This window comes from Stenotrophomonas sp. Steno-Z10-BAI (assembly GCF_056393115.1).
This window is the reverse complement of the sequence record NZ_JBWJOZ010000003.1, coordinates 1-55928: the sequence shown is the minus strand read 5'-3', so window position 1 is coordinate 55928 and position 55928 is coordinate 1. Positions and strand designations below refer to the sequence as shown.

The 55928-nt window shown below is 66.8% G+C and carries 54 protein-coding genes (1 of these 54 running past the window's edge); 20 read left to right on the top strand and 34 right to left on the bottom strand.

All coding sequences use genetic code 11. The features are described from left to right. Positions 1 to 76, bottom strand: the beginning of a protein-coding gene (locus tag AC06E9_RS09135; RefSeq protein ID WP_121042456.1) for a DUF3247 family protein. Its footprint begins 215 nt before the window's first position; only the first 76 of its 291 coding nucleotides appear in the window; its start codon is at positions 74 to 76; its stop codon lies beyond the left edge, outside the window. A gap of 65 nt (positions 77 to 141) precedes the next feature. Continuing rightward, entirely contained in the window at positions 142 to 2145 is a 2004-nt protein-coding gene (locus AC06E9_RS09130) for a hybrid sensor histidine kinase/response regulator (protein ID WP_478056045.1), read from the bottom strand. Positions 2146 to 2362: 217 nt separating this feature from the next. On the opposite strand from AC06E9_RS09130, the gene AC06E9_RS09125 reads away from it, so the two are divergent. After that, positions 2363 to 2929, top strand: a complete 567-nt coding sequence (locus tag AC06E9_RS09125) for a DUF3016 domain-containing protein (protein WP_478055947.1) — start codon at positions 2363 to 2365, stop codon at positions 2927 to 2929. 8 nt (positions 2930 to 2937) lie between these two features. Here the strand turns inward: AC06E9_RS09125 and alr are convergent, their stop codons facing one another. Next, positions 2938 to 4008 carry an alanine racemase gene (gene alr / locus AC06E9_RS09120; RefSeq protein WP_478055946.1) on the bottom strand — a complete coding sequence of 357 codons (1071 nt, stop codon included), beginning with the start codon at positions 4006 to 4008 and terminating at the stop codon, positions 2938 to 2940. Next, positions 3987 to 5297, bottom strand: coding sequence for a D-amino acid dehydrogenase (locus AC06E9_RS09115; RefSeq protein ID WP_478050305.1), 1311 nt, complete (start codon positions 5295 to 5297; stop codon positions 3987 to 3989). The genes alr and AC06E9_RS09115 overlap by 22 nt, the downstream gene beginning before the upstream one ends. A 149-nt stretch (positions 5298 to 5446) precedes the next feature. Here AC06E9_RS09115 and AC06E9_RS09110 point away from each other — a divergent pair, with 149 nt between their 5' ends. Next, complete coding sequence (locus AC06E9_RS09110) at positions 5447 to 5926, top strand: Lrp/AsnC ligand binding domain-containing protein (protein WP_046272909.1); 480 nt, start codon at positions 5447 to 5449, stop codon at positions 5924 to 5926. A gap of 85 nt (positions 5927 to 6011) precedes the next feature. Here the strand turns inward: AC06E9_RS09110 and AC06E9_RS09105 are convergent, their stop codons facing one another. Further along, positions 6012 to 6182 carry a lana protein gene (locus AC06E9_RS09105; protein WP_121042445.1) on the bottom strand — a complete coding sequence of 57 codons (171 nt, stop codon included), beginning with the start codon at positions 6180 to 6182 and terminating at the stop codon, positions 6012 to 6014. 174 nt (positions 6183 to 6356) lie between these two features. Next, a complete protein-coding gene (locus AC06E9_RS09100; RefSeq protein WP_121042837.1) occupies positions 6357 to 6773 on the bottom strand; it encodes a classical arabinogalactan protein 4 in 417 nt (138 codons plus the stop codon). 127 nt (positions 6774 to 6900) lie between these two features. Here AC06E9_RS09100 and msrB point away from each other — a divergent pair, with 127 nt between their 5' ends. From msrB to AC06E9_RS09075, 5 genes are all read left to right on the top strand, one after another. Continuing rightward, positions 6901 to 7368 (top strand): peptide-methionine (R)-S-oxide reductase MsrB, encoded by a 468-nt coding sequence (msrB, locus tag AC06E9_RS09095; protein ID WP_121042443.1) that lies wholly within the window; start codon positions 6901 to 6903, stop codon positions 7366 to 7368. Between the two features lie 91 nt (positions 7369 to 7459). Then, a complete protein-coding gene (motA, locus tag AC06E9_RS09090; RefSeq protein WP_088432758.1) occupies positions 7460 to 8314 on the top strand; it encodes a flagellar motor stator protein MotA in 855 nt (284 codons plus the stop codon). Positions 8315 to 8323: 9 nt separating this feature from the next. Next, complete coding sequence (gene motB, locus AC06E9_RS09085) at positions 8324 to 9271, top strand: flagellar motor protein MotB (RefSeq protein WP_121042441.1); 948 nt, start codon at positions 8324 to 8326, stop codon at positions 9269 to 9271. Between the two features lie 101 nt (positions 9272 to 9372). Continuing rightward, positions 9373 to 9864 carry a hypothetical protein gene (locus tag AC06E9_RS09080; RefSeq protein WP_121042439.1) on the top strand — a complete coding sequence of 164 codons (492 nt, stop codon included), beginning with the start codon at positions 9373 to 9375 and terminating at the stop codon, positions 9862 to 9864. A 14-nt stretch (positions 9865 to 9878) separates the two neighbouring features. Further along, positions 9879 to 10154 (top strand): DUF4031 domain-containing protein, encoded by a 276-nt coding sequence (locus tag AC06E9_RS09075; protein ID WP_121042437.1) that lies wholly within the window; start codon positions 9879 to 9881, stop codon positions 10152 to 10154. Between the two features lie 42 nt (positions 10155 to 10196). On the opposite strand, the gene AC06E9_RS09070 is transcribed toward AC06E9_RS09075, so the two are convergent. Beyond that, the gene (locus tag AC06E9_RS09070; RefSeq protein ID WP_121042435.1) at positions 10197 to 10739 is read right to left on the bottom strand and encodes a DUF6630 family protein; all 543 of its coding nucleotides are present in this window, start codon (positions 10737 to 10739) and stop codon (positions 10197 to 10199) included. 136 nt (positions 10740 to 10875) lie between these two features. On the opposite strand from AC06E9_RS09070, the gene AC06E9_RS09065 reads away from it, so the two are divergent. Next, positions 10876 to 11127 carry a DUF3297 family protein gene (locus AC06E9_RS09065; protein ID WP_088432755.1) on the top strand — a complete coding sequence of 84 codons (252 nt, stop codon included), beginning with the start codon at positions 10876 to 10878 and terminating at the stop codon, positions 11125 to 11127. Positions 11128 to 11246: 119 nt separating this feature from the next. On the opposite strand, the gene AC06E9_RS09060 is transcribed toward AC06E9_RS09065, so the two are convergent. Together AC06E9_RS09060 and AC06E9_RS09055 are read right to left on the bottom strand one after the other, a co-directional pair. Beyond that, positions 11247 to 12890: a Na+/H+ antiporter gene (locus AC06E9_RS09060; RefSeq protein WP_121042433.1), complete on the bottom strand. Its 1644-nt coding sequence runs from the start codon at positions 12888 to 12890 to the stop codon at positions 11247 to 11249. Between the two features lie 131 nt (positions 12891 to 13021). Then, positions 13022 to 13831 (bottom strand): dioxygenase family protein, encoded by an 810-nt coding sequence (locus tag AC06E9_RS09055; RefSeq protein WP_478055945.1) that lies wholly within the window; start codon positions 13829 to 13831, stop codon positions 13022 to 13024. Positions 13832 to 13930: 99 nt separating this feature from the next. On the opposite strand from AC06E9_RS09055, the gene AC06E9_RS09050 reads away from it, so the two are divergent. After that, positions 13931 to 14815: a LysR family transcriptional regulator gene (locus AC06E9_RS09050; protein WP_121042429.1), complete on the top strand. Its 885-nt coding sequence runs from the start codon at positions 13931 to 13933 to the stop codon at positions 14813 to 14815. Positions 14816 to 14847: 32 nt separating this feature from the next. Here AC06E9_RS09050 and AC06E9_RS09045 read toward each other — a convergent pair whose 3' ends face one another. Then, entirely contained in the window at positions 14848 to 17796 is a 2949-nt protein-coding gene (locus tag AC06E9_RS09045) for a bifunctional diguanylate cyclase/phosphodiesterase (protein WP_478055944.1), read from the bottom strand. Positions 17797 to 18101: 305 nt separating this feature from the next. Between AC06E9_RS09045 and AC06E9_RS09040 the strand changes: the two genes are divergently transcribed. Next, positions 18102 to 20222, top strand: a complete 2121-nt coding sequence (locus tag AC06E9_RS09040; protein WP_478055943.1) for a M13 family metallopeptidase — start codon at positions 18102 to 18104, stop codon at positions 20220 to 20222. A 992-nt stretch (positions 20223 to 21214) separates the two neighbouring features. On the opposite strand, the gene AC06E9_RS09035 is transcribed toward AC06E9_RS09040, so the two are convergent. Then, positions 21215 to 22132: an oxygenase MpaB family protein gene (locus tag AC06E9_RS09035; protein WP_478055942.1), complete on the bottom strand. Its 918-nt coding sequence runs from the start codon at positions 22130 to 22132 to the stop codon at positions 21215 to 21217. 318 nt (positions 22133 to 22450) lie between these two features. Here AC06E9_RS09035 and AC06E9_RS09030 point away from each other — a divergent pair, with 318 nt between their 5' ends. Next, positions 22451 to 23065 (top strand): hypothetical protein, encoded by a 615-nt coding sequence (locus tag AC06E9_RS09030; protein ID WP_183073795.1) that lies wholly within the window; start codon positions 22451 to 22453, stop codon positions 23063 to 23065. 39 nt (positions 23066 to 23104) lie between these two features. Here the strand turns inward: AC06E9_RS09030 and AC06E9_RS09025 are convergent, their stop codons facing one another. From AC06E9_RS09025 to AC06E9_RS08970, 12 genes are all read right to left on the bottom strand, one after another. Then, a complete protein-coding gene (locus AC06E9_RS09025; RefSeq protein ID WP_152153013.1) occupies positions 23105 to 23449 on the bottom strand; it encodes a hypothetical protein in 345 nt (114 codons plus the stop codon). Positions 23450 to 23478: 29 nt separating this feature from the next. Next, positions 23479 to 24252: a LytR/AlgR family response regulator transcription factor gene (locus AC06E9_RS09020; protein ID WP_313211749.1), complete on the bottom strand. Its 774-nt coding sequence runs from the start codon at positions 24250 to 24252 to the stop codon at positions 23479 to 23481. Then, positions 24242 to 25501 carry a sensor histidine kinase gene (locus AC06E9_RS09015; RefSeq protein ID WP_121042413.1) on the bottom strand — a complete coding sequence of 420 codons (1260 nt, stop codon included), beginning with the start codon at positions 25499 to 25501 and terminating at the stop codon, positions 24242 to 24244. The genes AC06E9_RS09020 and AC06E9_RS09015 overlap by 11 nt, the downstream gene beginning before the upstream one ends. 228 nt (positions 25502 to 25729) lie before the next feature. Continuing rightward, the gene (locus tag AC06E9_RS09010; RefSeq protein ID WP_152153011.1) at positions 25730 to 27379 is read right to left on the bottom strand and encodes a M28 family metallopeptidase; all 1650 of its coding nucleotides are present in this window, start codon (positions 27377 to 27379) and stop codon (positions 25730 to 25732) included. Between the two features lie 90 nt (positions 27380 to 27469). Next, positions 27470 to 29113: a CsgG/HfaB family protein gene (locus AC06E9_RS09005; protein ID WP_259261700.1), complete on the bottom strand. Its 1644-nt coding sequence runs from the start codon at positions 29111 to 29113 to the stop codon at positions 27470 to 27472. A 16-nt stretch (positions 29114 to 29129) separates the two neighbouring features. After that, positions 29130 to 29798: a hypothetical protein gene (locus AC06E9_RS09000; protein WP_121042407.1), complete on the bottom strand. Its 669-nt coding sequence runs from the start codon at positions 29796 to 29798 to the stop codon at positions 29130 to 29132. Between the two features lie 103 nt (positions 29799 to 29901). Next, complete coding sequence (locus AC06E9_RS08995; protein ID WP_478055941.1) at positions 29902 to 31002, bottom strand: hypothetical protein; 1101 nt, start codon at positions 31000 to 31002, stop codon at positions 29902 to 29904. Continuing rightward, positions 30993 to 32150 (bottom strand): hypothetical protein, encoded by a 1158-nt coding sequence (locus AC06E9_RS08990; RefSeq protein WP_121042403.1) that lies wholly within the window; start codon positions 32148 to 32150, stop codon positions 30993 to 30995. Before AC06E9_RS08990 ends, AC06E9_RS08995 begins: the two co-directional genes overlap by 10 nt. Positions 32151 to 32283: 133 nt before the next feature. Next, the gene (locus AC06E9_RS08985) at positions 32284 to 33546 is read right to left on the bottom strand and encodes an RNA polymerase sigma factor (protein ID WP_478055940.1); all 1263 of its coding nucleotides are present in this window, start codon (positions 33544 to 33546) and stop codon (positions 32284 to 32286) included. A 55-nt stretch (positions 33547 to 33601) separates the two neighbouring features. Then, entirely contained in the window at positions 33602 to 34012 is a 411-nt protein-coding gene (locus AC06E9_RS08980) for a VOC family protein (protein ID WP_152153002.1), read from the bottom strand. Positions 34013 to 34039: 27 nt separating this feature from the next. After that, a complete protein-coding gene (locus AC06E9_RS08975; RefSeq protein ID WP_152152999.1) occupies positions 34040 to 34462 on the bottom strand; it encodes a VOC family protein in 423 nt (140 codons plus the stop codon). Positions 34463 to 34489: 27 nt separating this feature from the next. Next, a complete protein-coding gene (locus tag AC06E9_RS08970) occupies positions 34490 to 34909 on the bottom strand; it encodes a YciI family protein (RefSeq protein WP_478055939.1) in 420 nt (139 codons plus the stop codon). 189 nt (positions 34910 to 35098) lie between these two features. On the opposite strand from AC06E9_RS08970, the gene AC06E9_RS08965 reads away from it, so the two are divergent. Next, complete coding sequence (locus AC06E9_RS08965; protein WP_478050313.1) at positions 35099 to 35473, top strand: YciI family protein; 375 nt, start codon at positions 35099 to 35101, stop codon at positions 35471 to 35473. 6 nt (positions 35474 to 35479) lie between these two features. Here AC06E9_RS08965 and AC06E9_RS08960 read toward each other — a convergent pair whose 3' ends face one another. Together AC06E9_RS08960 and AC06E9_RS08955 are read right to left on the bottom strand one after the other, a co-directional pair. Beyond that, entirely contained in the window at positions 35480 to 37564 is a 2085-nt protein-coding gene (locus AC06E9_RS08960; protein ID WP_478055938.1) for a gluconolaconase, read from the bottom strand. Positions 37565 to 37768: 204 nt separating this feature from the next. Continuing rightward, positions 37769 to 38542 carry a lytic transglycosylase domain-containing protein gene (locus tag AC06E9_RS08955; protein ID WP_478055937.1) on the bottom strand — a complete coding sequence of 258 codons (774 nt, stop codon included), beginning with the start codon at positions 38540 to 38542 and terminating at the stop codon, positions 37769 to 37771. 282 nt (positions 38543 to 38824) lie between these two features. Here AC06E9_RS08955 and AC06E9_RS08950 point away from each other — a divergent pair, with 282 nt between their 5' ends. Further along, entirely contained in the window at positions 38825 to 40429 is a 1605-nt protein-coding gene (locus AC06E9_RS08950) for an EAL domain-containing protein (protein WP_478055936.1), read from the top strand. Positions 40430 to 40438: 9 nt separating this feature from the next. Here AC06E9_RS08950 and AC06E9_RS08945 read toward each other — a convergent pair whose 3' ends face one another. Together AC06E9_RS08945 and AC06E9_RS08940 are read right to left on the bottom strand one after the other, a co-directional pair. After that, positions 40439 to 41413, bottom strand: a complete 975-nt coding sequence (locus tag AC06E9_RS08945; protein ID WP_478055935.1) for a polysaccharide deacetylase family protein — start codon at positions 41411 to 41413, stop codon at positions 40439 to 40441. A 79-nt stretch (positions 41414 to 41492) separates the two neighbouring features. Continuing rightward, on the bottom strand, positions 41493 to 42695 hold the full coding sequence (locus tag AC06E9_RS08940) for an MFS transporter (protein WP_282260189.1): 1203 nt from the start codon (positions 42693 to 42695) through the stop codon (positions 41493 to 41495). A 307-nt stretch (positions 42696 to 43002) separates the two neighbouring features. Between AC06E9_RS08940 and AC06E9_RS08935 the strand changes: the two genes are divergently transcribed. After that, on the top strand, positions 43003 to 43905 hold the full coding sequence (locus AC06E9_RS08935) for a LysR family transcriptional regulator (RefSeq protein WP_121042383.1): 903 nt from the start codon (positions 43003 to 43005) through the stop codon (positions 43903 to 43905). 175 nt (positions 43906 to 44080) lie between these two features. Beyond that, the gene (locus tag AC06E9_RS08930) at positions 44081 to 45691 is read left to right on the top strand and encodes an ABC-F family ATP-binding cassette domain-containing protein (RefSeq protein ID WP_478055934.1); all 1611 of its coding nucleotides are present in this window, start codon (positions 44081 to 44083) and stop codon (positions 45689 to 45691) included. 10 nt (positions 45692 to 45701) lie between these two features. Here the strand turns inward: AC06E9_RS08930 and AC06E9_RS08925 are convergent, their stop codons facing one another. Continuing rightward, on the bottom strand, positions 45702 to 47033 hold the full coding sequence (locus AC06E9_RS08925) for a GTP-binding protein (RefSeq protein ID WP_478055933.1): 1332 nt from the start codon (positions 47031 to 47033) through the stop codon (positions 45702 to 45704). A gap of 70 nt (positions 47034 to 47103) precedes the next feature. On the opposite strand from AC06E9_RS08925, the gene AC06E9_RS08920 reads away from it, so the two are divergent. After that, a complete protein-coding gene (locus AC06E9_RS08920; protein ID WP_121042376.1) occupies positions 47104 to 47475 on the top strand; it encodes a MerC domain-containing protein in 372 nt (123 codons plus the stop codon). A gap of 22 nt (positions 47476 to 47497) precedes the next feature. Here the strand turns inward: AC06E9_RS08920 and AC06E9_RS08915 are convergent, their stop codons facing one another. Then, positions 47498 to 47773: a metal-sensing transcriptional repressor gene (locus tag AC06E9_RS08915; protein WP_121042374.1), complete on the bottom strand. Its 276-nt coding sequence runs from the start codon at positions 47771 to 47773 to the stop codon at positions 47498 to 47500. Between the two features lie 52 nt (positions 47774 to 47825). Between AC06E9_RS08915 and dmeF the strand changes: the two genes are divergently transcribed. Further along, positions 47826 to 48845 (top strand): CDF family Co(II)/Ni(II) efflux transporter DmeF, encoded by a 1020-nt coding sequence (gene dmeF, locus AC06E9_RS08910; RefSeq protein WP_121042372.1) that lies wholly within the window; start codon positions 47826 to 47828, stop codon positions 48843 to 48845. A 55-nt stretch (positions 48846 to 48900) separates the two neighbouring features. On the opposite strand, the gene AC06E9_RS08905 is transcribed toward dmeF, so the two are convergent. Beyond that, the gene (locus tag AC06E9_RS08905) at positions 48901 to 49233 is read right to left on the bottom strand and encodes a hypothetical protein (protein ID WP_226956649.1); all 333 of its coding nucleotides are present in this window, start codon (positions 49231 to 49233) and stop codon (positions 48901 to 48903) included. A 113-nt stretch (positions 49234 to 49346) separates the two neighbouring features. On the opposite strand from AC06E9_RS08905, the gene AC06E9_RS08900 reads away from it, so the two are divergent. Next, entirely contained in the window at positions 49347 to 49778 is a 432-nt protein-coding gene (locus AC06E9_RS08900; RefSeq protein ID WP_121042370.1) for a hypothetical protein, read from the top strand. Positions 49779 to 49926: 148 nt separating this feature from the next. Here AC06E9_RS08900 and AC06E9_RS08895 read toward each other — a convergent pair whose 3' ends face one another. Beyond that, positions 49927 to 50412, bottom strand: a complete 486-nt coding sequence (locus AC06E9_RS08895; protein ID WP_121042368.1) for an REP-associated tyrosine transposase — start codon at positions 50410 to 50412, stop codon at positions 49927 to 49929. Between the two features lie 193 nt (positions 50413 to 50605). On the opposite strand from AC06E9_RS08895, the gene AC06E9_RS08890 reads away from it, so the two are divergent. Next, positions 50606 to 51448, top strand: coding sequence for a class I SAM-dependent methyltransferase (locus AC06E9_RS08890; RefSeq protein WP_121042366.1), 843 nt, complete (start codon positions 50606 to 50608; stop codon positions 51446 to 51448). Between the two features lie 963 nt (positions 51449 to 52411). Here AC06E9_RS08890 and AC06E9_RS08885 read toward each other — a convergent pair. Continuing rightward, positions 52412 to 52588, bottom strand: coding sequence for a hypothetical protein (locus tag AC06E9_RS08885; protein WP_183073794.1), 177 nt, complete (start codon positions 52586 to 52588; stop codon positions 52412 to 52414). Positions 52589 to 52702: 114 nt separating this feature from the next. Continuing rightward, positions 52703 to 53515 (bottom strand): alpha/beta fold hydrolase, encoded by an 813-nt coding sequence (locus tag AC06E9_RS08880; RefSeq protein WP_478055932.1) that lies wholly within the window; start codon positions 53513 to 53515, stop codon positions 52703 to 52705. A gap of 536 nt (positions 53516 to 54051) precedes the next feature. Between AC06E9_RS08880 and AC06E9_RS08875 the strand changes: the two genes are divergently transcribed. Then, positions 54052 to 54837: a cold-shock protein gene (locus tag AC06E9_RS08875; protein WP_478055931.1), complete on the top strand. Its 786-nt coding sequence runs from the start codon at positions 54052 to 54054 to the stop codon at positions 54835 to 54837. A gap of 215 nt (positions 54838 to 55052) precedes the next feature. Here the strand turns inward: AC06E9_RS08875 and AC06E9_RS08870 are convergent, their stop codons facing one another. Then, positions 55053 to 55817, bottom strand: a complete 765-nt coding sequence (locus AC06E9_RS08870) for an HNH endonuclease (protein WP_478055930.1) — start codon at positions 55815 to 55817, stop codon at positions 55053 to 55055. Positions 55818 to 55928: the final 111 nt, after the last annotated feature.

Genomic DNA, 55928 nt, shown 5'->3' with positions numbered 1-55928 from the left:
GCAGCTGTGGCAGCAGGGCTTCCAGCGCCGCGATGGCGGCCGGATCGGTATGGATGCGGGGGGCGTAACGGGACATGGCGACTCCTGTGGCGTACGCCCCAGTGTGCCCGCGGCGGCGTCAACACGCCGCCAACGCAGGACTCAGCGCGTACCGCTCAGGACACCGCGTACAGCGGCGACCAGCTGCGCCACCGAATACGGCTTGGCCACATGCTCCTGGAAGCCCGACGCCAACGCACGCTTGCGGTCGTCCGCACGTGCCAGCGCCGTCACCGCGACAGCAGGCAATGCCTCCGGCTCGACGCCCATGTTGTCGCGCAGGGTGCGTACCAGCCCGTAACCATCCATGCCGGGCATGCCGATATCGGTCAGCAGCGCATCGATGCCGTCATGGCCATTCTCATTGAGCAGCGCCAGCGCCTCGCCGGCGGAGGAGGCCGTGGTGACCGAGGCCCCCTGCTCTTCCAGCAGCCGCCGCAGGTACTCCAGCACTTCGGGCTGGTCTTCCACGGCCAGCAGATGCAGGCCCCTGAGCGGATACGGCTCGATGATCTGCTCGGTGATCGGGCCGCTGAATACTTCGCGCAACGGGCGGCCATCGGCCTGCGGCTGATAGCGCGGCAGGCGCACGTTGAAGCTGGCCCCGTGCCCGTGGCCGTCGCTGCTGGCCGCCACCGCGCCGCCGTGCAGTTCCACCAGCTGTTGCACGATCGCCAGCCCCAGCCCCAATCCGCCGTGGCGGCGTGTGGTGGTGCCGTCGGCCTGGCGGAACCGGCTGAACAGATGGCGCAGGAACTCCGGCGCAATGCCGTCACCGGAATCGGTCACGGTGATCGACCAATGCCCGCCATCGGCAGCCAGGGTCAGCACCACGCGCCCCTCGGCCGGGGTGAATTTGATCGCGTTGGAGAGCAGGTTCCACAGCACCTGCTGCAGGCGGGTGGCGTCGCCGAGCACCAGGCAGGGCTCGTCAGGCATCACCAGCTCCATCGACAACGCTTTGCCTTCGGCGACCAGCTCCTGCGCGCGCATCGCCTCTTCCAGCTGCGCACGCAGATCCAGCATTTCCACTTCCAGCTGCACCTTGCCCAGCAACATGCTGCTGAGGTCCAGCATGTCCGAGATCAGCCGCTTCTGCGCCATCGCACTGTTGGCGATCACGCCCAGGCCCTTGTACATCGGGCTGGTGTTGTCGATGCGCTGCAGCAGCAGTTCGCTCCAGCCCAGGATGGTGGTCAGCGGGGTACGCAGCTCGTGCGAGAGCGTGGCCAGGAATTCATCCTTCAACCGCGCCATGTTCTCGGCCGCGCTGCGCGCCGCACGTTCGGACTGCAGCAGTTCCTCGCGCGCCATTTCGATCTCGCGGCGCTCGGTCACATCCGGACTGCTGCCGGCCAGGCCGATGAAACGGCCCATCCGCGAGAAGCGCGGCCGCGCGTTCATTTCCAGCCAGCGCCATTGGCCATCGGCGCGGCGGCCGCGGACCAGCGCATGCATGGAGCGCTGCGATTTCAGCGCCTCCTGCAGTTCGTAATCGAACACCGAAGCATCGTCGGGATGCACCAGGCCACGCCAGACATCATCCGGCACGCGCTGCTCATCGCCTCCAAAAAACTCGCTGAAGGCACTATTGACGAAGCGCGAATGGCCGCGCTCATCCAGCACCCAGACCGGCATCGGCAGGCCATCGGCCAGCGCGCTGAAGCGCGCCTCGCTTTCGGCCAGTTCCACCTCGATGTGCTTGCGATTGGTGATGTCGAAGAACACCACGGCCACCAGAGGCTCGTCAGGCTCGCCCACGCTGACCGCTTCCACCGAGTACCACCGGTTCAGCGCGCGCGCTTCCATCTCGAACTGCCGTGCCTGCCCGCTACGCGCCACCTCGCCATAGGTGCGGTACCAGTCGGATTCATGGCCGGGTTGCAGGCTGCTCATCCGCTGTCCGCAGACGTTGCTCAGCCCGGTATTGCGTGAAAAGGCCTCGTTGACCTCGACAAACCGGTAGTCCACACCCACCCCGGCATCGTCGAAGATCACTTCGATGGTGCAGAACCCCGCATTCAGGCGCTCAAGTACCGTGCGATACAGGGCCGGATCCGGCGATGAAGCCAGGAAGGAGGCGCGTTCCAACGTAGAGGTGGGCAGGCTGGGCAAGGGCGTCAATGAGGCAACTGGCGAAACAGAGGAGGACAGGATCGGCCAACGCGCGTATTCGCAGCGTCAAGCGCCGTGGGTGGGGGGCGGCCTGGGTGAATTGGCGCCAACCGCAGAGGCGGAGCATACACGCGTGGATTGTCCCTCACCCGGATCAGGATCACACTGGGTGCCTGATCCCACTTGTGATCGCGACCCAGGAGTTGTCATGAACCGCACATCCCTGATCGCCGGGGCCCTGGCCGGCCTGCTGCTCATCGGCAGCGTCGCGGCGGCCCCGCGCACCGTGACCGACCCGCAGGCCCCGCGCGCCCTCAAGGCGGAGGGTCCTGTCCAGGTGACGTGGACCGACCCGGCCCAGTTCACCGAGATCCGCCTGAGCAACAACCGCTTTGAAGCCGAACGCGGTGACTGGGTGCAGCAGCTGGCCAAATACGTGCAGACCACCGCCAGCAAGGCGCTGCAGCCCGGCCAGACGCTGGAGGTGACCTTCACCGACATCAAGCGCGCCGGCGATTACGAGCCGTGGCACGGCCCGCGCGCCAATGACATCCGGGTGATGCGCGATATCTACCCCCCGCGCGTGACCCTGACCTACACCCTGAAGGATGCACAGGGCAAGGTGATCGGCGAAGGCGAGCGCAAGCTGCAGGACACCGGCTACCTGCACAACATCGGCCGGCAGAGCGACACCGATCCGCTGCGCTACGAGAAGCGCCTGCTGGATGATTGGATCCGGCGCGATCTGCGCAATGAGGCCACGGCGAGTACCTGAGCCATCCCTCAGCCGGTGTACTCGCGCACCACCCGCTTCACGCCGCACGGCAGCTGGTAGGCACTGACCCCGCACAGCGGCGCCAGGGCCTCGATGCGCGGCGCATCGCCCCACAGTGTCACCGTGCTGCCGATCCCGGCCTGCGGCAGGTGGGTGAGATCCACGGTGAGCATGTCCATCGAGACACGACCGATCACGATGCCGGACTGGCCGTCGATGCGCACCGGGGTGCCGTTGGGCGCGAACTGCGGGTAGCCATCGGCATAGCCGAGTGCCACGACGCCGACCCGGGTCGGCCGCTGCGCGACGAAGCGCGCGCCATAGCCGACCGGCTCGCCGACCGCGATGTCGCGCACGGCAAAGATTTTCGACCGCATGGTCATCACCGGGCGCAGCCGCTCGGTCAGCGTCGTATGCGCCGGCATCGGGTTGATCCCGTACAGCATCAGGCCCGGGCGCACCCAGTCACTGCGCACCTCCGGCCAGCCCAGCAGCGCCGGCGAGTTGCACAGGCTGGTCTGCCCGGCCAGGCCTTCGATGGCGGCGGCAAAGACGTCGGCCTGCTCGCGGGTGCGCGGGCTGTCCAGTTCGTCGGCACGCGCCATGTGGGTCATCAGCACCATCGGCCCGACATGCGCCAGCGCACTGAGCGTGGCGTGCGCGGCGCGGAACTCGTCAGGCCACAGGCCCAGGCGATGCATGCCACTGTCCAGCTTCAACCACACGGTGAGCGTGGCGGTGGTCTGGAACGCGGCGACCGCCTCGACCTGCCACGGTGCGCCAACGGCGAACCACAGGTCGTGCTCAACGATCAGCGGCAGTTCGCCGGCATCGAAGAAGCCCTCCAGCAGCAGGATCGGGCCGGTGATGCCGGCCGCCCGTAGTTCCAGCGCTTCCTCGATGCAGGCCACGCCGAACGCATCGGCATCGGCGTGCAGCGCGCGCGCGCAGCGCACTGCACCGTGCCCGTAGGCATCGGCCTTGATCACGGCCACGGCCTTGCCGCCTCCCAGTTCGCGTGCCAGCCGGTAATTGCTGCGCAGCGCGTCCAGATCAATCAACGCACGGGCTGGGCGCATGAACTCGGCTCACGGTGACGGACGGACGCGGCATGGTGGGTGTAGCGGAAGATATCCAGGCCCTCGGTGCTGATCTGCGGCTGGCGGGCATCCATCAGGTCGGCCAGGTAGCGGCCGGAGCCGCAGGCCATGGTCCAGCCCAGCGTGCCATGGCCGGTATTGAGGAACAGGTTGCGGTACGGCGTGGCGCCGACCACCGGGGTGCCGTCCGGCGTGGCGGGGCGCAGGCCGGTCCAGAACTCGGCGCGCGACAGGTCGCCGCCGTCCGGATAGAGGTCGCGCACGACCTTCTCCAGCGTGGCGCGGCGGCGCGGCGAGAGCGACAGGTCGAACCCGCCCACCTCGGCCATGCCACCCACGCGGATGCGGTCGTCGAAACGGGTCACGGCCACCTTGTAGCTTTCATCCAGGATGGTCGAGGTCGGGGCCATCGCAGGATCCGTGATCGGCAGCGTCAGCGAGTAGCCCTTGAGCGGGTACACCGGCAGCTGCAGGCCCAGCGGCGCAACCAGCGACGGCGAATAGCTGCCCAGCGCGACGACGTAGTGATCGGCGGTTTCCAGCTTGCCGTCGATGCGTACACCGGTGATGCGGTCGCCATCGCTCTGCAGGCCCGCGATGTCCTGGTCGAAACGGAATTCGACCCCGGCATCGACGCACATCTGCGCCAGGCGACGGGTGAACAGCTGGCAATCGCCGGTCTGGTCGCGCGGCAGGCGCAGCGCGCCGACCAGCTTGTCGGCCACGCCCGCCAGTGCCGGTTCGTAAGCGATGATGCCGTCGCGGTCGAGCACCTCATACGGCACGCCGTACTGGGCCAGCACTTCGATGTCCTGCGCGGAGGCATCCAGCTGCTGCTGGGTACGGAACAGCTGGGTCGTGCCCAGGTCGCGGCCTTCGAACGCGATACCGGTCTCTCGGCGCAGCTCGTTGAGGCAATCGCGGCTGTATTCGGACATGCGCACCATGCGCGCTTTGTTGATCGCATAACGCTCATGCGTGCAGTTGCGCAGCATCTGCGCCAGCCAGCGGTACTGGTGCCAGTCCAGGCCCGGGCGGATCGCCAGCGGGGCATGTTCGGAGAACAGCCACTTGACCGCCTTGAGCGGCACGCCGGGCGCGGCCCATGGCGAGGTATAGCCGAACGACAGCTGGCCTGCGTTGGCGAAACTGGTTTCCAGCGCCGGACCGGGCTGGCGGTCGACGACCGTGACTTCAAACCCGGCCTGCCGCAGGTACCAGGCACTGGTCGTGCCGATCACACCGCTGCCAAGGACTAGAACGCGCATGACACCCCTCCAACCCGATCATTCCCTGCGCAGGAGCACGCCGGGACCATAATTGAGGAAGTATAGTCAGCCGCAACCAATCAATTCGCCTGTTTTTCCAGCATCAGGCAGGGTATTGTCTCGCCAACATCCTCGAGAGGCTGACGCCGATGGCCACGCGCGCCCGCGAACTGGACAAGATCGACCGCAAGATCCTGCGCATCCTGCAGGCCGAGGGCCGGATCTCCTTCACCGAACTGGGCGAGCGGGTCGGGTTGTCGACCACGCCGTGCACCGAGCGCGTGCGCCGGCTGGAGCGCGACGGGGCCATCACCGGCTACTACGCCAAGCTCGATCCGCATTACCTCAAGGCCAGCCTGCTGGTGTTCGTGGAGATCAGCCTGGCCTACAAATCCGGCGACATCTTCGAAGAGTTCCGGCGCGCGGCGTTGAAGCTGCCCAACGTGCTGGAATGCCATCTGGTCTCGGGCGACTTCGACTACCTGCTCAAGGCGCGCATCAGCGAGATGGCCTCGTACCGCAAGCTGCTCGGCAGCACGCTGCTGACCCTGCCGCACGTGCGTGAATCCAAGAGCTACATCGTGATGGAAGAGGTCAAGGAAACCTTGACCCTGCCGATTCCCGATTGAGCCGGTCGCGTGCTGAGCTGCGTGGCTGAAACGCAAAAAGGCGGCGCGCATGTGCGCACCGCCTTCGTTCATTGTGCCAAGCGCATCAGCGCTGCTGTTTCTGGTCCTGATGCTTCTGGTCCTGCTGCTTGCCGCCCTTCTGATTCTGCTGGTCCCACTGCTGCTGGTTCTGCTGGCCGGGCTTCTGGTTCTGTTGCTGACTGCCCTGCTGCTCCTGCGGCGTCTTGCCGGGACTGCGGTTCTGCTGGTTAGCCATGATTGCACTCTTCTCGAAAAACCTCGGGGGATGCGCCTGTGTTGCGGCGCGTGTACAGGGTCCCGCCGATCCGGTTAATCACAGGCGAAAAAACAGTGAGGCCTTGCGTTGACGGGGATGACTGCGCGGGCAGCGATGTAAACCATTCATGTTGCCGGCCTGCCACTCCAACAGTCAGGGCTTGATCTGTTGACCGTCACCGCTGGGGACGGCGTCGTAATAGCGGCCGGTGCGGGTATCAAGCACGCGGTTCGGGCCTACCTGCTTGACCCCCGGAAGGATCCGGCCGTGGCGGTCGTAGACCTTGCTCTGCACGGCCGGACCCTGCATCGGTGCGGGCTGCGCCGGGCCTTTGCTTTGGATCGGGTGCGTGCGCAGTTGCTGCTGGGTCTGCGAGGACGACTTCACCGGGGCCATCCTGTCGGACAGGCTGTCGACCGGCACCGGTTGCACGGCCGGGGGCTGTGGCGCGCGCTGCGGCGTGACCACCGGCCGCGTCGCGGTGGGGGTGGGCGGCGGGCCGATCTGCGCGGCCGCGGTCAACGGCAGCAGCACCAGCAAGGCAGCGGCGAGGCGACGTGGGCGGTACATGGCGATCTCCCGGCGGCGGTTCAGGTCTTCACCATGCACCGCCACGGGTATCAGCACGATGAATGTCGCCCGCTTGGAACGCCCCGCCCACGACCCAATGTAGAGTGCATCCCCACGAGGACTGCCCATGACCGTTTTCGACCTTTCCCCGCCTACCGACGCCCAGCGCCAGGCCTTGGTGGCCGGCCTCAGCGCCGATGAGCAGCGCGTGCTGCTGCATCACGGCACCGAAGCACCGTTCTGCGGGGTCTTCCTGGACAACAAGCAGGACGGGGTCTACGGCTGCCGGTTGTGCGGCCTGCCGCTGTTCCGCTCCAGCACCAAGTTCGACTCCGGCACCGGCTGGCCGAGCTTCTTCGCGCCCTTCGATCCGGCCCATGTCCGCGAGATCCGCGACGCCAGCCATGGCATGGTCCGCACCGAGATCGTCTGTGCGCGGTGTGACAGCCATCTCGGCCATGTTTTCCCGGATGGCCCGCCGCCGACCCATGAACGCCACTGCCTGAACTCGGTCTCGCTATCGTTCACGCCCAACGGGCAGGCCTATCCGGATCCGTTGCAGCGCGGTGGTGCGGAAGCCGAGCCGGCCGCCTGAATCAGGAAAAGTGTGACATCGAGCGACCGCCCCCCTTCAGAAAAGGTGTGAAGGGGCCGACATGGAGGTATCCCCTTCCCGCGTCGGCCCCATGCTCATCATCGTTGGACTTCTCGTCGTCATCCTCAGCGTGCTGGGCGGCTATGTCGGCGCGCACGGCAAACTCGGCGCGCTGTGGCAGCCCTATGAACTGGTGATCATCGGCGGTGCGGCGCTGGGCGCGTTCCTCGTCGGCACCCCGGTCAAAACCGTGAAGCAGACCCTGCAGGCCACCGTGGGCGTGTTCAAGGGCCCGCGCTACAAGCAGCAGGACTACATCGACGTCCTCAGCCTGCTCTACGAACTGCTCAACAAGGCGCGGCGCGAAGGCTTCATGGCGCTGGAAGACCACGTCGAGCGCCCGGCCGAGAGCAGCATCTTCGCCAATTACCCCAAGGTGCAGGCCGACCACCACCTGGTCGACTTCATCACCGATTGCCTGCGCCTGATGATCGGCAGCAACATCGAGCCGCACGAGCTGGAACCGCTGCTGGAGCTGGAGCTGGAGAAGCACCACGGCGAGGCGATGCAGCCGGCCGCCGTGCTCAACAAGGTCGCCGACGGCCTGCCTGGCTTCGGCATCGTCGCCGCCGTGCTGGGCATCGTGATCACGATGGGTTCGATCGGCGGGGAAATCACCGAGGTCGGTGCGCACGTCGCCGGCGCGCTGGTCGGTACCTTCCTGGGCATCCTGCTGGCCTATGGCTTCGTCGGCCCGCTGGCCTCGGCCGTGGAAGCCCGTGCCGAACAGGACGCGCGCATCTACGAATCGGTCAAGACCGCCCTGCTGGCCTGCCTGCGCGGCTACAACCCGAAGATCGCCCTGGAATTCGCCCGCAAGACCCTGCCGTCCAACGTGCGCCCGGGCTTCAGCGAGTTCGAACAGCACCTCAAGACGGTCAAGTAAGGCAGCGCCATGGCCGAGACCAAACCCACCGTCATCGTCCGCCGGGTCAAGAAGGCCGGCCACGCCGCGCACCATGGCGGTGCCTGGAAGGTGGCCTATGCCGACTTCGTGACCGCGATGATGGCCTTCTTCCTGGTGCTGTGGCTGATGGCCGCCACCAGCAAGCCCGAGCGCGCAGCGATCTCCGAGTACTTCCGCAACCCCAGCCCGCTGGCCGGCAGCAGTTCCACCCCGGCCCCGGGCATGGCCGGCCCGGGCGGCGCCAGTACCTCGATGATCAAGCTGGGCGGCGCGACCGACATCTCGCGCGGCAACAGCAACGATCCCTTCCAGAACCAGCAGGCCTCCAGGCCGGTGCCGCAGGAAGACGAGCGCCAGCGCGAAAAACGCCAGCTGGAAGCGCTCAAGCAGGAGCTGGAAGAAGCGATCAGCAAGAGCCAGGCACTGGAGCCGTTCAAGGACCAGCTGCTGCTCGACCTCACTCCCGAAGGCCTGCGCATCCAGATCGTGGACAAGCAGAACCGCCCGATGTTCGACATGGGCAGCGCCTCGCTCAAGCCGTATACGCGCGAGATCCTGCGCGAGCTGTCGCAGTTCATCAATCACGTGCCGAACCGGATCAGCATCACCGGCCATACCGATATCACCGCCTACAACGCCGCCCACGGCTACAGCAACTGGGAGCTAAGTGCCGATCGCGCCAACGCCGCCCGGCGTGCACTGCTGGATGGCGGCATGACCGAAGACAAGGTGACCCGTGTGGTCGGCCTGTCCTCCTCGGTGCTGTTCGACAAGACCCAGCCGGACAACCCGATCAACCGCCGGATCAGCATCGTGGTGATGACCAAGGCGGCCGAAGCGGCGGCCCTGGCCGGTGCCGGGCAGGAAGTGGCGCTGTCGCCCACCGCTGCCGACGCCGATATCCAGGCGACGCTGGCGCCGGCTGTCGCGCCTTGAGCGGCGCGGCGGCAGCGGCAGAGGGAAATTCAGGGAATCCGTGGAGCCGGCCGGCGGCCGGCACTACAATGGGGTCTTCCTTTTGTAGATAGACCGCACCCATGTCCAAGCAGTCCAAGGCCAAGCGCGACAAGCGCAAGAAGCAGCAGCCCAAGCGCCCGATCAACCGCCTCAACGCCCAGCAGCCGGTGCAGAACCATGCCGTGCTGACCAACGAAGAAGGCCAGGTCGTCGCTGCGATCGGCCTGCAGGGCACCGAGTGGCTGCTGGCCATCGGCGGCCAGACCATGGGCAACGCCGACAACCCGGTCCCGATGCTGGCCATGCTCAAGCACCTGTCCAACGTCCAGGAAAAGGAAGGCCGCAAGGTCAACCTGGAGTACTCGACCCAGCTGCAGCAGCTGATCGACGACCTGGCCGCTGACGAAGGCAAGACCGCCGACGAGTACCTGTCGCAGCTGGTCTCCGAGTTCGAAGGCGTGGAAGGCGAAGGTGACGACGAGGCCGAAGACGCCGAGATCGTGACCGACGCTGCTGCCGAAGCCGATGGCGAGCCGGCCCCGGCCGCCAGCGACGACAAGCCGCAGGCCTGAGCCACGGCGATCCGGTGACGGTCTATATCGACGATGCGGTACATCCCTGGCGCGGCGAGCGCTGGGCGCATCTGATGGCCGACACCCTGCCCGAGCTGCACGCCATGGCGGCGCAGCTCGGGATTCCGCGGCGGGCGTTCCAGAACCGCCGCAGCGGGGCGCATTACGACGTGCCCGCCCCCTTGCGCCTGCAGGCGATTGCCCTGGGCGCACAGGCCATTTCACGGCATACGGACCGTGCGCTGGTCAAAGCCGTGATCTCAAACGCGCGCGGCCAGTATCAGGCGTAGGTGCCGACCGTTGGTCGGCACACGCAGACCGCAATCGCGCCCTCAGAACGGATCGCTGCCCGGCCGCACTTCCACGCCCAGCAGCGAGCACAGCGCCAGCATCGCATCGTCATCGCGGTTCAGCGCCATCCACCCGGCCAGGGTGTCATTGCCGGTATCCACGCTCCACAGCGCGTAGTTGTGCTCGCGCAGGCGGTCATGGGCGGTGCCCATCAGCATCGGGGCATCCACCCCGGCGGCGAAATCCTCATCGTCCAGGTCGCCGCCCCAGTCGATCTGCAGGTTCCAGCGCGCGGACAGCTCGTTGACCGCCGACATCAGCGCATCGGCATCGCTGCGCTCCACCTCGAACCCGGACTGCCAGGCAATCGCCGCCATCATCGGCGGCAGCCAGTCGGCGTCCTCATCGATGCCTTCGCCGCTCTCCAGCAGCGCCTCGCGCCAGCGGTTGAACTGCTGCAGGGCCAGTTCTTCATCGCCCGGGTTGATCAGCACGAACAGATTCCAGATCCGCGCCTCGAAATCGTCCTCGTCGAAATCGCGTTCCTCTTCTTCGAAGTCGAAATAATCGCTGTTGTCGGGCATGGCCGGTATTCCTGGAGACAGGGGCGCATTCTGCCGTGCAAGGGCGTTGGCAGGAAGCGAAATTCGGCGCAGGGCCCGCTGCGGTTTATCCTGTACGGCAGAAGGCGGCCTTGGTGGTCGTCAGCATCCTGTGACCATGAGCGATACCCCTCCCGATCACCTGGCGATCAACCCGGCCAGCCCCTTCCACGATGCCGCTGCGCTGGAGCGCGGCGTGGGCATCCGTTTCAACGATGTCGAGCGCGACAACGTTGAAGAGTATTCGGTCAGCGAAGGCTGGATCCGCGTGCAGGCCGGCAAGGCCCGCGACCGCCGCGGCAACCCGATGACGATCAAGATCAAGGGCACCGTGGTGGCCTACTTCCTGGATCAGAAGCCGGACGCCTGATCCACGTGTGCCGGGGTAGAGCCACCCCATGGGTGGCTGCCCTTCGTCCCGGACGCGTGGGTTCCAGTGGGTCCGCGCAGCCACCCATGGGGTGGCTCCACCCGTGGCACGGTGCGGCCTCAATCGCGTTGCCGCGTCTCCAGCAGATCCAGATTGCGGATCAGCCTGCGCGAGATCTCATCGGAGATCTTGCCGCGCCGGGTCAGGCGGAACAGCTCTTCGCGCTCGGCGGTGAGCCCGGCGGTGCGCAGCTGGCGGTAGCCCTGCTCCATCCGCTTCACCTTGTCCGGATCGGCATCCGGCCCGGCGTCCTTCTCCAGGTTGCGCTGGTACAGCAGGCTCACCCGTGAGGCGGCGTCGTTGTAGAGCTGCACGTTCTCGGTGGTCTGGTTCTGCACCAGCTGCTGGCGCGTGCGCTCCACACCGGCCAGCGCGGCCTTGGCGGCGAGCTTGCGGGCAAGATCCTCTTCCTTGCGTTCGCCCGAATCGGCCGGCAGTTCCAGCCCTTTGAGCAGGCGGGGCAGCGCGATGCTGGCGCCGACCAGCGAGATCAGGATCACCGCCGCGGCCAGGAAGATCACCAGATCGCGCGCCGGGAAGGCACTGCCATCGGGCAGGAACAGCGGCAGCGTCAGCACGCCGGCCAGGGTGATCGCACCGCGCACACCCGCCACCGAGGTGGCCACCACGATCCGCCAGGACGTGCCCTGCCGCGCCTCGCCACGATGGCGCGCGCGCAACAGGCTCCAGCGCAGCGACAGCCACACCCAGGCCAGGCGCAGCAGTACCAGCGCCAGATTGATCACCACCACGTAGACCAGCAGCCACCACGCGCTGTGATGCCCGCTTTCGCTGACCGTCTTGATCGCGCGCTCCACGATGCCCGGCAGCTGCTCGCCGAGCAGCACGAACATGATGCCGTTGAAGCTGAACTGCAGCATGTTCCACACGGCCGTGCGCTGCACGCGCATGCTGCCGGACACGCGGCCGCTCAGTTCCACATAGCTCATCGTGATGCCCGCAGCGACCGCCGAGAGGATGCCCGAGGCGTTGAACTCTTCGGCCAGCAGGTAGGCCGCGAAGGGAATCAACAGGTTGACCAGCAGCGCCGCGCCCGGCTCCTCGCCGAAGCGCCGCCACAGCCAGCGCTGGAAGGTGGACACGCCCAGCGTCACCGCGACACCGATCGCCAGCCCGGCCACGGCCACCCACAGGAACGTCAGCGAGGCGGTCGCCAGCGAGAACGAGCCGGTCATCACCGCCGCCACCGCGAAGCGGAAGCAGACCAGGCCGGAGGCATCGTTGAGCAACGACTCGCCTTCCAGGATGTGCATCAGCCGTTTGGGGATCGGCGCGCGCGAGGCGATCGAACTGACCGCCACCGGGTCCGTCGGCGAGATGATCGCGGCCAGCGCGAACGCCACCGCCAGCGGCATCACCGGGATCATCCAATGGATCAGGAAGCCGGCCCCGATCACGGTGAACACCACCAACCCGAAGGCCAGCTCCAGGATCACGCCTTTATCGCGGAACAGGCCCTGCTTGGGGATGCGCCAGCCATCCAGGAACAGCAGCGGCGGCAGGAACAGCAGGAAGAACATCTCCGGCTCCAGCGCGTGGCCGCGGTTGAACACCCCGGCTATGACCGCGCCCAGCCCGATCTGCACCAGCGGCAGCGGCAGCGACAACGGCAATACGCGGACCAGGTAGCCGCTGGCGACCACCGCCACCAGCATCGCCAGGACGACTTCAATGGTATGCATGCATTTTCCAGTAAGCAGCGCGGGGGAGGCTGCAGGCAGCCGGCGCCGGAAACAGGAAAAAACGTACCACACGTGCGCCGCCACGCGAATGCGCGGGGCGCGCCAGGCTCAGTTCGCGGACAGCACGGCACTCATGCGGCGCGCTGCTGCGCGTCGGCGCCGTCGAAGCGATAGATGTCCATCGCCAGGAAGCCGGCATCAATCCCGGCATCGATACGCTGCGCGCCGAGCGCATCGCCACCGGCCGCGCCCATCGCGACGTGCAGCGGTTGCAGGTGCTCGTCGCTCGGGTGCGCCTGCACGGCGTACGGGGCCTGACGGCGATAGTCCAGCAAGGCGGCACTGTCATCGGCCTGCAGGCGCTGTTCCACCCACTCGATGAAGGGCCGCACATACGGCGCTTCCTTGCCGTCCGGGTAGCTGCGCCAATCGTGCAGGTTGTGGGTGATGCTGCCTGAGCCGATCAACAGCACGCCCTGCTCGCGCAGCGGTGCCAGCGCGCGGCCCAGTGCGAACTGATGGGCCGGCCCAAGCAACGGCTGGATCGCCAGCGGCACGACCGGGATCTCCGCCTGCGGGTACAGAAAGCGCAGCGGCACCCAGGCACCGTGGTCGAGACCGCGCTGCGGGTCGATCGCGGTCGGCAGGCCGGCCGCGGTCAGCCGCTGCGCGATCTCCTGCGCCAGCGCGGGGTCGCCCGGCGCCGGGTACTGCAGATCGAACAGCGCCTGCGGAAAACCGCCGAAATCATGGAGGGTCGGCGGCTGGGCATGCCCGCCCACCGCCGGCTGATGGGTCAGCCAGTGCGCCGAGGCCATCACGATCGCGCGCGGACGCGGCAGGCGCGCCGCCAGCGCCGCCAGGCGCTCGCCGACCAGACCGGGGTTGAGCGCGGTCATCGGCGAGCCGTGGGAGATATACAGGGAGGGCAAGCGGGACATCACGGACTCCAATAGCGCGACGACGGCCCTGAGCTTATTGCGCGCAGCCTTGCCAATAAATACGATGCATCGACGCTATTTATTTCGGAAATAGAAACAATGGACACTCTGGATGCCATGCGTGTGTTTGTCGCCGTGGTCGAGCGCAACGGCTTCAGTGCCGCCGCGCAGGCCCTGGACCTGTCCACCGCGGGAGTGACCCGGCAGATCGCCGCGCTGGAAAAACGCCTCTCGACCCGGCTGCTCAACCGTACAACCCGCCGCGTGAGCCCGACGAGCACGGGCGCGGCCTATTACGCCGAGTGCGTGCGGCTGCTGGCCGAGTTCGATGCGCTGGAGGCCGGCATCAGCGCGCAGGCCCTGGAGCCCTCGGGGCGGCTGCGCATCAACGCGCCGGTCAGCTATGGCATCGCCCGGTTGGGCCCGCTGCTGGCCGGCTACCGCGCGCGCTACCCGCAGGTGGAGCTGGACCTGTCGCTGTCCGACCGCCTGGTGGACATGGTCGAAGAAGGCTACGACGTGGCGATCCGCATCACCCGCCAGCCCAGCCCGGCACTGATCGCCCGCAAGCTGGCCGACGCGCAGATCAGCCTGTGCGCGGCGCCGGCATATCTGGACGCGCATGGCCGGCCGCAGCAACCCGAAGATCTCGCCGCGCACGAGTGCCTGCAGTACAGCTACTGGGGCGGCGGGGATGCGTGGCAGCTGCAGGGGCCACGCGGGGAGGTCTCCGTGCCGGTACGTGGCGGTGTGCGTGCCAACAACGGCGATGTGCTGCGCGAGGCCGCGATCGCCGGGATGGGCATCATCGTGCAGCCGGATTTCCTGGTCGCCGACGCGCTCGCCGACGGGCGGCTGGAGCGCGTCCTGCCGGAGTGGACGGTGCCGGGCATCGGCATCCATGCGGTATACACCAGCCGCAGCCATCTGGCGCCGAAGGTGCGCAGCTTCATCGACTACCTGGTGGAAGCTCTGGGCGGATGATGCGTGGCGGCGGCCGGGCAACGCCCGGCGCACTACGCCTCCACCGCCTCCAACTGCGCGATGACGTTGGCCAGCGGCATCGGGCGGCCGAGCAGATAGCCCTGCACCTGGTCACAGCCGTGCGCAGCCAGCCACTGGTGCTGCCCGGGGGTCTCCACGCCTTCGGCGATGATGGTCAGGCCCATGCTGTGCCCCAGTGACAGCAGTGCACGGCAGATCGAGGCATTACGCGGATTGGTTTCCACGTCGGCCACGAAGCTGCGGTCGATCTTGAGGATGTCCAGTGGCAGGTGCTGCAGGTAGGACATATTGGAATAGCCGGTACCGAAGTCGTCCAGCGAGATGCAGATGCCCTGCTCGTGCAGCCGCTGCATGGTCTGCTTGGCCTGGCCGGGTTTGCGCATCAGGCTGCTCTCGGTCAGCTCGACCTGCAGCGCACCGCGGGCCAGCCCGTATTCCTGGCTGGCGCGGGTGAACTCGGCCACCAGGTCGCTGTTGAAGAACTGCACCGCCGAGACATTCACCGCGATCGGCAGGTCCCAGCCGGCATCGACCAGTTGCCGCTGTGCCTGCGCGGCGGCGCGGATCACCCAGCGGCCCAGCGCCAGGATCAGGCCGGTGTCTTCGCACAGCTGGATGAACTCACCCGGTGGAATGAAACTGCCGTCGGCCTGCGGCCAGCGCAGCAGGGCTTCCAGCGCGGCTGGACTGCTGTCGCCTGCGTGGCAGATCGGCTGGTAATACAGCTCGAACTCGGTGTCGATCGCGCTGTGGATGCGCCCGGCCAGGCGCAGGCGTTCGGACAAGCGCGAACTCACCGTGGCGTCATACCAGGCGATCACGTTGCCTTCGTCGCGCGCCGCATGCGCGGCCTGCGCGGCCATGCCGATCACCTGCTCGGCGGTGCTGATGTCGGCGTCGGCCTTGACCGCCACGCCAATGCGCGGCTCGAACTGATGCAGCCAGTCCTGCCCGCGCACCGGCTCTGAGACGGTCTGCACCAGCGTATCCAGCGCAGTCTGGTGTTGATGGTCGTCGCGGATGGCGAAGATGAAATCCTCGGCCGGCTGGAAGGCCAGCAGCCCATAGCGCACGCCGAGCCCGCCCAGGCGCTTGGCCATCGCCTGCAGCACTACGTCGCCGACCTCCCGGCCGAGCGTATCGGCGACCAGCTGCAGGCCACGGAACTGCACGTAGGCAATGGTGTACGCCCCGCCCTCCTCGTCCAGCTGCGCGGCCAGCGCACGCGTATTGAGCAGGCCGGTCGCCGGGTTGTGGGTGGCGTGATACGCCAGATCGCGCTCGTAGGCCAACCGCTCGCTGACATCCTCGGCCAGCACCAGGCAGGCCTGGCGCCCGTCGAAATCCAGCCGGGCCAGATGCGCGCGGACCTCGAACACGGTGCCGTCCTTGCGCTGGTGCAGGCGCACCTGCGCATCCTGCACGTCGCCGATGCGGGCCTGTGCAATCGCCCCGCGGATCTCCTCCCAGCCTTCGCGCGGGCGGATATCCAGGATGCTCATCGCCAGGAATTCATCGCGGCTGTAGCCGTACTGGCGCACCGCCGCTTCGTTGACTTCCAGGAAGCGCAGCGTGTCCGGATCGAACACCCAGAACGGCGCCGGGTTGCGGTCGAACAGCAGCCGGAACTGCCGCTCGGCCTGCTGCACCCTGGCCAGCGCATCGACCCGCTCGCTGACATCGGTCAATGCACCGATCATGCGGCGCTCACGGTCCACCACCGCCACCCGCTGGCCACGCGCGGACACCCAGCGGATCGCGCCCCCCGGCAACACCAGGCGGAACATTTCATCGAGCACGCCGCTGCCGGCAAACGCGGCGTCGAAGGCCTGCTGCATGCGTACGGTATCTTCGTGGTGCACGCGTGCGAAGAAATCGGCGACCGGCAGGCTCTCGATGTCGATGCCGAAAATCTCGCGCGCCAGCGGTGACCAGCGCAGCAGGCAGGCATCCTCATCCACGTACCAGGTGCAGACCTTGCCGACCTGGTGCGCCATGCGCAGTTCGGCATGGCCGGTGCGCAGCTCCTCGCTCAGCGTGTCCTGATCGCGGGTGGCACGGCGCAGGCTCACATACACCGCGCCGAACAGCGCCCAGTACAGCAGGTAGACGCCGATCGAGGCCTGCACATACGGCCACCATGCTGCCAGCACATCGCGCCGGCCCAACCCGGCGTAGACCGCCAGCGGGTACTGCGCCAGCGTGCTGAGGCTGGAAATCCGCTCGATGCCATCGACCGCGCTGATCTCGGTCCCCAGTGGGGTCAACGCGTCCCGGCGCAGCAGCTCGCGCTTGGCCAGGCCGAAACGACGCCCCACCACCCCGGCCGGGTCCGGACTGCGCGCCAGCACATAGCCATGCGGGTCGGTGATGGAGATCACGCCGGCATCGCCGGTGTCCATACCGCCGATGATCGACTGCAGTTCGGCCGTGCGCAGCCGCGCCAGCAGCCAGCGGTCGCCGCCCATGGGCAGCGCCAGCGGCAGGATCCACTGCGCGGCATCCAGCGCTTGGGGCGGGCCGAGGAACACCTGGCTGCCGTGGCCGCGGTTGTCATCCACCGCCCATAACGGCAGCTGCAGGTCGCCACTGCCACTGGTCAGGGCGCGCCCGTACTGGTCGACCACCACGATGCTGTGCAGTTCTGCATGCCGCTGCAGGGCGCCGGCGATGCTGGCATCGAGCAGATCGGGAGCCTGCGCCGGCACGCGCTGGAACAGCAGCGCACCATCCCGGGAAATGCCCTGCATCACCCGCTCCAGATTGCGCAGCTCCAGCCGCAGCAGGCGCTGGGCGCCGGTCGCCAGCGCCGAACTCTGGCGCTGCGCGGCTTCCTGTCGGCGCTGGCCATCATTGACCAGTGTCGCCACCAGCCCGCCAGCCAGCAGCGCGCCCAGGGAAACCCCCAGCCACACGAACGTCCGCAGTGGCCGCGCCAGGGCACGGTTCAACGCGGGCATCGCAACCCTTTTCCCGAACGACAGGCTGACTTCATCTGTACACGCTTCCTGGTTTCCCCAAACCTGAGCGGCCGCTGCCCGGGATTCTTGACGCCATGATCGTCACGCGGGCGCCGACGGGCGCGCGCGGAATCCGTGCCGTACCAGCATGCACGAGCACGCGCAGGACGGGAAGCACCGCAATAGGCCGTTCACCTCGGTGAATCCGGGGACGGGCAGATCCGGTACCCGATGCCGCCGAAGCCGGCATAACCGTGCGCCCGGGACAGGATTAGACTTGGATGTTTCCGTTGCAGAGAAGCTCAATGTCCAAGCTGCGCCGCCCCACCCTGATGCTCGCCATTGCCGCCAGCCTGTCGCTGAGCCTGGCCGCCTGTGACCGCCAGGCGACTGCGCCGGCCGCGGCCGCGCCCGACGCCGCTCCGGCCGAACCGGCCGCGCCCAAGCCGCAGCTCGGCAGTTTCGGCTTCGACGCCGCCGGCATGGACCGCAGCATCGCCGCCGGCGATGACTTCTTCGGCTTCGCCAACGGCACCTGGGTCAAGAACACCGAGATCCCGGCCGACCGTTCCAGCTACGGCAGCTTCAACGTCATTTCCGAAAAGACCCTGGCCGACACCCGCGCGATCCTCGAAGGCGCCGCGGCCGATACCACGGCCGAGGGCGAGACCAAGCTGATCGGCGATTACTACGCCGCCTTCATGGACGAGACCGGCATCGAGTCACGCGGTGCCGCCCCGGTCAAGCCAGCGCTGGACGCCATCGCGGGCATCGGCGACAAGGCCGCGCTGGCCACCGCGCTGGGCGGCACCCTGCGCGCCGATGTGGACCTGCTCAACGCCACCAACTTCTACACCGACCGCCTGTTCGGCGTGTGGGTCTCGGTGGATCTGCTGCAGCCGGACCGCACCGCGCCCTACCTGGTGCAGGGCGGCCTGGGCCTGCCGGACCGCGACTTCTACCTGCAGGGCGGCCGCATGGCCGAGATCCGCAAGCAGTACCAGGCGTATATCGCCCAGGTGCTGCAGCTGGCCGGCGTCGCCGATCCGGCGGCCAAGGCGCAGCGCATCCTCGCGCTGGAGACCAAGATCGCCCAGGCCCACGCCACCCAGGAAGACACCAACGACGTCGCCAAGGGCGCCAACGCCTGGAAGCAGGCCGACCTGAGCGCCAAGGCGCCGGGGATGGACTGGAGCGCCTTCCTGGCCTCGGCCGGCCTGGACGCCCAGCAGGACTTCATCGTGTGGCAGCCCAAGGCCGTGGCCGGCATTTCGCGCCTGGTCGCGACCGAGCCGCTGGAAGTCTGGAAGGACTACCTCGCCTTCCATGCTTTGGACCGCGCCGCCCCGTACCTGCCCAAGTCGTTCGCCGATGCGCGCTTCGCCTTCCACGGCACCACGCTCAACGGCACCCCGCAGCAGAGCGAGCGCTGGAAGCGTGCGGTGGATGACAGCAACCATGCCGTCGGTGAAGCGATCGGCAAGCTGTACGTCGAGCGTCATTTCGACCCGGCCACCAAGGCCCGTGCGGACGAGATGGCCAAGAACATCATTGCCGCCTTCGCCAAGCGCATCGATGCGCTGGCGTGGATGTCGCCGCAGACCAAGGCGCGTGCCAAGGCCAAGGTCGATGGCCTGACGGTGGGCATGGGCTACCCGGACAAGTGGCGCGATTACACGGGCCTGGAGATCAAGCGCGATGACGCGCTGGGCAATGCCGAGCGTGCAGAGCTGTTCGAGTACCGCCGCAACATCGCCAAGCTGGGCAAGCCGGTGGACCACAGCGAGTGGGCGATGCTGCCGCAGACCATCAATGCGATGAACGTGCCGCTGGAAAACCGCCTGGTGTTCCCCGCCGCGATCCTGCAGCCGCCGTTCTTCGACGGTGCGGCCGATGATGCGGTGAACTACGGTGCGATCGGTGCCGTGATCGGCCATGAGATCAGCCACGGCTTCGACAACGCCGGTGCGCTGTTCGATGAGACGGGCAAGCTGCAGAACTGGTGGACGGCGGAAGATCTGAAGAAGTTCAACGCGGCCGGGGATGCGCTGGCGGCGCAGTTCAGCAGCTACAGTCCGTTTCCGGGGGTGTCGGTGAATGGTCGTTTGACGCTGGGCGAGAACATTGCGGACGTGGCGGGTCTGTCGACGGCCTACGACGCGTATCAGTTGTCGTTGCAGGGCAAGCCGGGCCAGACGCTGGAGGGATTCACGCCGGATCAGCGGTTCTTCCTGGGCTTTGCGCAGGCGTGGCGCAGCAAGGCGCGCGAGCAGGCGTTGCGTAATTCGCTGTTGACCAATGTGCATGCGCCGGGGCAGTTCCGTGCGTTGACGGTGCGCAATCTGGATGCGTGGTATCCGGCCTTCGAGGTGAAGGAAGGCCAGAGGCTGTATCTGGCGCCGGAGAAGCGGGTCAAGGTGTGGTGAGGCTTTTCATCGCGCTTTGCTGAGATGAAAGAACGGGCGCTTCGGCGCCCGTTTTTTTTGCTGTAGAGCTACAGAGCTACGGAGCTGCAGAGCTGCAGAGCTGCAGAGCTGCAGAGCTGGAGCAGAGCCACGGCTGGGGTTTGCGTTTGCGCTGGTTTGGGCGGGCATGGGTGGGGTGTCGGGACCCGCTGCAAGTCCCGCTCCGCGGCCCGGCCCAGCCGCTGGCGGCTGTGCGTTCAGTCGCATGCGAGGCAGTGCCTCGCAAGCAATGCGCCTTCACCCAAATAAGCTCGTATGCCGCCATCCATGGCGGCATACGGTCCCGCCACCCCACCCATGCCCACCTTCTGACAGTGGGCTGGTGCGCGCGGGGAAAAGCTGGCGCTGGCTCCGCAGCTGCGACAGTGAGTACATTTGTTTTGCTACCCAGATTCGTTCTGTAGTTTTGCTGCTCGGCTTCGTCGAGCAACACAGCGCCGCTTTGCTGCTCCGCTTTGCTCCTCCGGGCTTCCGCACTTCTGCACTTCTGCACTTCTGTGCTGCTTCGCTGTTTAGCTGTTCAGCTGTTCAGCTGTTCAGCTGTTCAGCTGTTCAGCTGTTAGCCGTGTAGCCGTGTAGCCGTGTAGCCGTTTAGCTCTTTAGCTGCCCAGCATCGTCACTCTGATCCACTGGTTGGCACTGCTACTCAGTCTGCTGCTTAGCCCTACTTCTCCGCGTTTGTGCAGCGCTGCTACTCCGCGTTGCCGCGTGGTGCTGTTCGCTGGCTTTTGACCTCAGCATGGCCACCAGCCAATTGTCAGGGGGCGGGCATGGGTGGGGTGGCGGCATACGAGCTTACTTGGGTGAAGGCGCATTGCTTGCGAGGCACTGCCTCGCATGCGACTGAACGCACAGCCGCCAGCGGCTGGGCCGGGCCGCGGAGCGGGACTTGCAGCGAGTCCCGGAAGCCTGCACGTGCCCGACCCAACCAGCGGACACAGGCGCCTGCCGCTTCAAGGCCAATCAGCAAGCACCCCAGCCGACACGCCCATCCGCGTGCATGCCCGCGTCGCCAGGCCATCCTGCAGGGCACGTCGGAACAAAGGCGCCATGCCTCTCAACATCACCGTAGAGGCACGCGACTGCGCACGCTGCATCGGCGTGCGTGGCAGCATCGACGTCGCCCAGTCCGGCAACAGCGCCGCGCCCGCACCGAGGAACAGCTCGCGCGACAACCCCGCCATCGGTACCGGCAAGCGGATGCCGGACAACACCGCCAGTACTTCTTGCGAACGGGCATCGAACACCAGCCCGGATTGCTGGCGCGCGAAGTACGCGTCGACCTCCGCTTCCGAGGCGGGTACATCGGTGGCGCCGAGCGCCTCGGCCACGCGCTTGTACTCGCGGTAATACCGGTCGGCGACCGCCGTGGGCACGTCGCGGCAATAGCGTCGGCAGCCCTGCAGGAAGCCGTAGGCTTCGGTGACGTGCACCCAGGTGAGCAGCGCCGGATCGTCGGCGGAATACGCGCGGCCGTCGGCGGTGTGCCCGCGTACCTGTGCATGGATGCGGGTCACCTTGGCGATCAGCGCCTCCACTTCCGCGCTCGGTGCGTACGTGGTGCCGGCGACGAACGCGGTGGTGCGGCGCAGGCGGCCCACCAGGTCATCGCGGAAGTTCGAGTGGTCGTACACCCCGGCCAGTGCCAATGGATGCAGGGTCTGCAGCATCAGGGCACACAGGCCGCCGGCGAGCATGCCGGGAAACTCGGAGTGCACGCGCCAGGTGATGCTGTCCGGGCCGAACCAGCCGGGATCGCCCAGCGGATGGTCGTAATCGATCCCGCTCTGGCCGCGGGGGAAGGCGCCCAGCACCCAGCGGCGGATCGGGGCGGTGGCAGGGCGGGCAAGCGAACGCAGCAGGGAAGACATCAACAGTACCGAGGGCGGAGCGGACCGGCGTTTCGCGCGGATGCGTCAATTCTGCGTGATACCGCCGGGGCTGGCGAGGGCACGGTGGCGCTGGGCCTGCGCATTGTGCAACTGCAGCATGAGAACCGGCGTCCGCGGCCTATTTACCCGGTGATTTACGTGCCGCAGTGCGCAAATCCGCTGCGAGTTTGCCCATTCAGGCAGGAATGACGCCGGATCTTTGCGCTTTGCCCATTGCCAAGCGCCGTGAAAGTGCTAGAACTGGACGTGCCACAACGTCGTCCAATGCGCTGCCGCACGTTCCAGAAGGAGCTCGTCATGATCGCTTTGTTCAAAGGTTTGGGTTTGCTGTTGCAGGACAACGAGCTGTACAGCAGCCCGTTCGAAAAACAGGTCGCGCATTGGCGTAACAAGAGTGAACAGCAGATCCGCGAAGAAGTCGCGGTGCTCGCCAAGGCCAAGGGCCAATGGCTGATGGCCTCGATCGTCGGGTGGCAGGCGTCCTCGCTGCTGATCCTGGGCCTGATCAGCAACTACCTGTGGAAGGATGACTTCCATATCACCTTCACCCGCGTGGTGATCGTGTTCGGGTCATGGGTCTCGATCCTGTTCGTGATCTGGTTCATGGCCAACATGTTCGATCACACCGCCGGCTTCGAGCGCTGGATGAAGGCCTTCAACAGCCGCGCCCGGATCACCTCCGATGCCGATACGGTGGAATGCGTGGCCGAAGCGCTGGACATGGCCCATCACTATCCGGAAGTCCTGGATTACAAGCAGGCCGTGAGCGCCAAGCGCGAGCTGCGCCACGAGGACATCCGCATCATGCGCGAGATCGGCCGGATGAAGCAGCACACCGAACTGGTCGGGCAGCTCAACCACGTCGGCGAGCAGCCCAACGGTACCAACCTGCATCTGCAACCGGCGTTCTGACCCTACTGAAACGCGGGGGGAGCCACGATGCCACCGTGATCACTCACGGTGGCATTGTTCTTTCTGGACCGCGCTGACGCAGTGCCGGAAGCCGGCCGGCAGCCCGGCCATCTGCTCGGTCTTGCCGACCGCCACTGCCAACCGGTGCAGAGGCGGATAGGGGCAGTCGGTGTCCTTCCCGCAGCGCGCGTCCAGCACCAGGTAATGGCAGTGGCCGCTGCTGCTGGCGATGCAATCGAAGTTGGCCACCCCGTTGTCGACCGTGGTCTTGCTGTACAGCGTATCCACGCCATTGGCGCGGATGCGGGTGACGGAGGTGTTGCTCGATTGCTGGCAGGCAGCCAGCACCAGCACGCAGAGACTGACGAGAACGGCGATACGCATGGCAGGCTCCAGACGAAAGAAAAGGCGCGTTACATCCCGCGGAACAGACTCATGAAGGGCTGGCTGACATTGAGCACTTCGGCGCGGTGCTTCAAGCGCAGCTGGCCGCGGCCGGTGTCATCGCGGGTGACCGCGGCGACGGCTTTCATGTTGACGATGGTGGAGCGGTGGATCTGGCGGAACCGTTGCGGATCGAGCGCATCGAGCAGTTCGCGCAGTGAGGTACGCAGCAGGCTTTCGCCCTGCTCGGTGACCACGGTGGTGTATTTGCTGTCGGCACGGAAGTAGATCACGTCTTCGAGCATGATCAGCTGGGTGTCGCGCCCGTTGCTGGCGGTGATCCAGGCCAACGGCGGCGCGCTTGAGGCCGCGGCGGGCTGCTGGCCCAGGCGCTGCAGCAGCTGCTCGAGCATCCCGCTGTCCGGTCGGCCCAGCTGCATGCGGGCCAGGATCCGCTCGCGCGTGGCGAGCAGACGCTCATCGCTGACCGGCTTGAGCAGGTAGTCGATCGCGCCTTGTTCGAAGGCATCGATCGCATACTGGTCGTAAGCGGTGACGAACACCACCTGGGTGCGCGGGCTGATCTCGGGCAGCGCGCGGGCCACCTCGATGCCGGTGATGCCCGGCATGCGGATGTCGAGCAGGGCCAGGTCCGGCTTCAGCTCGGCCAAGCGCTCCAGCGCACTGGCGCCATCCTCGCATTCGGCCACCAGCCGCAGCTCGGGCCATAGCCGCTGCAGCTGGGCGACCAGCGACTGGCGCAGCAGGTCTTCGTCTTCGGCAATGAGTGCATCAAGCTGCATGGATCGCCTCCCGGGCATCGCGCGGCAGGGTGATCGTTGCCGCCACGCCGCTGGGGAAATTGGACACGATGGCCACGCCGGCGCGCTCACCGCAGGTCAGGCGCAGGCGCTCGCGCAGGTTCTTCAGGCCGATCCCGGTACCGCTGGTGCCCTGCCCGAAGCCGAGGCCGTCATCGGCCACGGTGAGGGTGACATGGTCCTCGAAGGCGCGCGCGATGATCCACACCGTGCCACCACCGGGCTTGGGTTCCAGCCCGTGTTTGATCGCATTCTCCACCAGGGTCTGCAGCGCCATCGACGGCAGCGGCAGGCTGGTCAGCGCCGGCGGCACATCCACCTGCAGGGCCAGGCGTGCACCCATGCGGATCTTGAGGATTTCCAGGTAGGCCTGGGTGCGCTCCAGCTCCACGCCCAGGGTGGACATCGATTCGTCCACGCTGGGCAGCGAACTGCGCAGGTACTGGATCAGGTGCCCGAGCATCTGATCCGCGCGCGGTGGATCGGTGCGAGTCAGCACCTGCGCGTTGGCCAGGGTGTTGTAGAGGAAGTGCGGCTCGACCTGGGCATGCAGCAGGTTGAGTTTGGCCACCGAGAGTTCCTTCTCGGTTGCGGTCTGCTCGGCGGCGGCCTGCTCATCGCGGCGCTGCTCGGCCACCCGACGGGTGATCGCACGGCCGACCGCTTCGGCGTTCTCATGGTTGCTGCCTTCGTCGACGGCGAGCAGATCGGCCCAGACCCCGGCATCGGGCTCGAACAGCAGCGTCACGCTGCTGGTGCCCTGCCCCGGCGTGACCGTGGCGAGCACGCTGTTGCGCTTGATCGCCAGCCGCGCAGGCAGGTTCCAGCGTGACGGTGGGCGGCCGTTGTAGGGATCCACGCGGCGTACGTAGGCACGGACCTGCAGGCTGCCCGGAGCGCTTTCGATGTCTTCCACCCGCGGCAGCTCGGCGATGGCGGCTTCGACCAAGGCGAAGGCGGGGCCCGCATCCATTGGGACCTCGATCTGGCGCCGCTGGCGGCTGGACAGGGTGGCCGCGTCCAGGCGCCCGGCCGCATGCTGGACCCGGCGAATATGGGCGATGCAGCTGCCCAGGGCCGTCACCATCACGAACAGGGCCAACAAGCCGAACACCCAGCCGGGGCCTTCGTCCATGCCATGGAAGAAGCCACTCCAGACAAACCCCGCCACCACGATGGCGGCGGCCCAGGCCAACAGAATGCGGAAGATCAGGGAGAGGCTGGCGAACACGGCGGCGTCATCACATAGGGAGTGAGGCGAGCATAGCCCTGCCGCCACGGGGAACAAGCGGCATGCGACGAAGGCGGCGTTTGGGGGATTGAAGCCGGCCGGTGGCCGGTGGTCGTGCCGGCCGCTGGTCGGCTGCGTTGTTTCCCGGCCGTGCTGCTGGGGAGGCCGGCCAGCGGCCGGCTCCCACATTTCCGATCATTCAAGCGAGGAGCCGGCCAGCGGCCGGCACTACTTCCGCTCGGCGGCGCTGGCGTCACGCGGGGCGCGGAACTGGGAGTCTTCGCTCCAGTTCGGCCAGGCGCGCGAGTTGGCCAGCTGGTTGCCCAGCGTGTACAGCACTTCCAGATCGCGCGAGGCACCGGCGAAGGTCCAGTCCGGCTGCCATTCGTCACCCTGCTGGTGATAGCGCTTGGCGGTGTAGTCATCCGACGCCGCCTTGCCCGCGGCGACGCCGCCTTCCACCCAATCCTGGCCCGCCGAGTACGACACCGCCGGCACGCCGCGCTTGGCGAACGGGAAGTGATCGGAGCGGAAGAACAGGCCGGCTTCCGGCTTCGGATCGGGGGTGTAGCGGATGTCCCAGCCCTTGGCGACGTCCTTGAGCTGGTCCAGCAGTTCCAGCTTGGCCGAGCCGTAGATGCCGAAATCACGCGACGGGCTGAAGGGCGCCATGCCATCCATGTTGATCAGCGCCACGGTCTTGCCGAGCGGATACAGCGGGTGGCTGGCGTAGTACTCCGAGCCGAGCAGGCCCTTTTCCTCGGCGGTGACGGCCAGGAACAGCACCGAACGCTCCGGACGCTTGGCCTTGGCGAAGCCGCGCGCCAGCTCGACCAGCGAGGCGGTGCCGCTGGCGTTGTCCAGCGCACCGTTGAAGATGGTGTCGCCGTTGGCGTCGGGCTTGCCCACGCCGATGTGATCCCAGTGCGCGCTGTAGATCACGGTCTCGTCGGGATGCTTGCTGCCTTCCAGGCGCGCGGCCACGTTGTGCGAGGTGATCACCTCGGTCTTGACCGCGTACTTGGCCGAGAAGGTCTCGCCCTTCAGCTCGACCGGCTTGAAGTCGCGGGTCTGCGCCTGCTTCTTCAGCGCCTCGAAATCCAGGCCCGAGCGCTTGAACAGTTCCACCGCCAGATCGCGCTGGATCCAGCCTTCCAGCAGCGGATGCGCTTCGGCCGGGTTGTCGCGGACCACGTCGAACATGGTGTTGGTGTTGGAGCCGGCCACGGTGGCCCAGCCATACGAGGCCGGTGCGGTCTCGTGCACGATCAGCACACCCAGGGCGCCCTGGCGCGCGCCTTCTTCGTACTTGTAGGTCCAACGGCCGTAGTAGGTCATGCCCTTGCCGTCGAAATCGCCCTGCCCGGTTTCGAAGTCCGGGTCGTTGATCAGCACGACCGCGATCTTGCCCTTCAGGTCCACGCCCTTGAAGTCGTCCCAGTTGCGCTCGCCGGCTTTGACGCCGTAGCCCAGGAAGACCAGCGGCGCGTTCTTGATGTCCACCTCGCTGGCACCGTTCATGGCGGCACGCACGGCGATTTCCTTGCCCTGGCTCAGCGTCTGCGGCGTGCCCTTGCTGCTCAGCGACAGGCTCGGGGTGCCGACGATATCGCCCTTGAGCAGCGGCACGGCCTGTGTCCACAGGCGCTTGCCGTCCTTGAGGTCGCCGCCCGGCTGCAGGCCGGCCGCGGCGAACTGCTTGCTCAGGAAGGCGATGGTCTTTTCTTCACCGGCCGTGGCCGGCGAGCGGCCTTCGTAGGCATCGGAGGCCAGCTCCTTGACGTCGGCGGAGATCCGCGCGCCGTCGAATTTGGGCGTCGCCGCCATCAGGGCGCCAGACACCGACAGGGCCAGCACGCTCAGTACTACTCGCTTCATCGCTCTCTCCACAACGGGACCAAACCTGGACCCCGAGTGTAGGCGATGCCGCGGCTGGACAGGCGCCGGGCCAAGGCCCGGCGCCATCGTTTACCAGTTCGGATCTTCTGCCGGCTTGGCCGCCGCGGCAGGCTTGGCGGCACGGACCGGTGCCTTGCCGCTACCCGACGGCGCCGCAGCGGTCGTGGCTGGCTTCACCGCACCCAATTGCTTGCGCAGTTCAATGGCACCCGGGCGGAAGCCTGCGCCGCCGAGATCCGCACCTTCTTCCAGCGTCCCGTACGAGGTCTGCGCGGCAACGCGATCAATGCGGATCGTGCAGCACGGGGTCTCATTGCGCCCCAGCGAGCGGCCGGTCTGCGGGTCCTTCAGGGCCTCGCCCAGCATCACCGCCTGCCAGCGCTGGCCGACCTGCAGCGCGTCGCCGCCCTGGCTCAGCACCACCTGGTCACCGCTCAACGATACGACCGAGACCGGGAAGATCTCGGTGATGATCGCGGTCCCGATCTGGCCGGACAGCGAATCCATCATCGTCGCGGCCATGCCTTTGCCGTCCACCACACGCGGCAGCGTGCTCGGCCCGGTCGAGGCCAACTGGTGGTCGAAACTGTCGGACATCACCACTTCACCGGTGGCCGCGTTTATCAGCCGCAACGTGATGCGACCGCCGCCGGAGTACGAGCTCACCTGGCGATCGGACATGCGCAGCTGACGCACGCTGCGCGGGTACTCGAAACGCTCGATGCTCGGAATCAGGATCAGATCCGTCGCCAGCTGCTGGCCCAGGCGTGCGGTGTCCTGCAGGCGCACGTTGCCGCTGTTGATGTGATCGATCTCGGCCTGCATTTCATCGCCGAACTCACGATCGAGCACGATGAAACGCTTGGTCTGGGTCAGCGTGTCGGACAGGCGTGCACGGATGGCACGCGCCACCTCTTCGCTGCTTACCCGGCCATCGCCGACGGCATAGCTACCCGACCGGACGTGCGGCAGGGCGACGACGATCTTCGGCCGGCCCTGCTCGTCCGGTGCGCGGTACTTGGCGATGTCGGCACGGATGCGGACCTTCCAGTAGCTGCGCATGGTGCGATGGCTGACGTCGGACTCGTACGAACTCGCCCCCCGCTTGGCATCGACCTTCGCGCTTTCCTTGTAGCTTTGCTTGACGCTGGCCGAAGCCGAACCGCCTTGTCCGCTCGCGTCGGCCTGCGCCTGTGCCGAGCCACTGGCCGACGCCGAGGCGGCGTACGTGAAGCCGGCATCGCTGGCCCGCACGCGTTCAATCACTTCCTCATCAATCTGACGGATTTCCTCCTGCGAGAGGATCTCGTAGCCCAGCACGGCTCCCTGCGACGCCGCGATCGCCTGCTGGGCGAAGGCATTGGCCTGGAGGCTGCCGACGTGGTGACCGTCGACATCGACATCCAGACCGGCGCGGAGCGTCTGCATCTGGCTGGCGACACGGACGCCGTTGACCTGCGCCACGGCCGACTGCAGCGCAGCCAGTACAGCCAGTTCCGGCGTGCTGCCGATACCGTCGGCTTCCCGCGCGACCTGGGTGGTGCCGCCGAAATCAGGCGTACCGCGCAACGGCTCGGTGTCGGCATTCGCAGCCGAAAGCACCTTGGATTCAGTCTTGCTGGCAACCTCGTCCACCGGCGCCTCCTGCTTGCCGCACGCGGCAAGCAGGGTAGCGGCGATGGCCAGGCTCAGCAGTCGGGTAGAAATCTGCATGCGTGGCCGTCCCGGATCAGTTCAGGCCGTCGAGCATCGCATCTGCATTGCCCGGCACCTTGATCTTGCTGGCGCGGGCGAACGTCATCGCCGACTTGGAGGTGTCGTACAGGCCCTTGAGGTAGCCCGGGGATTCCTTGGCGACCCACGCACCGGCGACCAGCTTGCGGCCCAGCGTGGCCATCTGCGCCGCGCCGAGGTTCTTCATGCCACCGGCGAAGTTGCTGGCTTCGCCACTCAGCTTCTGGCCTTCAGCCGCCGAGGCGATCAGCGAGACCAGGCCTTCGGTGTAGTACTGCTTGGATTCGGCGCTGAGTTCCGGCTGCGCGGCAACGCGCTCATCGATCGCCGCTTGGGCGGCTTCGCTGACAGACACGGACTTCTTCATTTTGCTCACGTCCACCGCACCGGACGACAGCGCCTGACGCTCGGCTTCCAGCAGCTGCACCTGCTCGGCCAGACCGAAGGCCTTGGCGAAGGAGGTCTGCGCGGCCAGCGAATGCGACTGCGACGCGACAAAACGGCGCACCAGTGCGTCCTGCGCGGCTTCGTCCGGGGCGCCGGCGGCGCTGGCTTCGGTGGCGGTCGCGCCGCCGACCAGACCCTTGAGCTTGCTCAACTGAGCATGCGCGGGCGCGGCGAAGGAGGCAGCGACGGCGAGTGCGATGACGGTAGTACGGATCATGGGATGGGTCCTGTGTGAGGGAAGAACGCCCGTGCAGGCATGGGCGAAAAAAACGATCTGGAGGCAATGGGGCGTGCGGCGCACCGATGTTCGCCGCACGGCGTCAACGAACGGCTTTGACGTTCAGCTCGTTGATCATCTGCTGGGCGGCCTGTTCGGCAGCCTCGCGCAACGCATTGGTACGGGCGACGGTTTCGTTCGGGCCCAGGCCGGCGTACTGCACCGGGCCGACCGAAGAGACGGTGCGCGGGAAGCGGCCGGTCACGTCCAGCACTTTGCCGGTCACCGTGACGTACACGCGGGTATTGCCCGAGGCCGGATCGCGGTCACGCATGCCGATATCCAGGGTGCCGACCGCGATGTACGGAATGTTCGCGGCGCGGATGCCGTTGGCGGTATCACGCAGGGTGGCGGCAGACAGGTCGTTGCCGGTGCTGAAATCCTTGCGGATGCGATCGATGCTGAGCAGGCCGCCGCTTTCGCCTTCGACGTACTCCGCTTCAACCACTTCGTAGCCGGCGCTGCTGAAGGCACCGGTCATCGCGGTGTTGACCTCGGCGGCGTTGGCCACCTTCCAGCTGATGGTGTCGCTGCGCGCAGTGGTGCTGCCGCCGCTGGTCACCGACACCGACGCGTTCTGGTTGACGCTGCCGTTGGTGCTGACCGAGTTGCCACGGAAGGAGTCGCCTTCGCGGGTGTTTTCGTCATAGCTGCGGCTGGCGTCAACGCGGCGGTATTCCTTGTCCTGGAACGACTGCACGGTGTCCTGCGAGCGCGCCATGAACAGGAAGGTCAGCAGCGAGCGTTCGTTGCTTCGTGCGCCGGCCACGGCCGAGCCGGCATCCAGCTTGGTCTGCAGCAGCGTGATGTTGATCTCGGCGCGAACGCTGATCGTGTAGGTCTTGGCCTTCTTGTCCTCGTTCTCCGACAGGGTCACGGTGGAGAGCACGAAGCGGTCGATCTCGCCGATGAACTCCGGACGGCGCGACTCGAACAGGCGCAGCTTGGCCGCGCCCGATTCGGCGATATAGGCTTCCAGTGCGTTGACCTTGGCTTTGTTCAGGGCCTGGGCACGGGTATCGGCGCTCAGGCGCAGACCATAGCTGGCCGAGCCCATGCCGCGGGAACTGGCGGTCTGCGCCGCGACCGGCGCGGTGACCATCAATGCAATGAGAATCAGCAGTACAGCACGAATCAACGACATGACTTGATCAACTCCTGGAGGGCCTGGATCTGTTGTTGCAGGGGGCGTCCGCCCGGCTTCTGCTCATCCAGCCAGGCGCGCGAATCCGCCCGTTTGGCAGCAGCGCCAGCGAACGCATCAAAGCCGGCCAACACGGTTTCGTAGTTGGCCGACCACTGGTCCACCCGCCACTGCGTGACCGGCACCACCTTGGTGGCACCCTTGCGCAGGGGCTGGTCGAAATACACCTTGCCGGAGAAGGGCTCGGTCACCTTTACCTGGAAGAACGCGCCGAACAGCATCGTCTTCATGGCCGCGGTTTCATTGACGACGCCGCTCTTCATTGCGTCGAGCGTCAGCGTGACCACGTAATCGGGTTCGGGAATCTTGAGCTGATACACCTTTCCGTCGGCAAAGCGCGCGGCCATCGCACCGCCGATCGCTTCCCCGGTGGCCGGTGGCAACAGGCCGATACCGGTGTTGGACGACAGCGTCTTGGACAGCTCATGGGCCAGCGTGGCGCGCAGGGTGCCTTCCATCGCAGGGTCGGGCAGCTTGACCCGGGCCGCATCGGACAACGTCACCCCACCCACCTGCAGCCGCCGCATCGAGGCGTTGGGAAGCTGCGCGTTGGCCAGGGTCTGTGCGAGTACCTGCGGCAGTGCGGTGGCAGCAGTGCCATAGAGCAGATCGGCGATGATCGCGTCGATATCCCCTTCGGACGGGCGGTCGTCCTGCAGGTCGATACGCTGCAGCGTCACCGGGTAGGAGGCGATGACCTGGCGCTCGCGGAAATCGAAGAACAGCGCCTGCAGTGCCACCTCCACCAGCACCTTGTACTGCTCGCCGATCGGCTCGACCGAGACCAGTTCACGGTCCAGCGCCGCGGCGAGCACGGTGGCGCTGGTGGTGCCATCCAGCTTGGCAAGCTGGTCGCTGATCAGCTGCAGGTGACTCGGCGGCTGGCGGCGCAGGGCACCGGCAAGCTGTTGGTTCAAGGCCTCCGCACCGCGCCGGTCGATGACCCGGGTGCTATGCGGCGCAACCTCGCTGCGGGCAGCCTGCTCGCCGGTATAGGCGAAGCCAGCCCAGTACGCCTGCTGTACCTTGTCGGCCGCATGCGCGAACGGGGTGATGAGGAACACGCACAGCAGCAACCACGCGCGCATCGCGCGTGGCGGTTTCTTCCCTGACGGCATCAGCCTTTGTCCCTGTGGTTGCTGACCGGGGGTCGGCCCCAGTCATGCTTGTGAAGGGCGCAACGATAGCCGCAACCATGCAGACCGACAAGATGAGATTGCGTCAGCCTTGTGCCAGAGCCTCCGCGCGCGCCTGCAACAGCGCGCGTTCGCGGCCGTTGGCGGTCAGCGCTGCTGCCCGCTCGAACGCCGCCCGTGCGTCGGCCGCACGGCCCAGCTGGGCCAGCAGGTCGCCCTGCACTACGGCCAGCGGCGCATAGTCGCGAAGGCGCGCATCAGCGCTGAGCTGCTCGACCAGCGGCCAGGCCGCCGCAGCTCCCTGCGCACGCGACACGGCAACGGCCCGATTGAGGTCCACCACCGGCGAAGGCTGCACCTGCGCAAGCCGCGCGTAAAGCGCCGCCATCCTTGCCCAATCGGTGTCTTCGGCGCGGCGTGCGCGTGCGTGGCACTCGGCGATGGCCGCCTGCAGTGCATAGGGATCGTCACCACCACCGAGCGCAATCGCCTGCTGCAGGGCCGCCTGGCCACGAGCGATCTGCAGCCAGTCCCAGCGCGTGCGGTCCTGGTCGGGCAGCAGGATCGGTGTGCCGGTCGCATCGGTGCGCGCGGCGGTGCGCGATGCCTGCAGTTCCATCAACGCGAGCAGCCCGTGCACCTGCGGCCAGGTCGGCAGGCGGCTGGCCAACACGCGGCCGAGCCGCAGCGCTTCATCGCACAAGGCCGGGCGCATCCAGTCGTCGCCGGCGCTGGCCGCATAGCCTTCGTTGAAGATCAGGTAGACCACCTCCAGTACCGAAGCCAACCGCTCCGGCAAGGCGGCCTGGCGCGGCACTTCGAACGGGACCTGCTTCTGCGCCAGGGTGCGTTTGGCACGCACGATGCGCTGGGCGATGGTCGGCTCCGAGGCGAGGAACGCGCGCGCGATCTCCTCGGTGGTCAGCCCGCCGAGCAGCCGCAGCGTCAACGCCACACGCGCATCGGCGGCCAGCACCGGATGGCAGGCGACGAACATCAACCGCAGCAGGTCATCGCCGATATCGTCTTCCAGCGCACCGCTGTCGTCAGGCGCCGGCAATGGCAGCGGCTCCAGCTCGCTGCCGTACTGCGCATGCTGGCCGGCGACGCGCTGGTGCTGGCGCAGCACATCGATGGCGCGGTTGCGCGCGGTGGTCATCAGCCACGCTCCGGGGTTGTCCGGCACGCCCTGGCTGGGCCAGCGCTCCAGCGCGGCCAGCCAGGTGTCCTGGACCAGCTCTTCGGCACGGCCGACATCGCCGCCAAGCAGGCGGGTCAGGCGGGCGGTCAACACTGGCGATTCCATGCGCCAGATCGTCTCCAGTCGTTGCGTCAGTGCCGTGTCCATGCGGCCGATCAGAGCACCGGTGCGGCCGGGGCACAAGCCGCACCGCGGCGTGCCGTCACCCGGGTTCGCCCTCCATGTGCGCGATCTCCCACAGGTGCCCATCCAGGTCCTGGAAGCCGCGCTGGTACATGAAACCGTAGTCACGCGCGGGCTGCGGCTCACGGGCACCTGCCTTCAGCGCCGTGTCCACCAGCACATCGACCGCCTTGCGGCTCTCGGCCGACAGGCAGGTGATCACCTCGGTCTGGCGGCGTGCATCGCTGATCGGTTGGGTCGTGAACTGCGCGAAGAAGGTCTCCACCAGCAACATCACGAAGATGCTGTCGCTGATGATCATGCAGGCCGCTTTCTCATCGGTGAAAGTCGGGTTGAAGGTGTAGCCGAGGGCGGCGAAGAATGCCTTGGAGGCCTCCAGATCACGCACCGGGAGATTGACGAAGATCATCTGCTGCGTCGCGTTGGACATGTGGACGGTTCCTGTTGAGCGGAAGAATCAAGGCTGCTTCATGCAGTTGACCATCCACGGCTTGCCGTAGCGGTCGATCAGAAAGCCCCAGCGATGGGCCCAGAAGGTTTCGGTCATCGGCATCTTGATCTCACCCCCGTCGGCCAGCGCCTTGAATACGCGCTCGGCCTCGTCGATCGAGTCGACCTCGATGTTGATCGTGGTGCTGCCCTGACCGTCCGGCGACGGGCCATCGGCGGCCATCAGCACCGCCGAGCCAACCTCCAGCTGGCTGTGGGCAACGTGGTCCAGCGTTTCCGGCGGCATCTCGCCACAGCCCTCCTTGCTCTCCATCGGTGGCATATCGCGGTACTTCATCTCCGAGGTGACCTTGCCGCCGAGCACCTGCGCGTAGAACGCCATGGCCTCATGGGTCTTGCCGTTGAAGCCGAGGAACGGAATCAGTTTCATGGGAATGCTCCAGGCATGCGGGATGGATCAATCGGCCGTGCCGATCTGGTCGCGCAGACGCTGTTCCTGCGCCTGTAATTCAGGAGTGAAGGCGGCGCCGAAATCCTCGGCACTGAGGATTGGCCGCAGCTCGACCACATCGCCAGCGGCGAACGGCGCGCGCTTGAGCCACCCGGTGGCCTCGTCCAGCGAGCGGACCTGCCAGAGCCAGAACCCGCAGACCAGCTCGCGGGTTTCGGCGAACGGGCCGTCGATCACCCGCGGCGGTTCGCTGCCGAAGGCCACCCGGCGTGCGCGCGAGGTCGGGTGCAGGCCCTCGCCCGCCAGCATGATCCCGGCCTGGACCAGCTGCTCGTTGTAGGCGCCCATGGCGCGGATCTCCTGCTCGGTGGGCAGCTGACCGGCCTCGGTGGCCGCCGTTGCCTTGACCAGTACCATGACTTTCACGGGGTGCTCCTGTGTGCCAGCCCGGACCCCGGGCCGTTCACTGGATACAACGTGCCGGCGAGGCGGAAATCGACAGGCCCGACCGATTTATTTTTCCATCGCTGAACAGGGCACCGCTGCGGCGTTGCAACACGCCACGGGCGCGGGCTGGGGCATCATGCGGATTCCCCCGCCCACCCCGGTCCGGCCATGCAATTTCTTCTGCTGATCTATATCGACGAGGGCCTGTTGCACGCCCTGCCCGGCGAAGAGTACGACCGCCTGATGCACGACTGCCTGCAGCACGCCGACCGGTTGCAGGCCGAGGGCACGCTGGTGCTCGCGCAGAAGCTGGAACCGGTCGACAGCGCGCGCACCGTACGTGTGCGTCAGGGCCAGACCCGGATCACCGATGGCCCGTTCGCCGAGACCCACGAACTGCTGGCCGGCTTCAACCTGATCAACGCGCCGGACCACACCGAGGCGATGCGCATCGCCCAGCAATTCCCGTGGTCGCGTTTCGGCAGCATCGAGGTGCGGCCCCTGGCCGACATGGACGCCGAGCGCGTGCGCGTCGGCGCCTGATGTCGCTCAGGGAAGCAGCGTGATCTTCAGATCGCGCGGGCCGACCGCCTCATTGCCACTGTAGTCGCGCGCACTGGCACGCAGGATGTACTCGCCGGCCGGCAACGCATCCGGCTGCCAGCGCCCGGTCTCGACCAATCCGTCACGCACGGTGTTGGTGACCAGATAGCGGAACCGGGTGACCGCGCTGCCATGCACGGTGATGCCACTGTCCGGCGCATAGGCCACGCGGGTGGCGCTGTCTTCGCGCGGCATCCGGTTGAACACGATGTTGAAGCGCGGCTGCTCGTAGCCGGCCAGCGGCTGGCCCTGTGCGTCCAGCACCTGGTAGCCGACCTGGTACAGCCCCAACCGCCGCCGTGGCAGGTTGCGATCCACTTGGTCCCATGCTTCCACCACGATCTGCACGCCCGGGCCCTGGCGGGGGATCGCAACGCGTCCGTCGGCACCGGCCTTGATCGGCTGGTCCAGATCGTCCAGCACGGCGACCTCGGTGATGCGCGGCGCGAACGTATCGGCATAGCCGGTGAAGCCCAGCGCCACCGCATTGCGCTCGAAGCCACTGGCGCCCACGCTCAGGTGGACATGCGCCATGCGGTTGATGCTGCCCAGCGCTTCGCCGGCGGCGAAACGGGTGCCGCGACGCACGCGGATGCGCTCCAACGTGCCGTCCTCACCGGACACCTGCTGCCAGCGCGGATCGAACGCACGATCGCGCGGGTCACGGCCGACCTTCATGTGGATGTACTTGAGCCGGCCCAGCGAAAGGCCTTCGGCCTGGCCGCCGACCGACCACGCCGCGAACGGCGTATCGACCTTGCCGTCGGCAATCGCCAGCACCGGCTGACCGACATCGCCGCGGATGTCGAAGCCACCGTGCAGGTGGTGGCGACTCTCGCCCTTGAAATCCCCGCGCACTTCACCCAGCGTGCCGACCACCTCATGCCACCCGTCCTGCGGGGCCAGTGGCCAACGGCCGGCGGTGTCGGGCAACGGCGCGTCCGGTGCCGGGCCGATCAGGGCCGGCGGCGCAGTCTGGCCCGCGGCCAGCGCACGCAGCCGGTGCACCCGGTAGGACGCGGCATCGGCCAGATACAGCCCGCCATCGGCATCCAGCGCGAGCGCGGTCGGCCGGGCGAAGCGCGGCTGCGGCGGCACACCGGCCAAGGCCAGCTGATGACCCTGCGCCGAGATCTGCACCACCTTGCCGTTGATGTCGCTGGCGTAGATCACCCCGTCGTGGGTTACTGCCACGGACAGGGGCCCACTGAGCAGACCACCGTCGGCCACGCGCGTGCTCAGCGTGCCATCCGGCGCAAGCTGGCGGATCGCGTTGTTGAACAGGTCGGCGATCAGCAGATTTCCCAGCGGATCCAGTGCCAGCGCGACCGGCGTATCCAGGCGGGTGCCCGCGCCGATGCCCTCCACCAGCCCTGGGCGCTCACCACCGGCGACGGTATGCACCCGTCCGTCGGGTTCGATGACGCGGATGCGGTCGTTGTAGGTATCGGCCACGTACACGCGGCCGCCGGCATCCACCGCCACGCCCATCGGCCCATCGAAGCGCGCCTGCGCGGCCGGGCCATCGACGAACCCCCGCTGGCCATCACCGGCCAGCGTGCTCACCGTGCCGTCCACCGCGATGCGGCGGATCACGTGATTGCCGGTATCGGCGACGAAGACGTTGCCGGCCGCATCCAACGCGATGCCGGACGGTGTATTGAACTGCGCCTGCAGCGCGGCGCCATCGCGCCAGCCCTCGCCGTGCCCGGCCAGCGTGTCCACGCGGCCGTCGGGGTGAACGCGGCGGATGCGGTTGTTGTCGCCGGCATCGGCGATGTAGACCACGCCGTGCGCGTCCACCGCCAGCCCGTAGGGATCGGCGAAGCGCGCCTGGGCGGCGGGGCCTTCGGCGCTGCCACCGACACCGTCGCCGGCCAGCACGCTGAACTGCGGCGTCCAGCCGAGCACGGTCGCCACCGGGCCCGGCGGCGGCGCGGGCGCGGCCGGTTCGCGCAGGAAAGTCCATGCCAGGGCCGCCGCCATCAGGGCTGCTATCAGCACCACCATTGCCCATCGTCCGCGCGTCATCGCTGTCCTTGCCTGCTGCTGTTCGGGACACGACCTTAGCCGCTCGTGGCGTGCCTGCAAACCCTGCGCGGCGACAGCGACCTGTGTGGATGCCTCGTTCCTGTTTCAATACGGGCTGACGCCATGGAAGGACGTACCGCATGAAACCAGTGATGTGCGGCACAGCGCGTGCCCAGCGCGGACGTTCCGCCCTGAAACGCCGCGCTATTTCGCCGGCGTTTCCACCTTGAACCCCATCGCTTCGCGGTAGCGCACGTACAGCGCACTGACCTTCTCCACGTAGGCCAGCGTTTCCGCATACGGCGGCACGCCCTTGTAGCGCGTCACCGCACCGATGCCGGCGTTGTACGCGGCGGCCGCCAGCACGCGGTCGCCCTTGTAGCGGCGCAGCAAGGCCTTCATGTAACGCGCGCCACCGCTGATCGACTGTTCGGCCGAGAGCGGATCGGCCACGCCGTATTCGGTGGCGGTATCGGGCATCAGCTGCATCACGCCCTGGGCGCCCTTGGGCGAGATCGCGCCCGCATCGAAGCCGCTCTCGGCATGGGCGATCGCGCGCAGCCAGGCATCGTCCACGCCGGTGGCCTTCGCGGCCGCCTTGAACTGCTTGGCATGCCGGTTCAACTGCGGCGTGCCGACCTTGCCCAGGCCTTCGTGCGCCGGCTCGCCCGGGGGCGTGGCCACGGTGAACTTCAGGAACACGCGCGAGCCGGGCAGGTTGCGGGTGGAGTAGACCAGCGCACCGTCCTGCTCACGCTCATACAGCGTGCCGCTGAAGACGCCCATGTTGCCCCACAGGTTGGGGGTCTGCACGGCGTTGTCGTCGATCTGCTGCGGCGTGCATCTGGAGCCCGGTTCCGGTGCGGTGGCCAGGCTGACCGTGTTGCTCTGCACGCAGCGATAGACCGTGCGCGCCGATGCCAGGCCAGGCAACAGCAACGACAACAGGGCCATCGCGGCAGGCAGGGTCGGATTCATCGGGCTCGGATCGGGGCACGGAAGGGTGCGGCGCGATGATCCGGCCGGGGGCGCGAACCGAAGGTGAATACCGGGTCGCTATGCCGGCAAGCGCCGGCGACCTGCCCAAGGGTGACGGATTCAACCCCTAATGGAGCGTCCCGCCTCCTATCCCGCCCGTCCCGGCGCGCGGCATTGTTTCAATCCCCGCGCACTGATGGTCATATAGCGGCTCGGGGCGGTGAGTCCCCTGGCCCGCCGGGCTGCCATGGAACCCCTTTTCGACTAGGCATCGAGGTCTGCTTGAACCGCGTCAGGATCATTGCCGTCACTGTAGTGCTCGCCCTGCTTGGCGCCCTGGTGCCGATCGCCACGGTGTTCTATTTCACCTGGAGCCGCGCCAGCGAGTTCGAACAGGTGCGGCTGCAGACCACCGCCGAGCGCACCCTGCAGCGCGCGCACCGCGCCTACGAGGGCGCGTTGAACACCCTGCGTGAACTCAACCGCAGCACCCTGGTGCCCTGCTCGCCCGAGCACCTGCAGGTGATGCGCGGACTGGTGATGCGCACCCACTCGGCCGAGCAGATCGGGTACTTCGAGAACGGCCGGCTGGCCTGCACCTCGTGGGGGCCGATGGACCCCGGGGTCGTGCAGCCCCCACCGACCTATGTCACCGCCGAGGGCGCCGGCATTACGCTGGACATCCGTCCGCTCGCCGGCACGCCGCAGCAGCCCTTGATGGCCCTGAGTTACGGCCACTACGACATCCTGATGGATCCGGCGCGGTTGATCGATGTGATCGTCGATCCCAACGTGCGGCTGGCCGTCGCCAGCCCCGACGGACGGCTGATCGCCCAGCAGGATATCCAGGACCAGGCCCTGCTGCAACGGCTGTTGCGCGAGCCGGCAAGCGGTATCGAAGGGCAGACGCTGTATGCCACCGCGCAGGACCAGGAATGGCTGGCCATCGCCACCGCCCCACGCACCGATCTGGTTGCCGCATTCCGCCACCAGATCGGGCAGTTCATTCCGCTGGGGGTGCTGGGCGCGCTGGCGGCGATCGGCGGCGTGGTGTGGCTGTCGCGGCGGCGGCTGTCGCTGCGAGGCGAACTGGCCACCGCCGTGCGCAGGCGTGAGTTCTTCATGCACTACCAGCCGATCATCGAGCTGGATACCGGCATCTGCGTGGGCGCCGAATCGCTGGTGCGCTGGCGCCGTCCCGACGGCAGCCTGGTGCGGCCGGATCTGTTCATCCCGCTGGCCGAGGAGGCCGGGCTGATCGAGGCGCTGACCGACCAGGTCATCGACCACGTGATCGCGGACATGCGCGCGTTGCTGGTGCAGGACCGCAGCGCGCACATCGCGATCAATCTGGCCGCCGAGGATGTCAGCAGCGGACGGGCACTGAAGGTGCTGAGCACCAAGCTGCACGGGACAGGCATCCATCCCCAGCAGATCTGGCTGGAGGCGACCGAGCGCGGTTTCATCGATATCCGCCGGGCGCGCACCAGCTTGGCCAATGCACGGCGGATGGGGCACTGCGTGGCGATCGACGACTTCGGTGTCGGCTATTCCAGCCTGCAATACCTCCAGCAACTGCCGCTGGATGCGCTGAAGATCGACAAGTCGTTCATTGATGCGATCGGGACCGACAGCGCCACCAGCCCGGTCACCTCGCACATCATCGACATGGCCAAGACCCTCGGGCTGTTCACCGTGGCGGAGGGCGTGGAAACCCCGGCCCAGCTTGCCTACCTGCAGGCGCGCCAGGTGGAGTTCGGGCAGGGCTGGCTGTTCTCCAAGGCCCTGGCGCCGGCCGAGTTCATCGCGTTCCACCAGCAGCGTCAGCAGCAGTACGGGCAGGCACCGGAGGACATGCAGAACCCCAACAGCGACACGCCGGCCTGAGCCGTTGCGTTATTCCGCCTCCAGGCCGGCCAGCGTCATCACCCACGCCGGTACCTGGGGCTCGCCTGCGTAGAAGGCGTTTGGTGCGTTCTCCGCCATCGCCCAGCGCTGGATCCAGCTGATGCCGCCGGCCCCGTTGTAGCCATCGGCATGCTGATACGCCGGATCCTGCAGGGCCACCTCCAGCGAGATGAAGCGATAGCCGCGCCGGCGCGTGGCTGCGACCAGTTCTTCCACACAGTCCGCGCTGAGCGCATTGGCGTGGATCAACCACACCTGTGCAGGCAGCCGGCCCAGCAGCTGCTGCCCCTGCTGCTCGTAGTAGTCCAGCTTGTTGAGCATGTAGGGCACATAGCCACGGCGCAGCTGGCGCAGGCGGGCCTCCCGCGCGATGGGATCGCTCTCGGTATCGCGCACGTGATCGTAGGCGAACGCCCAGATCCACTCGCTGTTGTCGACCGTCACCGGCGCGACCTGATAGCCGTGCTGCTGCAGAAACACGCCCAGCGCAGCACGTTCTTCCGGGGATTGCCCGGCACGCAGATAGGGATGCCGGAACCAGCGCGGTGCCTGCCCGGTTTCGGCCAGCAGTGGGCGCAGGGTAGCTTCACCGCGCAGGATGTCCTGCTCATACGCGGCCAAGCCGATCGCATGCAGATCGACATGGCCGAACGTATGGTTGCCCAGCTCGAACCCGGCATCGCGCCAGTCGCGCAGCATCTGCACGCGCGCAGGTTGCACCTGTCCATCCACCTCGAGTTTGACCTCATTGACGAACCCCACCACCGGCACGTCGGCCCGCTTCAGGGCTGCGATCAACTGTGCATGACGGGCGGCAAGCGCGGGCTCGGCGCGTTCGTCCAGACGCTGCCAGGGCAGATCATCGATCGTCAGCGCGATGCGTCGCTCCGGCTCGGCTGCGTGCGCACTGCCGGCCACGCACAGCAGTGCCAGCACACCCCATCGAACGAATCCCTTGCGCACCCGCTGCTCCCATCGCGATACCCGGCCCCAGCATAGCGCCGGGTATCGCGGCCCACCTTGCCGTGTGCGGAGGCTGGGCTCAGTGCGCGATCGGGGCCCACGCACGCGGCTGGCGCAGCACCACCACCAACGTGGCCAGCAGCAGCACCAGCAGGACCGCGGGCAGCCAGCGTTCACCGACGGTTTCCAGCATCACGCCGCCGACGATGCCCGCCAGCGCGATGGCCAGATTCCAGCCCGTCACCACGAACGACTGCGCGATGTCCCCGGCCTCGTCGGCACGACGCGCCACGGCAGTCTGGAACAGCGTGGGGACGCCACCGAAGGAGATTCCCCAGACCACCGTGCCGATCACCAGCACCCACGGCGAGCCCGGCCACAGGCCGAACGCCACGGCCGAGAGTGCAAAGGCTACCGTGCTGGCGACCACCAGCGCGCGCAGCCAGCGGTCCACCAGCAGCCCGGTGATCCAGATGCCGACCAGCGCGGCCACGCCGAACACCAGCAGCAGGCGATCCAGCCAGGCCGCCGCGCCGGACAGCGCCGCAAACGGTTCGATGTAGGTGTAGAGCACGTTGTGCGCCAGCACGTACAGGAACATCGTCAGCAACGCGGTGCGCATGCCGCGCAGCCGCAGTACGTTGCCCAGCGGCTGTTGGGCCGCCGCGCCCGGGGCCGGCAAGGGCGGCAGCACCAGCCGCGCCCACACCAGCAGGCCGACGCTGAGCAGCGACATCAACCCGAACGCCCAGCGCCAGCCGATGGTCTGGCCGAGCAGCGTGCCGGCGGGGATGCCCAACGACAGTGCCAGCGGCGTGCCGACCATCGCCACCGCGATCGCGCGGCCCTGCAGCTGCGGCACCACCATGCGGCTGGCATAACCGGCCACCAGCGACCACAGCAGGCCCGCGCTGATGCCCGCGCAGAAGCGCGCGACCAGCATCAGGCCGTAGTGGTGCGTCATCGCGGTGATGGTGTTGACCACCACGAAGCCGGCGATCGCGGTCAGCAGCAGCGGGCGGCGCGGCCAGCGCCGGGTCAGCGCGGTCATCGGCAGCGCGGCGACCAGCGAGCCCAGCGCGTAGATCGTGACCAGCTGGCCGACCAGCGCGCGGCTGACGCCGAGATCGGCGCTCATCGGCGAAAGCAGGCCGGCCGGAAGCGCCTCGGTGAGGATGGTGATGAAACCCGCGCAGGCCAGCGCCAGCAGCCCGCCGAACGGCAACCGGCTGGCGGCGTTGGGCTGGGGGATGGCGGTGGAACCGACCGCGTGCCCGCTCATGGGCGCGCCTGGGTGGGTAGCGCATCGAAGGAGGTGGGCTCGCGGAGCTCTGGTAGGGAGGACATGGGGGCACCAGCAGAAGGGGGAGCGCCACGGTAGGCGTTGAGCCGCCAGGGAAACAGCCGGTTGGCGCTCCGCACATTCCGGACCGGCCAGGCCGCAATCGGTGAAGTGCCCTCCCGCCAAGGTCTTCGGCCGGAACCAAGCACCGGCGCACCGCAGTGTTGCGGGCCGATGCCCCCGCCTCCCGCCCCGCCAGCGCTGCCGACCGCTACAGTTCCCCCCTTCCCCCCCCGTGCAACCGCCCATGTCAGCCTTGGACAATCTCGGCAACCTGCAGACCTTCGTGCAGGTCGCCGACACCCGCAGCTTCGTCGAGACCGGCCGCATGCTCGGCATCTCCGCCTCGGCGGCCGGCAAGACGGTGTCGCGGCTGGAGCAGGCACTCGGCGTGCGGCTGTTTCATCGCAGCACCCGCAGCGTCACCCTCACCGCCGAGGGCGAGCGCTTCCTGGTCCGGTGCCGGCGCATCCTCGATGAGCGTGACGCCGCCCGTGACGAGCTGGTCCAGCAGACCGAGGCGCCCACGGGGGTGCTGCGGGTCAGTCTGCCGCTGGTCGGCGACATCTCGCTGCCGCTGCTCACCGAGTTCATGGCCGCGTATCCCGGCATCCGCCTGGAGCTGGATTTCGATGACCGGCTGGTGGATGTGATCGAGGAAGGCTTCGACGCCGTGCTGCGGGTCAGCGAGCCGACCGACTCGCGCCTGAGCGCCCGACAGCTCGGCGTGTTTCCGCGCTATCTGGTCGCCTCCCCGGATTACCTGGCCCGCCGCGGCACCCCATGCGCGCCTGAGGATCTGTTGCACCACGACTGCCTGCACTACCGCTTCCCCAGCAGCGGCAAGCTGGAGCCGTGGCCGCTGCCGCAGACGCCGGGCGCCGCGCCGCTCGCACTGCCGGTCTCGATGGTCAGCAATACGATCGAAGCGCGGCTGGCCTTCGCGCTGGCCGGGCGCGGCATCGCCTACATCCCCGAGCACTCGGTGCGCGAGGCACTGGCCGACGGCCGCCTGCAGCGGGTGATGGCCGACCGTATCCATGCCTGCGGCACCTTCTACCTGCTGTGGCCCTCCGGCCGCCATGTGCTGCCCAAGCTGCGGGTCTTCATCGATTTCATCAGCGCCCGGCTGACCGGCGTCAGCTGCTGAGCAGGCGGCGTTCATCGCCCTGCCGCCGGGCGGTTTTATACTGGCCGCGCGGCAGTCAGCCGCCTTTGTTGCCGAGGTAGGCCTACATGCGCCATTGATGCCGCCGTCGTCTGACGGCCCGTCTCCACCCACCTGTTCCGCAGGAGGGGAGTCTTTGGCATCCAATGGAGGTCGCATGACCGCATTCGCTCTCACGCTCGATCGCGTGACGCATACCCTGCCCGACGGCCGGGTTCTGTTTTCCGAACTGTCCGCCGCGTTCGACGGCACCCCGACCGGCCTGGTCGGGCGCAACGGCGTGGGCAAAAGCCTGCTCGCGCACCTGCTCAGTGGCGATCTCACGCCCACGGCCGGCCGCATCGTGCGCAGCGGGCCGGTGCACCTGCTCACGCAGCACAGCGGCGTGCCCGCAGGCCGTATCGCCGATCTGGCCGGTGTCGGCGCAGTGCTCGACGCCCTGCACCGCATCGAAGCCGGCAGCGTCGATCCGGACGACTTCACCCGTGTGGGGAAGCGCTGGGACCTCCGCGAGCAGTTGCAGGCGCAATGGCAGCTGCTCGGGCTGCCCGCGCTGGATCCCCTGCGGCCGGCGGCCACGCTCAGTGGTGGCCAGGCGATGCAGGTCGCGCTGGCCGGTGCGTTCCTGTCCGGTGCCGAGGGCCTGATCCTGGATGAACCCAGCAACCACCTTGACGCCGCCCATCGCGCACGCCTGATCGAGGCGCTGCAGCGCTGGCACGGCGGCCTGATCGTGATCAGCCACGACCGCACGCTGCTGCGGCACATGGCGCGCACCGTCGAACTGTCGCCCGGCGGGCTGCGCCAGTACGGCGGCAACTACGATCTCTACACCGAACAGAAGCAGGACCAGCGGCGCAGCGCGGATGCCCAACTGGCCCTGCGCAAGCGCGAGCGCCGCCAGCAGCAGACCGAGCTGCGCGATCAGCGCGAGAAGATGGCGCATCGGCAGGCGCGCGCCACACGCGATGCACGCACCGCCAACCAGGCACCGATCCTGCTCGGTGGCATGAAGAACCGCAGCGAGCACAGCGCCGGCCGCTTGCAAACACAGCAGCACGAGCGCCGCACCGAACTGGATGCGCGCGTGCGCGAGGCTGCCGGCGAGGTGGAACAGGACATCGAGATCGCCCTGCTCGCCCCGGTGATCCACCAGCCCGGGCCCCAGCGCGTGGCCGAGCTCATCGCCGCCGAACTACCGTGGGTGCAGGCACCTTGGATGACGCTGGACCTCACGGTGCAGCGCGGCCAGCGGATCGGCGTGCAGGGCCGCAACGGCAGTGGCAAATCCACGCTGCTGCGGCTGCTGGCCGGCACGTTGGCGCCGGTGTCGGGGCACGTCGAGGTGGCGGCCAGCGTCGCCCTGCTCGATCAGTCGCTCACGATGCTGCCCGGCGACGCCTCGGCCCTGTCACTGCTGCAGCGCGCGCATCCGTTGGCCAGCGAAGGCACGCTGCGCACGCAGTTGGCCCTGCTCGGCCTGGATGCCGAGCGCAGCCTGCGGCCGTTGGACACGCTCAGTGGTGGCGAACGCCTGAAGGCGGCGCTGGCGTCGGTGCTGTACGCGCAGACGCCGCCGCAATTGCTGCTGCTCGTCGAACCCGGCAATCACCTCGACCTGCCCTCGCTGACCGCGCTGGAGCAGATGCTCAGCCAGTACACCGGCACGTTGATGATCGTGTCGCATGATGTCGCGCTACTGGAGGCGGTCGGCTTGAGCCATACCCTGCGCGCATCTGGTCAGGGGTGGCAGCTGACGCCGGTGTAAAGCGTTCGGCTCATGCGCGCGCCCACGCCGGGAACGCATCCGGCAACGACTGCCACAACAGCGGCCCGGCGCGCAGTTCCTCATCGTTGAGCAGGCAGGCATCCAGCTCGGCACGCACCGCGTGTTCGTCCATCGCAACGCCGATCACCGCGAGCTCCTGGCGGCGGTCGCCCCACCAGGGATGCCACAGCCGGCGCATCGCCTGGTACTCGCCCGCATCGCCGACCTGATCCACGGTGGGCAGCGGCGCGGTCCAGCACGACGCCTGCTGGCGTGCCCAGCCGATATCCGTGTAGGGCACGCGCGTGGGCGGCAGCTCGGGCACGGTGTTTTCCAGGCCCGCCTCCATGCGCTCGCGCGAGGCGTACCAGACCCCCGCGACCGAGGTCTGCGTGGCCGCACCGACACTGGAGAGCTCGCCCACCGAGTCCATGCGGTTGGCCAGCCAGAAGAAGCCCTTGCTGCGGATCACGCTGCCCAGCCCGGTCTCCAGCAAGCGCGCAAAGCGTTGCGGATGGAACGGCCGGCGCGAGCGGTAGACGAAACTGGTGATGCCGTATTCCTCGGTCTCCGGCGTGTGCTGGCCACGCAGCGCCTGCATCCAGCCCGGTGCCAGCTGCGCTTTGACGAAGTCGTAGCGGCCGGTATCGAGCACCTCGTGCAGCGGCACGTTGCCGTGTTCGGACAGCACCAGCCGCGCATCGCGGTTCATCGCGCGCAGCACGGCCAGCGTGGATTGCAGCGTGTCGTCGTCGATCAGATCGCACTTGCTCACCACGATCACGTTGGCGAACTCGATCTGTTCGGCAAGCAGATTGACCACGCCACGGTCGTCGTCCTCACCGGCCTGCTGGCCGCGGTCGATCAGCCGGTCGCTTGAGCCGAAATCCTGCAGAAACTGCGCGCCATCGACCACCGTCACCAGCGTATCCAGCCGCGCGATGTCGCTCAGACTGAAGCCATCCTCATCGCGTACCGAGAAGGTCGCCGCGACCGGCATCGGCTCGGCGATCCCGGTCGACTCGATCAGCAGGTAGTCATAGCGCCCCTCCGCCGCAAGCCTGCGCACCTCGTGCAGCAGGTCATCGCGCAGCGTGCAGCAGATGCAGCCGTTGCTGAACTCCACCAGCGTCTCCTCGGTGCGGCTCAGCGCCGCGCCGCCATCGCGGACCAGCTGCGCATCGACATTGATCTCGCTCATGTCGTTGACGATCACCGCCACCCGGCGGCCCTCGCGGTTGCGCAGCAGCTGATTGAGCAGGGTGGTCTTGCCGGCACCGAGGAAGCCGGACAGCACCGTCACCGGAAGACGGGAATCATGAAGGGCAGCAGAGGCAGTCATGGCGGAGCAGGTCTGGAGGGGAAGTGAAATGTTACTATATAACATTCACAGACCAAGACCCCCACGCCCCATGAAGCGATCCTCTGCCCTGTTGGATGCCGGCGCCATCGCGCTGTCCGGCCTATGCCTGCTGCACTGCCTGGCCCTGCCGCTGCTCGCGGCGATGCTCCCGCTGATGGGGGTGTGGGCCGAAGCCGAGTGGGTGCATGCCCTGTTCGTAGCGATTGCCGCGCCGGTGACCGGCTTCGCGCTGTGGCGCGCGCACCGCCAGCACCGTCTGCCCGTGCTGGCGATGGCCGCCGCGTTGGTCGGGCTGCTGTTGCTGCTGGCCGGCGCCATGGGCTGGCCGAGCCACGAGGCCGAAACCCCGATGACCGTGGTCGGCAGCCTGCTGTTAGCCAGCACGCACGTGTGGAACGCCTGGCGGCGGCACCGGCACTGAGCCGGCGCGAGCGCTGCGTCGCCTACTTGCCGTAGGCGCGCAGCAGCTTGACCAGCACCTGGGCCTCGGCCGCGCGCTCGACCGGATCGTCTGGGCCGACCACGTGCTCCTGCAGGTGCTCATCGAGCAGCGCCATCAACAGTGCGTGTGCCGCCCCGCGCACGGCCGAGGCCTGCATCAGGACATCGGTGCAATCGGCCTCGGCCGACTGCAGGGAGGCTTCGAGTGCGGCGACCTGGCCCGCCATGCGGCGGACCCGGGCGAGCAAGGGTCTGCGGTGGTGTTGAACGTGCGACATGGGGCCGGAGCATATACCCTATGGGGGTATAGTCCAATGGTTGGATTGCCCCATGATCCTCAACGCTGCCGCCGACGCCCGCCGCCACACCCATCGCTTCGACGGTGGCAATCCCCTGGCCGAGCGCAGCACGCAGCGCGCGCTCTGGCTGACCACGGCGATGATGATCGTGGAGATCATCGGCGGGTGGTGGTTCAACTCCATGGCCGTGCTCGCCGACGGCTGGCACATGAGCTCGCACGCACTGGCGCTGGGGCTGTCTGTGTTCGCGTACGGTTTCGCACGCCGCCATGCACACGACCATCGCTTCACCTTCGGCACCTGGAAGGTCGAGATCCTGGCGGGTTACACCAGTGCCATTGCCCTGCTCGGCGTCGCGCTGCTGATGGCCGTGCAGTCCGGGCAGCGGCTGTTCGTGCCCAGTGCCATCCACTACAACGAGGCCATTGCGATCGCGGTGGTCGGGCTGGCGGTCAATCTGCTGTGCGCATGGTGGCTGCGCGACAACCATGACCACGGGCATCACCCGCATGGCCAACACCATGGGCATGGGCACCACCACGCGCATGAGCAGAGCGGTCACGGCGGTCACGCAGACCACCACGACCACGGTCATGGCGCCCATGGCACACAGGACCTCAACCTGCGCTCGGCCTACCTGCACGTCATCGCCGACGCCGCCACCTCGGTGCTCGCGATCGCCGCCCTGATCGGCGGCAAGGTCTGGGGGGCAGCGTGGCTGGACCCGGTGATGGGCCTGGTGGGCGCAGTACTGGTCACCGTCTGGGCGATCGGCCTGCTGCGCGACACCAGCCGCGTGTTGCTGGATGCGCAGATGGACGCGCCGGTGGTGGCGGAGGTACGCGAGGTGATCGAACAGGGGCCGTGGTCGGCGCAGCTGTCCGACCTGCACGTCTGGCAGGTAGGCCGCGGCAAGTACGCGGTCGTGGCCAGCCTGGTGAGCGCCGATCCGCTCAGTGCCGATCAGATCCGTGAGGCGCTGTCTGTGCATGAAGAGCTGGTGCACGTGACCGTGGAAGTACACCGCCTGGACGCAGCGCTGCCTGCTTGATCGACGCACCACCGCACGGAGTGGCCACGTCGGCAGCCGTGCCTCACTGGCTGCCTCAGTGCTTGAACATCATCCCGACCAGGAACAGCACCAGCGGCGCAGCACTGAGCACCGCGCCGATGATGCCCAGCCACGGCCAGCGCTCCTGACGGACGCGCGAGCCCACCGTGGCGATCAGACCCACGGCGGCCGAGGCGAGTACGCCGATGGAGACGCCTGTGGTGCTGGCCCCCGCGGTGACCCCGTGGTTGGCAGCGGTGGCGATGTGGGCGGCGGCGGCACCGACGGGGAGGCCGAGGAAGCTGACCAGGCCGAGCAGCGGCAGTCGCTGGGCCGAGATCGGCACCGTCGACGGTGAGCGCGGCGCTTGCGGAGAATCGGGCAGCACGGGGTGTCTCCTGAGAATCGCATCACCGTACACCATCGCCCGCGGTACACACAGACGGGATCTTTTCATGCCGTGTTGGACAATGCCGTCAACATCCGCCGACAGGAACCGCCATGCGCTTGTTGCCCAGCTTGTTCTCCAGCCTGCTCCTCCTGTCCCCGCTCTTGCTGACCGGTTGCGGCAACGACAACAGCGCCGGCGTGTTCTCCTCCGATCCAATGCTCGGCTGCTATGCCACCCACGCGCGCAAGCCCGCGGAGTTCCGTATCGAGCAGCAGCAGGGCCAGTACTACGTGTCCTTCAACCGCGATGAGCAATGGCAGCGCGACGCCACGCCGCTGCAGGAATCCAGCCGTGCCGAGATCGCCCAGTTCTTCCGCGACGAAGCCGACCAGATCAATAAGGCCCTGGTGCGCCCCGGTGGCGGCTTCGGCATCTTCAAGTTCAACCCGGGCGCCACACTCAAAGGCAAAGCAAAGGACAGCGACTACATGGCACTGGTCCTGATCGGCGCCGGGCCGGTCTTTCCGGTGAAGTGCCCCTGATGGCCAATGCCTGTTTCCCCCTCCCACCGAGCCACTGATACCGGCGGCGACCGACCGACCGCCCGCACCGGTGGCCCGGCCCGCAACACCCATCCCCTGCATCGCCCCACCCGCAACCCCACGCAGGCGGGGATCCCATCCCCGTACTTCAACATGGCTCTTCCGACTCGCGGCGGCCGCGATGGATCGAGCTGTACGGCCATTGCGTCGCGTCACGCACATGCCCGTGCTTGACCGGGTTGTGATGCACATACGCCACATGCCGCTGCAGGTCCTCGGCATCTACGATCCGATGCTCGCGAAAGGCGTTGTGCCAAAGCGGCCGCAGGCTGCGATCACGCCGGAGCTGCAGCCGTGGATCAGTCATCGGCAGCTGGCGGTCGAAGATCGCCTGGATCTGCGCCCAGCGGCGATGGCCCTCCTCGTCGCCCTCCGGCAGCGTCCACACGCCGTGCAGATGGTCTGGCAGCACCACGATCGCGTTGATCCGGAACGGCCGCGCCTGCTGCGCCACCCGGAACGCCAGCCGCAGGATCTGCGCCTGTTCCACCAGCAGGCTGCTGCTGCGATCGCGCAGGTGCGCGCTGAAGAAATAGGTGGTACCGGTCGGCCAGAGGATGTGGTCGTAGGACATGACCCAAGTATCCGAAGCGTCCCTGCGCAGTTCGATCAGCGCACTCCCCGCCGGCGCCTCGGATACCCGCCCACACGTGGGTCGGAATCCCCGCAGCTCGGGGCCCCATGACGGCCGGCCAGCGGCTTCTCAGGTACGATGCCCACCCCTGACTGCCATACCGTCTGGCGCTCGCGCCGCGGACTTAGATCCCGTGCCCCACTACACCGGCCCCCTGCTGACCCGCCCGCTCGCCGAGAGCCTGACCCGCGCCCGCGATGCCGGCACCGGGGAATGGACCGGCTCGCTCGACCTCGGCCGCTCCACCGGCACCGCCACGCTGGCGGCCGACCACTGGCAGTGGAAGGGGGAGACCTATGCCTATCCCGGCAAGACCAAGGACCGCACCCTGTACTACTGGGATGGCGAGGAGTTCCTGGCCATCTCGCGCTTCGGCTCGGCGTTGATCAAGCTGGTGCCGACCGACTGGGACGCGCCGACGTTCGAGATCGACGGCATCAAGATGCTGCCCAGCGCGCAGGTCTCCCCGTTCGAGGATGCCCGCCGCAAGGTCGCGCTGATCGCGCCGGCCGGCAAAACCGTTCTGGATACCTGTGGCGGCCTGGGCTACTTCGCCGCGTGTTGCCTGGAAGGTGGGGTGACCCGTATCCGCTCGTTCGAGAAGAATCCGGACGTGCTGTGGCTGCGCACGCTCAACCCGTGGTCGCCGGATCCGGACGCGGAAAGCAGCGGGGGTCGGCTGGCGCTGAGCCAAGGTGACGTGTCGCAGGAGATTGAAGGGCTGGAGACTGCCTCGGTCGATGCGATCCTGCACGATCCGCCGCGCTTCGGCATCGCCGGTGAGCTGTATTCACAGGTGTTCTATGACGAGCTCGCACGCGTCATCCGCAAGGGCGGCCGGATGTTCCACTACACCGGTGCGCCGAACAAGCTGACCAGCGGCCGCGATGTACCGCGCGAGGTCGCCAAGCGGCTGGAAAAAGCAGGCTTCAAGGCCGAGCTGGCGATGGATGGGGTGCTCGCGGTCAAGCGCTGAGCAGGGTGCTGATTAACTGCCGCGTGGCAGTTTGGCCGCCCACATGTTGTCGAGCAGATTGGGATTATCTTTACAACAGAAACAATAGATAGGTCTTAGTGCGTTACGTCTGTCTAATGCGTAGAGCAGCGCACAGTTCAAGAAAATGATAGTGGGCAGCATGATCTGACCGAGCTGAGCTCGTTCACCAGAGAACGCCGATGCCCATGTTTATTCTTCTACTTTCCGCAGCAGTCACCATGCCGGTCACGCCCCCGCCCGCTGCCTATCGTGATGAACACACCCAAGAGCGCGACGGCACCAAGCGCATCGTGCGCACCGCACAATGGTCTGATCTGGACGGCGGTTTACTCCCTGTGGAGCAGAAGCTTCGACCCAATCCAGATGGCTCCTTTTCCTATTTTTTCTCAGAGCAATCAATCGCGACCCAGTTGTACCACCACGCACTATGTGAGCAGGATGGAATGACAGCGGGCCAAGGCGAAGGCATTTTAAGCGGCCCCGATGCAATCGGAGGTTGGTCATGCGAACAAGACGACGACGAAGATCTCCCCGTGCCCCGACTGGAGCAGGATCCAGAGTCGACATCATCGTCAGAAGGAACGCTTTTGCATGACGACCGCTCAGCGGACTACGTGTTCGCCTACGCGCCGTCTGGCAACGTGGGAGTGAGTGAGAACTTCCGCGCTCACGGTAGCGTTCGTTTTCGCACAACCCGCGCCGGCAACGCGGAGGCCCTGATTGGCGTCGACAACAGGCGTTGTGTCTACAGAGTATCTCGATACTACTCGGCAGGTACAACCGGAAGCTTCGCACCTTGGGTGAATTGCATCGTACATGTACCCACTACTGTCCCCACAGAGACAGTCGGATGTATACCTTGGGGATGCGCCACCGACCGTGGACGGGTTGTCGCCTATTAGTCAGCTGTGCCACAACGAGAAAGCATAGAAGCGCGAGCGATCAACTGCCGCGTGGCAGTTTAGCCGCCCACATGTTGTCGACCAGATTAGGATAGCGCCGCCCGTTTTCCTCGGCGCGCTGACGGGCCGCGCTCTTCTGCGCCTCGGAGAGCGGCTGCGACTTCTTCTTCCCATTGGGACTGGGCTTCTTCCAGGGCGGTGTCTGGGACTGGCGCATGGACGATCTCGTATGGGCGGGCGCTGGATTCCAGCTCAGCGGGTACAGCGTACAAGAACGCCCGACACGTGATCTCAACGTGCCGGGTGCGCAGGGCGGAGAGCGACCTGCGACTTACTTCTTCAGGAAGTCCAACAGTGCCTTGTTGAACGCATCGGCATGGCTGGCATTGCAGCCGTGCGGCGCGTCCTTCAGGACCACCACTTCACTGCCCGCGATGGCCGCATGGGTGCGCTTGCCCGAGCCCTCGAACGGGACCGTGCCATCGCTGTCGCCGTGCAGCACCAGGGTCGGCACCGTGACCTTCTTGAGGTCGCCGCGGAAGTCGGTCGTGCCGTACGCCTTCATGCAGCCCAGCGCGGCGGTCTGGTCGGACTGCTGGCACAGCTTGATCGCGGCCTGGCGTTTTTCTTCGCTGACCTTGAGCTCGCCGTTGGCACTGAAGAAATCCTTGGTAAAGCCATCGAAGAAGGTGTCGCGGTCCTTCTCCAGGCCTTCGCGCATCTCATCGGCCTTTTCCTGGGTCAGCGGGCCCTCGGGGTTGTCGCTGGTCTTGAGCATGTAGGGCGGCACCGCCGAGGCGAACACCACGCTGTGCAGGCGCGATTCGCCGTGCTTGGCGACATAGCGCGCCACTTCACCACCGCCCATGGAGAAGCCGACCAGGGTGGCGTCCTTCAGATCCAGATCCTCGATCACACCGGCCAGATCATCGGCGAGCGTGTCGTACTCGTAACCATCGGACGGCTTGTCCGAGCGCCCGAAACCACGGCGGTCGTAAGCCACCACGCGGTACCCCGCCTCGCGCAGCGCGGGGACCTGGGCCTTCCACGATTCGGCCGACAGCGGCCAGCCATGGATCAGCACCACCGGGCGGCCGGTACCACCGGAATCTTCAACGTGCAGACGAACGCGGGAAGCAGCCATGGGAACTCCTTGGAGCGATGGGGAAGGAATGTTCGATCCTAGGGAGAGGGGGTTGGGTGAGCCGTGAAAGAAAGCGCGGTGTTGCTGACGTGGCGTGCACGGGGCTGACTGGTGCCGGCCGGAGCATTCAGGGGTCAGAGGGAGGAATCAGAGGACACTATCTCAGGATCTGCGAAACCCCAGGACGATAGTTGTCATGGGGCATCGTCGACACTGGGAACCGGTACATGGACTGTCGTGAGATCACGCCGGACACTGATGCGGGCGCAGGGCCCAGCCAGTCCGGGGTATCCTGCTGTGGGCTGGCCGTCACCTTGCTACTGCATGGATTCGGTGCGCACCCGGCATCGCGCAAAGCGTTGAGCGCTGCACTGCGGCGGATACCGGCGAGCGAGTGCTGTGCCAGCTGTCTGCTGTTGCGTGGACACCGCACGGTTTAGACCTCGCCGTCACTCAGGCAGATCTGTGCACACGGCTCAAGCCAGCGCGGTACCGGCCGATATGGCTGCGACACAACACGAGTCAGGCACGCCACCATGGAAGGTACCCTCCGCAGCTTTCTGCCCAGCAAGGGCTATGGCTTTATTCGCGGCGACGACGGCCGCGACTACTTCGCACATCAATCCCAGTTCGTCGGAACGCAGGCACCCATAGAGGGCCTGCGGGTAAGATTCGATGAAGCCGCATCTCCTAAGGGCTACCGCGCGATGGCCATCCGCACGTTGGAGGTGGTGGAAGCTGACCGGTGGACTACCCCTAATGAAATCCTGCATTCCCGTGGCCCCACGTTCCAAGATTGGGAAACGCTGGAGTCGTCGCTTTGGACGGTACACAGCAGCAGTCGCGAGTCACCTGATGCGGCGCGCTTGGAGGCACTGCTGCATGCAAAAGCACTAGGTGCCAGTGGTTTAGCGCTCATGAAGTACTACACCACCACCGGCAGCGAGCCGGCAAATGGCGGCAGCTGTGGCACGCATCGCTACACCATTCATCATTTTTGCGCCCATCCAGTCGTTCTAGGCCGACTAAGCGCAGAGGGTCAGTACCGAGCTGCGGAGCTGAAGGGCTTGGATGCACGCATCACTGCCGCGAAGACGGCCGCCGTGATGCGAACCGACGCGAGCACGCGAAAGGCGTGGCTGTCTTTTGGGATGTTGGGAGTTGCCCCTGCTTCCGTTATCGCACTCTGGGCGCTGATAAAGGGCATACCGATCTCCCTCACGGCCGGCATGCTCGGCTGCGGCTTAGCGCTGATGATGGGAATGGCTACGTTGGCAGCACGGAAGAACCATGACGCTTGGCTGCAACCGCCGTTGACGTAGAGATCGACAGCGGCCTAGCAGAGGGCCGCTTCGCAGCCCTCCCTCCGTCTCAAATCTGCAGCCCTGGCAATTCCTATCAGCGGCCGATTACTTCCGTAGGATCTCGCTTCGGTGATAGGCCATATAGAGCCGTTGCTGCTCGGACAGAGGCTTCGTAACCGCGACCTGACCCAGATCCCACTTGGATTTGACCTCCGCAGGCAGCTGAGCGCTAATCAAAGGTCACCAAGATCGTCGAAGGAGATATATCCCTTGTCGAACAGTCGATCAATGTGAGGCGAGAGCATCAGCCCGTTGTTGCCGTCAAGCCGCGCCTCATTGTCGCTCTTCGACCAAGGCCTGATGTGGCTCGCTGTCAGAAATCGCTCATCGTCTATACCGGTGACACGGCAACGAACCTCGGTGGCGCTCACACGGCGGCGAAATAGACCTTGTCCCCTACGGGCCTTGATCAGCTGCTCCTTCTCCGTGACCGTCAGATTCTTGTCCTGACAAATCATGGCCGCTGCTGCCTCGGCGAGCTTCTCCTCACCTTCTTCACCGATAAGTGAAAGGAGCGCTTTAGCCAACGAAGGAGAGATATGAGCCAGGTACACCTGGTTCGCGTCTCCGTTGGGCTGGAGGGGTGAGTACTTGTCTGGCAGCAGGGGGGCCAAGAGATCCATGCGATCACGAGGTCGGACCTTGTTCTCCAGCAAGGTGTAATCAACCTTGACGTACCAGCCCTTCTCCGTCCAATTGGGATCCGCCGTCTTGAACTCCGCGGGCTTATCTCGGCTCTTATGCGGCTCCACGACAACCGCCAGTGCTTGGATGTAGGTGTCCACGAACGAAAAGACGATGTCACCTGGCTGGACCTTCGTCATGTTGTCGTAGAACTCACTCCGGCCGCCGTCGCTCCGCTGCTTAGGTGACCACAAGTAGCCACCGTTCAGCGCGATCTTGAAGGTCTTATTCTGGTTAACCCACCAATAGTTCATCCCTGTTCCTATCTCTTTAGTCATTAGCCCGTCTATTGACGGGTCGACTTGCGATAGTAACTAGCTATTGTCGTATTTGGCACCATTTTGACCGTGGACACAGCGTTACTT

Excerpts from the sequence above, each read along its gene's own strand:
- AC06E9_RS09125 (WP_478055947.1), top strand. The coding sequence starts at position 2,363 with ATGAACCGCACATCCCTGATCGCCGGGGCCCTGGCCGGCCTGCTGCTC.
- alr (WP_478055946.1), bottom strand. The coding sequence starts at position 4,008 with ATGCGCCCAGCCCGTGCGTTGATTGATCTGGACGCGCTGCGCAGCAAT.
- AC06E9_RS09115 (WP_478050305.1), bottom strand. The coding sequence starts at position 5,297 with ATGCGCGTTCTAGTCCTTGGCAGCGGTGTGATCGGCACGACCAGTGCC.
- AC06E9_RS09110 (WP_046272909.1), top strand. The coding sequence starts at position 5,447 with ATGGCCACGCGCGCCCGCGAACTGGACAAGATCGACCGCAAGATCCTG.
- AC06E9_RS09105 (WP_121042445.1), bottom strand. The coding sequence starts at position 6,182 with ATGGCTAACCAGCAGAACCGCAGTCCCGGCAAGACGCCGCAGGAGCAG.
- AC06E9_RS09100 (WP_121042837.1), bottom strand. The coding sequence starts at position 6,773 with ATGTACCGCCCACGTCGCCTCGCCGCTGCCTTGCTGGTGCTGCTGCCG.
- msrB (WP_121042443.1), top strand. The coding sequence starts at position 6,901 with ATGACCGTTTTCGACCTTTCCCCGCCTACCGACGCCCAGCGCCAGGCC.
- motA (WP_088432758.1), top strand. The coding sequence starts at position 7,460 with ATGCTCATCATCGTTGGACTTCTCGTCGTCATCCTCAGCGTGCTGGGC.
- motB (WP_121042441.1), top strand. The coding sequence starts at position 8,324 with ATGGCCGAGACCAAACCCACCGTCATCGTCCGCCGGGTCAAGAAGGCC.
- AC06E9_RS09080 (WP_121042439.1), top strand. The coding sequence starts at position 9,373 with ATGTCCAAGCAGTCCAAGGCCAAGCGCGACAAGCGCAAGAAGCAGCAG.
- AC06E9_RS09070 (WP_121042435.1), bottom strand. The coding sequence starts at position 10,739 with ATGCCCGACAACAGCGATTATTTCGACTTCGAAGAAGAGGAACGCGAT.
- AC06E9_RS09065 (WP_088432755.1), top strand. The coding sequence starts at position 10,876 with ATGAGCGATACCCCTCCCGATCACCTGGCGATCAACCCGGCCAGCCCC.
- AC06E9_RS09060 (WP_121042433.1), bottom strand. The coding sequence starts at position 12,890 with ATGCATACCATTGAAGTCGTCCTGGCGATGCTGGTGGCGGTGGTCGCC.
- AC06E9_RS09055 (WP_478055945.1), bottom strand. The coding sequence starts at position 13,831 with ATGTCCCGCTTGCCCTCCCTGTATATCTCCCACGGCTCGCCGATGACC.
- AC06E9_RS09050 (WP_121042429.1), top strand. The coding sequence starts at position 13,931 with ATGGACACTCTGGATGCCATGCGTGTGTTTGTCGCCGTGGTCGAGCGC.
- AC06E9_RS09045 (WP_478055944.1), bottom strand. The coding sequence starts at position 17,796 with ATGCCCGCGTTGAACCGTGCCCTGGCGCGGCCACTGCGGACGTTCGTG.
- AC06E9_RS09040 (WP_478055943.1), top strand. The coding sequence starts at position 18,102 with ATGTCCAAGCTGCGCCGCCCCACCCTGATGCTCGCCATTGCCGCCAGC.
- AC06E9_RS09035 (WP_478055942.1), bottom strand. The coding sequence starts at position 22,132 with ATGTCTTCCCTGCTGCGTTCGCTTGCCCGCCCTGCCACCGCCCCGATC.
- AC06E9_RS09030 (WP_183073795.1), top strand. The coding sequence starts at position 22,451 with ATGATCGCTTTGTTCAAAGGTTTGGGTTTGCTGTTGCAGGACAACGAG.
- AC06E9_RS09025 (WP_152153013.1), bottom strand. The coding sequence starts at position 23,449 with ATGCGTATCGCCGTTCTCGTCAGTCTCTGCGTGCTGGTGCTGGCTGCC.
- AC06E9_RS09020 (WP_313211749.1), bottom strand. The coding sequence starts at position 24,252 with ATGCAGCTTGATGCACTCATTGCCGAAGACGAAGACCTGCTGCGCCAG.
- AC06E9_RS09010 (WP_152153011.1), bottom strand. The coding sequence starts at position 27,379 with ATGAAGCGAGTAGTACTGAGCGTGCTGGCCCTGTCGGTGTCTGGCGCC.
- AC06E9_RS09005 (WP_259261700.1), bottom strand. The coding sequence starts at position 29,113 with ATGCAGATTTCTACCCGACTGCTGAGCCTGGCCATCGCCGCTACCCTG.
- AC06E9_RS09000 (WP_121042407.1), bottom strand. The coding sequence starts at position 29,798 with ATGATCCGTACTACCGTCATCGCACTCGCCGTCGCTGCCTCCTTCGCC.
- AC06E9_RS08995 (WP_478055941.1), bottom strand. The coding sequence starts at position 31,002 with ATGTCGTTGATTCGTGCTGTACTGCTGATTCTCATTGCATTGATGGTC.
- AC06E9_RS08990 (WP_121042403.1), bottom strand. The coding sequence starts at position 32,150 with ATGCGCGCGTGGTTGCTGCTGTGCGTGTTCCTCATCACCCCGTTCGCG.
- AC06E9_RS08985 (WP_478055940.1), bottom strand. The coding sequence starts at position 33,546 with ATGGACACGGCACTGACGCAACGACTGGAGACGATCTGGCGCATGGAA.
- AC06E9_RS08980 (WP_152153002.1), bottom strand. The coding sequence starts at position 34,012 with ATGTCCAACGCGACGCAGCAGATGATCTTCGTCAATCTCCCGGTGCGT.
- AC06E9_RS08975 (WP_152152999.1), bottom strand. The coding sequence starts at position 34,462 with ATGAAACTGATTCCGTTCCTCGGCTTCAACGGCAAGACCCATGAGGCC.
- AC06E9_RS08965 (WP_478050313.1), top strand. The coding sequence starts at position 35,099 with ATGCAATTTCTTCTGCTGATCTATATCGACGAGGGCCTGTTGCACGCC.
- AC06E9_RS08960 (WP_478055938.1), bottom strand. The coding sequence starts at position 37,564 with ATGACGCGCGGACGATGGGCAATGGTGGTGCTGATAGCAGCCCTGATG.
- AC06E9_RS08955 (WP_478055937.1), bottom strand. The coding sequence starts at position 38,542 with ATGAATCCGACCCTGCCTGCCGCGATGGCCCTGTTGTCGTTGCTGTTG.
- AC06E9_RS08940 (WP_282260189.1), bottom strand. The coding sequence starts at position 42,695 with ATGAGCGGGCACGCGGTCGGTTCCACCGCCATCCCCCAGCCCAACGCC.
- AC06E9_RS08935 (WP_121042383.1), top strand. The coding sequence starts at position 43,003 with ATGTCAGCCTTGGACAATCTCGGCAACCTGCAGACCTTCGTGCAGGTC.
- AC06E9_RS08930 (WP_478055934.1), top strand. The coding sequence starts at position 44,081 with ATGACCGCATTCGCTCTCACGCTCGATCGCGTGACGCATACCCTGCCC.
- AC06E9_RS08925 (WP_478055933.1), bottom strand. The coding sequence starts at position 47,033 with ATGACTGCCTCTGCTGCCCTTCATGATTCCCGTCTTCCGGTGACGGTG.
- AC06E9_RS08920 (WP_121042376.1), top strand. The coding sequence starts at position 47,104 with ATGAAGCGATCCTCTGCCCTGTTGGATGCCGGCGCCATCGCGCTGTCC.
- AC06E9_RS08915 (WP_121042374.1), bottom strand. The coding sequence starts at position 47,773 with ATGTCGCACGTTCAACACCACCGCAGACCCTTGCTCGCCCGGGTCCGC.
- dmeF (WP_121042372.1), top strand. The coding sequence starts at position 47,826 with ATGATCCTCAACGCTGCCGCCGACGCCCGCCGCCACACCCATCGCTTC.
- AC06E9_RS08900 (WP_121042370.1), top strand. The coding sequence starts at position 49,347 with ATGCGCTTGTTGCCCAGCTTGTTCTCCAGCCTGCTCCTCCTGTCCCCG.
- AC06E9_RS08895 (WP_121042368.1), bottom strand. The coding sequence starts at position 50,412 with ATGTCCTACGACCACATCCTCTGGCCGACCGGTACCACCTATTTCTTC.
- AC06E9_RS08885 (WP_183073794.1), bottom strand. The coding sequence starts at position 52,588 with ATGCGCCAGTCCCAGACACCGCCCTGGAAGAAGCCCAGTCCCAATGGG.
- AC06E9_RS08880 (WP_478055932.1), bottom strand. The coding sequence starts at position 53,515 with ATGGCTGCTTCCCGCGTTCGTCTGCACGTTGAAGATTCCGGTGGTACC.
- AC06E9_RS08875 (WP_478055931.1), top strand. The coding sequence starts at position 54,052 with ATGGAAGGTACCCTCCGCAGCTTTCTGCCCAGCAAGGGCTATGGCTTT.
- AC06E9_RS08870 (WP_478055930.1), bottom strand. The coding sequence starts at position 55,817 with ATGAACTATTGGTGGGTTAACCAGAATAAGACCTTCAAGATCGCGCTG.